This is a genomic window from Chitinophaga sp. CF118, assembly GCF_900112615.1.
In the GTDB taxonomy this organism is placed as follows: domain Bacteria; phylum Bacteroidota; class Bacteroidia; order Chitinophagales; family Chitinophagaceae; genus Chitinophaga.
This window is the reverse complement of record NZ_FOMK01000012.1, coordinates 1-57,671: the sequence shown is the minus strand read 5'-3', so window position 1 is coordinate 57,671 and position 57,671 is coordinate 1. Positions and strand designations below refer to the sequence as shown.

Annotated in this window: 27 protein-coding genes (1 of these 27 running past the window's edge); 4 read left to right on the top strand and 23 right to left on the bottom strand. The window is 40.6% G+C overall.

What is annotated here, in order from left to right; genetic code table 11:
- The 4 genes from BM176_RS28610 to BM176_RS28595 form a co-directional block, all read right to left on the bottom strand.
- A protein-coding gene (locus BM176_RS28610; protein ID WP_090107832.1) for a non-ribosomal peptide synthetase crosses the window boundary here: on the bottom strand, positions 1-14,729 show its 5' portion. The gene continues 8,626 nt to the left of window position 1, outside the view; 14,729 of the gene's 23,355 nt are visible here — the first part of the coding sequence; its start codon is at positions 14,727-14,729; its stop codon lies beyond the left edge, outside the window.
- Between the two features lie 61 nt (positions 14,730-14,790).
- Positions 14,791-15,762: a 2,3-diaminopropionate biosynthesis protein SbnB gene (locus BM176_RS28605; protein WP_090107831.1), complete on the bottom strand. Its 972-nt coding sequence runs from the start codon at positions 15,760-15,762 to the stop codon at positions 14,791-14,793.
- Positions 15,763-15,788: 26 nt separating this feature from the next.
- Positions 15,789-16,757: a pyridoxal-phosphate dependent enzyme gene (locus BM176_RS28600; protein ID WP_090107830.1), complete on the bottom strand. Its 969-nt coding sequence runs from the start codon at positions 16,755-16,757 to the stop codon at positions 15,789-15,791.
- A gap of 1,098 nt (positions 16,758-17,855) precedes the next feature.
- Positions 17,856-18,617, bottom strand: coding sequence for a hypothetical protein (locus BM176_RS28595; protein WP_090107829.1), 762 nt, complete (start codon positions 18,615-18,617; stop codon positions 17,856-17,858).
- A gap of 146 nt (positions 18,618-18,763) precedes the next feature.
- Here BM176_RS28595 and BM176_RS28590 point away from each other — a divergent pair, with 146 nt between their 5' ends.
- Entirely contained in the window at positions 18,764-19,561 is a 798-nt protein-coding gene (locus tag BM176_RS28590; RefSeq protein ID WP_090107828.1) for a hypothetical protein, read from the top strand.
- Between the two features lie 234 nt (positions 19,562-19,795).
- On the opposite strand, the gene BM176_RS28585 is transcribed toward BM176_RS28590, so the two are convergent.
- The 12 genes from BM176_RS28585 to BM176_RS28520 all read right to left on the bottom strand — a co-directional run bounded on the left by BM176_RS28585 (position 19,796) and on the right by BM176_RS28520 (position 47,231).
- Complete coding sequence (locus tag BM176_RS28585) at positions 19,796-20,377, bottom strand: CDP-alcohol phosphatidyltransferase family protein (protein ID WP_090107827.1); 582 nt, start codon at positions 20,375-20,377, stop codon at positions 19,796-19,798.
- A gap of 179 nt (positions 20,378-20,556) precedes the next feature.
- Positions 20,557-21,225, bottom strand: coding sequence for a hypothetical protein (locus BM176_RS28580; RefSeq protein WP_090107826.1), 669 nt, complete (start codon positions 21,223-21,225; stop codon positions 20,557-20,559).
- A 209-nt stretch (positions 21,226-21,434) separates the two neighbouring features.
- Positions 21,435-21,776, bottom strand: a complete 342-nt coding sequence (locus BM176_RS28575) for a hypothetical protein (protein WP_143097948.1) — start codon at positions 21,774-21,776, stop codon at positions 21,435-21,437.
- Between the two features lie 156 nt (positions 21,777-21,932).
- Complete coding sequence (locus BM176_RS28570; protein WP_090107824.1) at positions 21,933-22,442, bottom strand: hypothetical protein; 510 nt, start codon at positions 22,440-22,442, stop codon at positions 21,933-21,935.
- A 287-nt stretch (positions 22,443-22,729) separates the two neighbouring features.
- Positions 22,730-23,170, bottom strand: coding sequence for an SMI1/KNR4 family protein (locus tag BM176_RS28560; RefSeq protein ID WP_090107822.1), 441 nt, complete (start codon positions 23,168-23,170; stop codon positions 22,730-22,732).
- 1,379 nt (positions 23,171-24,549) lie between these two features.
- Entirely contained in the window at positions 24,550-24,909 is a 360-nt protein-coding gene (locus BM176_RS28550; RefSeq protein WP_090107820.1) for a hypothetical protein, read from the bottom strand.
- Positions 24,910-24,921: 12 nt separating this feature from the next.
- Positions 24,922-33,462: an RHS repeat domain-containing protein gene (locus tag BM176_RS28545; protein ID WP_090107819.1), complete on the bottom strand. Its 8,541-nt coding sequence runs from the start codon at positions 33,460-33,462 to the stop codon at positions 24,922-24,924.
- A 10-nt stretch (positions 33,463-33,472) separates the two neighbouring features.
- Positions 33,473-34,216 carry a LolA3 family protein gene (locus BM176_RS28540; protein WP_090107818.1) on the bottom strand — a complete coding sequence of 248 codons (744 nt, stop codon included), beginning with the start codon at positions 34,214-34,216 and terminating at the stop codon, positions 33,473-33,475.
- Between the two features lie 18 nt (positions 34,217-34,234).
- Positions 34,235-36,490, bottom strand: a complete 2,256-nt coding sequence (locus BM176_RS28535) for a hypothetical protein (RefSeq protein WP_090107817.1) — start codon at positions 36,488-36,490, stop codon at positions 34,235-34,237.
- Positions 36,491-36,498: 8 nt separating this feature from the next.
- Positions 36,499-43,830 (bottom strand): PA14 domain-containing protein, encoded by a 7,332-nt coding sequence (locus tag BM176_RS28530; RefSeq protein WP_090107816.1) that lies wholly within the window; start codon positions 43,828-43,830, stop codon positions 36,499-36,501.
- Positions 43,831-43,856: 26 nt separating this feature from the next.
- The gene (locus BM176_RS28525) at positions 43,857-44,948 is read right to left on the bottom strand and encodes a hypothetical protein (RefSeq protein WP_090107815.1); all 1,092 of its coding nucleotides are present in this window, start codon (positions 44,946-44,948) and stop codon (positions 43,857-43,859) included.
- The gene (locus tag BM176_RS28520) at positions 44,949-47,231 is read right to left on the bottom strand and encodes a hypothetical protein (RefSeq protein WP_090107814.1); all 2,283 of its coding nucleotides are present in this window, start codon (positions 47,229-47,231) and stop codon (positions 44,949-44,951) included.
- Between the two features lie 416 nt (positions 47,232-47,647).
- Here BM176_RS28520 and BM176_RS28515 point away from each other — a divergent pair, with 416 nt between their 5' ends.
- The 3 genes from BM176_RS28515 (at position 47,648) to BM176_RS28500 (ending at position 49,419) form a co-directional block, all read left to right on the top strand.
- Positions 47,648-47,989 (top strand): ArsR/SmtB family transcription factor, encoded by a 342-nt coding sequence (locus BM176_RS28515; protein WP_090107813.1) that lies wholly within the window; start codon positions 47,648-47,650, stop codon positions 47,987-47,989.
- On the top strand, positions 47,986-48,414 hold the full coding sequence (locus BM176_RS28510) for an SRPBCC family protein (RefSeq protein ID WP_090107812.1): 429 nt from the start codon (positions 47,986-47,988) through the stop codon (positions 48,412-48,414). The genes BM176_RS28515 and BM176_RS28510 overlap by 4 nt, the downstream gene beginning before the upstream one ends.
- Positions 48,415-48,963: 549 nt before the next feature.
- On the top strand, positions 48,964-49,419 hold the full coding sequence (locus tag BM176_RS28500; RefSeq protein WP_090107810.1) for an ankyrin repeat domain-containing protein: 456 nt from the start codon (positions 48,964-48,966) through the stop codon (positions 49,417-49,419).
- Between the two features lie 156 nt (positions 49,420-49,575).
- Here the strand turns inward: BM176_RS28500 and rnhA are convergent, their stop codons facing one another.
- The 7 genes from rnhA to BM176_RS28465 form a co-directional block, all read right to left on the bottom strand.
- Positions 49,576-50,037 carry a ribonuclease HI gene (rnhA, locus tag BM176_RS28495; RefSeq protein ID WP_090107809.1) on the bottom strand — a complete coding sequence of 154 codons (462 nt, stop codon included), beginning with the start codon at positions 50,035-50,037 and terminating at the stop codon, positions 49,576-49,578.
- Between the two features lie 18 nt (positions 50,038-50,055).
- Positions 50,056-51,693, bottom strand: a complete 1,638-nt coding sequence (locus tag BM176_RS28490; protein ID WP_090107808.1) for an acyl-CoA carboxylase subunit beta — start codon at positions 51,691-51,693, stop codon at positions 50,056-50,058.
- Positions 51,694-51,774: 81 nt separating this feature from the next.
- A complete protein-coding gene (locus tag BM176_RS28485) occupies positions 51,775-52,425 on the bottom strand; it encodes a C40 family peptidase (RefSeq protein WP_090107807.1) in 651 nt (216 codons plus the stop codon).
- A 12-nt stretch (positions 52,426-52,437) separates the two neighbouring features.
- The gene (locus BM176_RS28480) at positions 52,438-53,553 is read right to left on the bottom strand and encodes a CapA family protein (RefSeq protein WP_090107806.1); all 1,116 of its coding nucleotides are present in this window, start codon (positions 53,551-53,553) and stop codon (positions 52,438-52,440) included.
- Between the two features lie 160 nt (positions 53,554-53,713).
- Positions 53,714-55,435 (bottom strand): thaumatin family protein, encoded by a 1,722-nt coding sequence (locus BM176_RS28475; RefSeq protein ID WP_090107805.1) that lies wholly within the window; start codon positions 55,433-55,435, stop codon positions 53,714-53,716.
- A 575-nt stretch (positions 55,436-56,010) separates the two neighbouring features.
- On the bottom strand, positions 56,011-56,940 hold the full coding sequence (locus tag BM176_RS28470; protein ID WP_177230573.1) for a bifunctional helix-turn-helix transcriptional regulator/GNAT family N-acetyltransferase: 930 nt from the start codon (positions 56,938-56,940) through the stop codon (positions 56,011-56,013).
- A 485-nt stretch (positions 56,941-57,425) separates the two neighbouring features.
- On the bottom strand, positions 57,426-57,671 hold a 246-nt coding region (locus BM176_RS28465; protein ID WP_143097947.1), incomplete at its 5' end, for a T9SS type A sorting domain-containing protein.

Genomic DNA, 57,671 nt, shown 5'->3' with positions numbered 1-57,671 from the left:
ACAGCTGGCAGACGGTCGCCTCCTGTTAACAGATATTGCAATGCAGTTTCATGGTCATGCAATGCACTGATAATATCCGTCACTAAACCCGTTGCAATAAAACTATGTGTGATCTTATTTGCTATATAACTTTTCACCACTTCTTCCGGCGAAAGGCGCTTATTATCATCCAGGATAAATAATGTGCTGCCCGCGCACAGATAAGGCCATATTTCCCATCCAAAGGCATCAAATCCGATACTTGCCATAGTGGTAGCCCGGCTTTCTGCACTCACTTCATAAGCATCAATATGCCAGTTAACAAGATTCACTACATTACGATGTTCTATCATCACTCCCTTAGGACGTCCGGTAGAGCCCGAAGTATAGATCACATATGCCAGTTGTTTTGCTGATATATCAGTGGATAATGAAGAATCCGGTCCATTCCATATAGGCGTATCTACACAAACCAATTCAACATCGCTGCATAAATGTGCATACCTGAGTGTTGTAATTACCAAACGGCTGTTACAATCTTCCAGCATATAAGTTATACGATCCTGCGGATAACCTGCATCAACTGGTACATAGGCAGCTCCTGTTTTTAATATTGCCAGGATACTAACTATCAGATCAGGACTGCGGTCCATACAAACAGGTATCAGCATCTCTTCGCCAACTCCTTTTTCTTTCAGGTAATGCGCCAGCTGATTAGACTTTTTATCCAGATCTCCATAAGTCAATGTAACCCCTTCATGTACCAGGGCTATTGCATCAGGGCTGTTTAACACCTGTTTCGCAAACAGGGACACCAGTGTTTGATCCAGATCATACTCCACCGTTGTTTTGTTAAATACATCTGGTATAATACTATTACTGGCTACCGGTTCATTGTAATGTTCCAGATAGGCTGAAACAGCTTTATTAAAATAATCCAGCAGATCTGCAAGAGTCTTACCTGACTTCAGTTTTCTTCTCAAAGAATACTGAATCTGGAAAATGTTTCCAGTAGTATTTACTGTACAATCCAGGTAAGTATTGGTCAGCTCGTAATCATTAACAGATAACGGTTCCTTATCAATAATTTCATTTTCCAGTTTATCATAAACATGGAAGTTTATGAAATTGAATAAGGCATCAAAGAAAGGATTGTTATGGGAAGACTGCTCTCCTGTAATCTTTGTAATTTCAAAGAGACTGGTTCTGTCCCTTTCTTTAAGCGATAAAAGTTTATCTTCTATCTCTTTAAAATATTCTCCCCAGCTTCCATTTGCTGCGGCTAATTTAAACCTGAAAGGAATTGTGTTCAGGAAACATCCTAATAACTGATCTCCATCTTCCAGCACAGGTCTGTTATTTGTTACCAATCCGAGCGTCAGTTCATCTTCATATGTAAGCAGGCTTAACGCATACAGATATGCTCCAAAAGCAAGCCCTTTCAGTGAAAGATTATCCTTCTTTGTTCTTTCTTTCAGCAAGGCGATGAATGAGGCATCGTATGTATGCTCCAATACCTGGTAGTCCTGCTCTTCTGTAAATATATCCAGGCGTTTATAGTCTGCTAATTCATTTTTCCAGAACAGGCCGTTATCATCACTCCGTTTTGCTACCAGGTTTTCAATGATGAAATCTTTATAAGTACATTTCAACATTGGTAATGTTGGCTGTTCCGGCTGATTGAGCAAACTTGTACAGAGATTGAACAATTCTGTATTCAGTGACGCTACACTCCATCCATCAAGAATAGCATGATGAAATTGAAATGCCAGTAAATTCCAATCTCTGTGATAAAATACAGTAGCTCTCCACAGTGGTGCTTTGTCCACAACAAAAGGAATTCCTCTTTCCTGTTCAAGATACTGTTCTACCTGAATCTTTATTTCATTTCCGTTTAAAGACTGGATATCAAAAGCAGGGATGTTTGGTGTAACAGATTGATATACGATCTGAAGATCATTTCCATCTGTATCCAAACGGAAAGCTGTTCTTAATATGCTATGTTTCCGGGCCAGCAATTCATATGCATTCTTCAGCAGTGCAGCATCAAATGTTTTAGGAATCTGACACACGAACTGATCATGATAAAGCGCCTCTTTCGGATAAAGCTGTGATACATATATCATCCCCTTTTCAATATCACTCATAGGATAGATATCCTCCACCAGGTCTGCATCTTCCAATCCGGCCAATGCATTCTTCCTGAACATCTCTATCTCATCTTTCACCGTATTATATACCTCAATGTTATGCGTATGATTGACTGTCCGGCTATCCACCAATTCTCCTAATTGCAGAATTGTAGCCGATTTGTATACTTCGAATACTTTTACTGTTTTATTAAATACCCTGGATATCTTACTCACTACTCTTATTATGCTGATAGAGTCTCCTCCCAGTTCAAAGAAATTGTCCAGGATGCCTATCCGCTCTGCACCTAATAACTCCTGCCAGATGTTTACCAGTTTTTCCTGTGTTTCATTTTGGGGAGCTTCATAAATATTATTCAGCAGTTTACCGGCTTCCGGTTCTGGTAATGCCTTACGATCTACCTTTCCGTTTGATGTTAATGGAATTTCTTCCAATGGCACCCATAAAGCAGGCACCATATATTCCGGCAAACGTTCTTTCAGCCAGGATTGCACTGCATCCTTACTAAACGCAGCTTCAGGCACCACATAACCCACCAGTTGTTTATCTCCAGTATTGCCAGTCCTTGCCAGTACCACGCTGTTGCTTACCAATCCGCTTTGTTGCAGGCAACTTTCAATTTCGCCCAGTTCTATACGGAAACCACGGATCTTCACCTGATCGTCTATACGTCCCAGGTATTCAATATTCCCATCAGGATACCACCGGGCAAGATCGCCAGTACGATATAATCTTTCACCAGCTATAAACGGATTAGATACAAATCTTTCAGCAGTTAATTCAGCACGGTTCAGATAACCTCTGGCTACGCCTGCGCCACCAATATACAGTTCGCCCGTAACACCTACTGGTACAGGTATGCATGCGCTGTCCAGGATATATGCACTAAGGGTTGGTATTGTTTTACCTATTACACTTGCACTGCTGTTCAGATGTTCGTCCTCCAATTCCTTGTAGGTTACATGTACCGTTGTTTCGGTAATACCGTACATGTTGATCAAACGGCAATCTTTATACGCTGCTTTCCAGGGTTTTAGTTTTCCGGGATTCAGCGCTTCTCCGCCAAAAATCACATATCGTACAGAGATAGTATTGGTACGGGCTGTGAGATAATCCTGTAATACATAAAATGAAGAAGGCGTTTGATTCAATATGGTTACTTTCTCCCTGATCAGTAATTCGCCAAACAGGGTAATATCTCTCGCAATATTCTTAGGCACCAGTACTAAACGGCCGCCATAGAACAATGCGCCATACATTTCCCATACGGAAAAATCAAAACAGAAAGAGTGGAACATTGTCCATACATCGCTGTCATTAAAATCATATAGCGGGGTTTCTGTTTCAAATAATCTTACTACATTTTTATGCTCTATCAATACTCCTTTAGGGCGACCGGTAGAACCGGAAGTATAAATTACATACGCGAGATTATCAGGGGTAATAACAGCCGGTACTGATGATAATGAATGCTGACTGATAATATCCCAGTCTTTATCCATTTCAATAATCTCTACTGATTGTAATACAGCACTATCTGCACTACTGCTGATTACAATAGCCGCTGCTGTATCTTCCAGCATATAACGTATACGATCTTCCGGATACGTTGGATCAATCGGCACGTAAGCTCCACCGGCTTTCAGGATTCCCAGTAAGGCTATGATCATATCCGGACCGTTATCAATACAAACAGGTACCAGAGAGTCTCCTTTCACTCCCTTACTCCTGAGATAATGTCCCAGCTGATTAGATCGTTCATTCAGTTCCCGGTAGGTTAAATGATTATCATTATGCACTATTGCAATGGCATCCGGTGTTCTGAGAACCTGCTCTTCAAAAAGTGTTACAATAGTCTTTCCCTCAGGATAACCAACAGAAAATCCTGTAAATGTTTGCAGTAATGTTTCTTCTTCCGGTTGCGTAAGCATTGGCAGCGTAAGGAGTTTCGCTGCCGGTGTTGCTGCAATAGCCTGTAGCAATTGTACATAATGTCCGGCCATCCTGCTGATAGTATCAGGCATGAACAGGTCTGTACAGTATTCTATATTTAATGCCAGTCCATCACAGTTTTCTTCTATAACAAAGATGAGATCAAATTTTGCTGTAGTCAGTTCAGCTTCATCTTCTGATAAAGCAAGCCCTGGCATATTCCAGCCGGAATGATCCGGTACATTCTGTAATACAAACATGACCTGGAACAATGGGCTTCTGCTCATATCCCTGTTCTTCACCACTACATCCACTACTTTTTCAAATGGCATTTCCTGATGAGCATATCCTTCCAGCAGTGTAGACTTCACTTGCTCAAGCAAGGTCGTAAATGATTGTTCGCCGTCCAGATGTCCACGTATGGCTAGTGTATTAATGAAGAATCCTACAAGGTCTTCTACTTCCTGCTGACTTCTACCTGCTACCGGAGTGCCCACACAAATATCCTGCTGACCGGTATAACGATACAACAGTACCTGGAGTGCCGACATTAAGGTCATAAATAAAGTAGCTCCCTGATCCTTGCTTAATTGGTTCAATGCAGTTGTCAGGTTACTGTCTACATGAAAACTCAGCATCGCACCTTTTGTGCTTTGCACCAGCGGTCTTGTAAAATCCGTTGGCAAAGAGAGTGATTCCAGACCGGACAGTTGTTGTTTCCAATAATGCTGTAAGGACTCCATCGCTTCCCCTTGCAGGTATTGCCGTTGCCATATAGCATAATCTGCATACTGTATTTCCGGCATTTTAAGTTCCGCTTCCCGTTGCTCAACATAAGCAGTATACAATGCAGAAAGTTCATTCACTATGATGGCAGATGACCATCCATCAGATGCAATATGGTGTATTGCTACTACCAGTATATGAGCTGTATCTGTAACAGTGATCAGCCCTGCCCTCAGCATATGATCTGCAGACAAATCAAACGGTCTGTTAATGAATGCTGGAATATCAACATCTGCACTGATCTCTTCCAGCTGCCAGTTATCGGTCGGCAAAACATGCTGATATGGCATTCCATCTTCTTCACGGATCACTGTTCTCAGCGCTTCATGACGATTTATAACACCTTGCAGTGCATATTGCAATGCATTTCTGTTTGTGATTCCATTCAGCCGGAATATCGCCGGTATATGATAATGTGTGCTGCCTTCCAGTTGGTCTATAAACCATAAACGTTCCTGGCTATATGATAATGGGATCCGTGCAGGTCTCAACTGTACGGTAATTGCGGGTAGTAATGCCGTTGTATCCTGCAACTGCAAATAAGCAAGCAGCGCGTCTATAGTAGGATGCATAAACACCTCTTTCACCTGCAACTCTACTCCCATTTCTTTTCTGATAGCGGCTGTCAGCCTGATCACCAGCAATGAATGGCCTCCACGTTCAAAGAAATTATCGTATATACCTATCTGTTCTACTCCCAGTAACCGCTGCCAGATATCTGCCAGCAACTGTTCGTTTTTATTTCGTGGTGCTGTATATGTATGCAATGCTTCTGATGTGAGATCAGGCAATGCTTTCTTATCAATTTTTCCGTTAGCCGTCAGCGGTAGTTGTTCCAGCGTAAAGATCACCGGTACCATGTATTCGGGCAACCGTTCTTTCAGGTAAGCAACAAGTACATCACGATCCAGGTTACCAGCAGGAACAACATATCCTATCAGGCGTTTAATGCCCCTGTCGTCTGATTTGGCCACTACTACAGCCTGACTTACCAAAGGATAATCCTGCAATACACTTTCTATTTCTCCTAACTCTATTCTGAAGCCACGGATCTTTACCTGATCATCCAGCCGGCCCAGGTACTCCATATTCCCATCCGGCAGCCATCTTCCCAGATCACCGGTTTTATACATTCTATCTCCCGCATGGAAAGGATCCTGTACAAACTTTTCTGCTGTAAGCTCAGGACGTTTAAGATATCCACGGGCTACGGCTATACCTGCTACACAAATTTCACCGGGTATTCCCTGCGGACATAGTTGTCCCTGGTTATCCAGTACATATAATCTCAGGTTTTGAATAGGATTCCCAACCGGGATATTAACCGCATCCGGAGTATTATCCATGAAATAAAAGCTCACGTCATCGGAAGCTTCCGTGGGACCATAAGCATTTACTACCGGTATGGATTTATAATGCTCATGTGCAAACCATTGTGCCAGTAATTGTCGTGTAACAGCTTCTCCTGTAACAAGCAGATATTGCAATGACCGAAGGGTAACATCCGGTTCATCCTGCAATACTGCTGTAAGATATGATGGTACCAGCTGTAATAAAGTTACCTGCTGTTCATCCACCTTTCTGATAAGTAAATCCGGCCGGAGAATAAGGTTCTCTGGATATATGATAGTACATCCTCCACATATCAGCGTATTTACCATTTGCCATACCGAAATATCAAACGTGTAAGGCGCAGTAAATGCCAGAATAGTTTCCGTATTCATACTGAACTCATCCACCATTGCCAGCAGGTGGTTCAATAAACCGATATGCTCTACAAGCACTCCTTTCGGCTTACCTGTTGATCCTGAAGTATACAACACATAGGCCAGGTGATGAGGTTCCGACACAATCTCCGGTGAGTAATCCGGCTGACTATTCAACATCTCATAATCTTCATCGAGAGATATTACAGTGGCTGTAATATTTCCTGGCAAAGCGGTTTTGCTGTTACGATTGCTTACTACTACAGTGGCATTGCAATCCTCTAACATATAACTGATCCTGTCCTGCGGAAATTTCGGATCTATGGGAACATAGGCTCCACCAGCCTTCCAGACACCCACAACGCCAATGATCATCTCAAGACTTCTATCCATACAGATAGGCACCATGCTATCAGGTTGTATACCCTGAAGCTTTAAATAGTGCGCCACCCTGTTAGCACGTTCATCCAGTTGCCGGTAGCTCAGTTCTAATGTTTCATATTTAAGCGCCAATGCATCCGGCGTATTTTTTACCTGTTCTTCAAATGCATGTACAAAGGTCTGACCCTCCGGATAATAAATCGCAGGTCCTTCAGACATTAATTGAAGGTTATTCTTCTCCTCAACGGTGAGTATATTTACTACCCCGATCTGCTCAGCAGGAGTAGCTACTACAGATCGTAATAGTTGTTCATAGTGATGTCCCATCCTTACAATGGTTTCTTCTGTGAACAGATCTGTACTATATTCTATTCCCAGCATCAACTCTTCCCCTTTAGGCAACATCGTAAATACGAGATCGAACTTAGCAGTATTTTCTTCGTAGTCTTCTACAGATAAAGACAAATCGCCCAATCTGAAAGCATTATCTTCCAGCATATTCTGCAACACGAACATCACCTGGAACAATGGATTCCTGCTCAGATCCCTCGTAGTTACCACGGCCTCCACTACCTTTTCAAAAGGCATATCCTGGTATTCATATCCTTCCAGCAATGTTTCTTTTACACGATGAAGCAAATCCGTAAAGGAAGGATTATCGCTAAGATCACTGCGTACTGCAAGTGTATTGATAAAAAACCCAATCAACGCTTCTTCTTCCTGCTGTTTCCTGCCCGCCAGTGGTGTACCTACACAGATATCTGTTTGTCCGCTGTAACGGTATAACAATACCTGGAAAGCAGATAATAACGTCATAAACAGGGTAACACCCTGCTGTTGATTCAACTCATTTATTTTCCTGGTGAGATCACTGTCTATCGTGAAACTGATCACAGCTCCGTTAGTACGCTGAATAGCCGGCCTTACATAATCGGTTGGTAAATTCAGCGGGGATAATCCGGATAATTTATTCACCCAGTATTGCTGCTGCTGTTTAAGAACATCACCTGTTACATAAGATTTTTGCCAGATGGCATAATCAGCATATTGTATTGGCAATGGTAACAACCGGTGCTGACGGTTTTCAATATAAGCCTCATATAGTTCTGACAACTCTTTTCCAAGAATAGAAACAGACCAGCCATCTGAGGCAATGTGATGCATGGTGATCAGCAGCGCATGTTCATCGTTATTCTGGCTCCATAATCCAGCACGTAAAGTATAATCATTTGCAAGGTCAAATGGCTGATGCGCGAGTTCAGTTATACCTGCTTCTGTATTAACGTTCTTAAGTTCCCAGTTATCAGCAGTTAATATTTGCTGATAAGCAACTCCCTCTTCCTCCTTAATTACCGTCCTCAATATTTCATGACGGCCTATAATGCTTTGTAATGCGTATTGCAAAGCATCCCGGTTTACATTGCCCTTTAATTTCAGGACTGTCGATATATGATAATGTGTACTTCCTTCCAGATGGTCAATAAACCACAACCGCTCCTGGCTGAATGACAATGGAATATGCGCAGGTCTTTCCTGTGCTACAATAGCTGGTAATACAAAACGACTACTCTGTTGCTGAACATATCCTGAAAGTGTTGCAACGGTACGGTGCAAAAACACTTCCTTTACAGTCAGTTCTACATGAAGTTCTTTACGTATAGCCGCAATTAGTCTGATAGCAAGCAGGGAGTGCCCGCCCAGTTCAAAAAAGTCATTGTAGATACCCACGTTCGTAACACCTAACAACTCTTCGTATATAGACGCCAGTAACTGTTCTGTTTCGTTTCCGGGTGCTACATAAGTCCGCTGACGCAATAACTCTCCTACGGGGTCCGGTAATGCCTTTTTATCTATTTTCCCGCTGGTGGTGAGAGGTAATACATCCAGCTCCACCAATAACGGTAACATATAATCCGGAAGCCTGTCCTTCATATAAACAGATAATTGCTCCCGGTCATATTGTTCACCTGGAACAATATATCCTACCAGTTGCTTATTACCCTTATGATCAGTTTTGGCCAGTATGACTGCCTGATGTACCAATCCGCTTTGCTGTAATACACTTTCTATTTCTCCCAGTTCTATACGATACCCTCTTATTTTCACCTGTTCGTCTGTTCTGCCCAGGAATTCTATATTACCGTCAGGCAGCCAGCGGGCCAGATCTCCACTGCGATACAAACGGGCATGCAGTGCAAAAGGATCTTCAATAAATTTCTCTGCTGTCAGTGCTGCCCGGTTATAATATTCTCTTGCCACCTGCACACCTCCAATGTGAAGCTCTCCCGGTACCCCTACAGGCACCAGTTGTCCGGACTTATCTAAAATGTGTATGGATACATTCGGAATGGGTTTTCCAATAACCACCTTTCCGTTTTCTTTCAACGGATCATCAGATAATGTAGCACAAACAGTATTCTCTGTAGGACCGTAAGCATTGATCAACCGGATGCCATACGACTGGATCTGCCGTCCTACTTCACTATTCAAGGCTTCTCCTGCCGATACAATCGTCTTAATAGCAGCCGGAATATTATCTTTTATTACGTTCAGATAAGATAACGGTAACGTAGCTACTTCAACTGCATGTCTGTTTATAAATTCATGGAACCTGGTGGCAGATAAAATATCCTCTTTATCGGGAATAACAAGACAACCGCCACTTAACAGGGTATTGAATATTTCATAACAGGAAGCATCAAATCCAAAAGCAGCAAACTGCAGGGTTCTCATTCCCGGTTGCAATCTTAAAGCGATCGTTTGTCCGGCAGCCAGGTTCACTACTCCTCCATGTTCCAGCAATACTCCTTTTGGAGTTCCTGTAGAACCTGAAGTATAAATCATATACGCCAGGTGATGAGGCAATAATTCTGTAATAACCTGAGTACGATCTTCGTGCAACAGTGATAACGCTGTATGATCCAGGCAAATGATATTGGAAGATGCAGGTAAAACTGCTTTTAACGATTCCTCGAATCCTTCTGTAGTCAGGCAATATGGGCTGTTGATATCTTCCAGCATAAATCTAACCCTGTCTGCCGGATATTGTGTATCCACGGGCACATAAGCGCCTCCTGCCTTCAGAATGCCCAGTATACCGATTATCATTTCCAGTCCTCTGTCTACATACAAAGGCACCAGTGTATCTTCCTTCACGCCTTTGCTTCTCAGGTAATGCCCCAGTTGATTGGATAACTGATCCAGTTCACGGTAAGTAAGCTTTATATCCTGATAACAAACTGCTGTTGCATCTGGAGTATTGCCAACCTGTGCGGTAAACACTTCCACGATGTTTCTGTTACCTGCCTGTATATCAACTGACTCATTGAATTCCAGTAATAACTGTTCTTCTTCTTTTGCAGAAAGCATCTGCAGTGTATCAATCTGCTGTGATGGCGATTCTGCTATAGCTTTCAGTAATTGAATATAATGTCCTGCCATCCGCACAATTGTATCATGCTGGAACAGATCAGTAGCATATTCAATACTTAATGTTAAACCATTCTTCTTTTCTGTGATAAAGAAAGTGAGATCGAATTTAGAGATCTTATGTTCCACACTTTCTGTAGTTACGGAAACACCATCGAAACTCAACCGTGATATATCCAGTGCATCCTGCAACAGGAACATAACCTGGAAAACAGGACTCCTGCTCATGTCTCTGTTTTCAGACACCACTTTCACTACTTCTTCAAAAGGCAGGTCCTGGTATTCATATCCTTCCAGCAGTGTTTCCTTCACTTTTTGCAACAATGCAATAAAAGAAAGAGAGCCGTTCAGTTCACTGCGTACTGCCATTGTATTCACAAAGAAGCCGATCAGATCTTCCACCTCCTGTTGATTTCTGCCCGCCAGTGGAGTACCTACACAGATATCCTCCTGACCGGTATACCGGTATAATAAAACCTGGCATACGGACAGCAATGTCATGTATAGCGTAACACCATACTGCTGGTTAAACTGATATAGCTTTTCTGATAGTTCACTATCTATCTCAACATTAAAAATACTTCCCTTTATACCCTGAACAGGAGGTCTTGGATAATCAGTAGCCAGGTTCAATGGTTCCAGTCCGGAGAGCTGTTTTTTCCAGTAAGCCTGCTGTGATTCCAATACTTTTCCTGTTACATAGGATCTTTGCCAGATGGCATAATCTGCGTATTGCACAGGCAGCGGTAACAGTTCTGCATCCTGTTGCCGTACGTAAGCAGCATACAACGTTGATAACTCTCTGATAATAACAGGAGCCGACCAACCATCTGCTGCAATATGATGAACTGTAATTGCCAGTATATATTCTTCTTCAGTAAGTGTAATCACACTTGCGCGTAACATATAGTCGGCACCAAGATCGAAGGGCCGGTATATAAACGCTGTGATATCCGTATCAATGTTTTCCAGTTGCCAGTCATCCGCCGCACGGATATACTGATAACCGTTTCCATTTTCTTCGCGGATAACCGTCCTCAGTATTTCATGTCTGCCAACAATATCTTTTAGCGCCTGTTGTAATGCATTGTAATTTAATTTCCCTTTTAATCTCAGTACCAGCGGTATATGATAATGACTGCTTCCTTCCAGCTTGTCGATAAACCACAACCGTTCCTGGCTAAAGGATAAAGGCATGCGGGCAGTTCTTGGCTGCACCGTAATATTCAATACAGTCCCCTTTTCCTGCTGTTGCAGGTAACTGGCCAGGGTAGCAATCGTTGGATGCTGGAATAATTTTCTAACTGTCAATGCTACCTCCAGTTCTTTGGTAATAGCAGCAATCAGTCTCATTGCCAGTAAGGAATGTCCGCCCAGTTCAAAAAAATCGTCCAGCACGCCTATTTGTTCCACCTGCAGGAGATGCTGCCAGATGTTCACTAATGTCTGCTCCGTTTTATTACGGGGAGCAGTATATACATTCGTTACTACTGTTTCAATTGTAGCATCGGGCAAAGCTTTCTTATCTATTTTCCCATTGGCACTTAGCGGTAACGCATCCATTTCTACCAACGCCGGTACCATGTACTCCGGAAGTTTTCCTTTCAGATAACCGGTAAGACCGTCCTTATTATAGTTCGCAGCAGGCACAATGTATCCTACCAATCGTTTATTCCCTTTAGCATCTTCTCTGGCAATTACTACAGCCTGACTCACAAAATCAGATTGCTGTAATACATGCTCAATTTCGCCCAATTCAATACGGTAACCACGGATCTTAACCTGATCGTCTATACGTCCAAGGTATTCCACAGTACCATCCGGAAGCCAGCGCCCCAGATCTCCTGTACGGTACATACGGCCTGGCAGCGCTGCACTGAAAGGGTCTTTAACAAATTTCTCTTTAGTCAGTTCCGCACGTCCCAGATATCCCCGAGCCACACCTATACCTGCCACACAAATTTCGCCGGGCACCCCCAACGGACATACCTGCATAAGATCGTCCAATATGTAAATACGTAAATTCCGGACAGGCTTACCCAGTGGTACATTGATGCTTACCGGGGTATCGTACATTATGTGATGCGTAATATCATCCGAAGCTTCTGTAGGACCATAGGCATTCACTACCGGAATAGCACCATAATCTTTATGACTGAACCATTGACTTAACAAATGCCGGCTCACAGCTTCTCCGGTTACCATCAGATAACATAGTTTTTCTAATGGTATATCCATTTCTTCCTGCAATACAGCAGCAAGATAGGAAGGCACTAATTCGAGTACGGTAATCCCATCGTGTGCCACAGCACTGATAAGGCTTACCGGTTTATAAATCAGCTCATCTGTATAAACAACAGTTCGTCCACCACATAAAAGTGCGGAGAACATCTGCCATACAGAAATATCAAAAGTATAGGAAGCAGTAAAGGCAAGCACCGTGTCTGCATCCATTTTCAAGTCATCTATTTTTGCAAACAAATGATTGAGCATTCCGCGATGTTCTACCATTACACCTTTCGGTTTACCAGTAGAGCCAGATGTGTAGATCACATAACATAAATGATGAGCTTCAGGGATAACAACAGGACCATCAACCTGCAGCCCTGAAAACTCATCTGCAATAACAACCTGAACATCTGCTGTTATCAGTTCCCTTGTTTGCCTGCTGCATATCACCACAGTAGCAGCTGTATCTTCCAGTATATAACTGATCCGCTCTGCCGGGTAAGCCGGATCAAGTGGTACATAAGCTCCTCCGGCTTTCATGATACCAAGTATCGCAACCAGCATTTCAATTGAACGTTCTATGCACAGGGGAACCAGTACATCTTCCTTTACACCAAGACTATGCAGGTGATGAGAAAGTTGATTGGAACGTTCTTCCAGTTCTTTATAAGTAAGTGATTTTTCTTCAAGTACTACCGCTATGGCATCCGGTGTACGTGCAGCTTGTTCGGAAAACAATGTTGTCAGCATCTTAGGGTCTTCCTGTAAAGAAGATACACCCGCATTATTCAATGTTGTCAGTAACTGCTGTTCCTCAATTGGTAAAATATTTATCTGCCCGATATCATCATCAAGCATAATATTAAACTGATGTAAGATGTACAATATGCGCTGAGCCAGCAATGCGATTTCCTCTTTTTCAAAATACTGAGACTGGAAATCTATTCTTAACTGCAATGGTTGTTCCTGCCCATAGTCATACCAGAACATTTCAACAGGGAACGGCAGGTGTCCGCTGGGGATATTAATAAGTGTAGAAGATAATCCATCTCCAAAGTCCAGCTGAAAATCAATCGGCGCATAGTTTACCACAAATTCAATCAAAGCATCATCTGCTACATTGATCCTGAAGTGCCGGCTCAGATCACCTATCAGGTAGTTCTGATAACGGTAATCCTCACGTTGGGAAGACAATACGGATTTAATCAGGTCTATTACTTTGGTACCTTCTGAATAACTAGCGGTGAATGGAATAACACCAGTAAACATACCGGGAATGGTACGCAATTGTTTAGTTCTCCTTCTGTGTAATGGAACACCAAAAACAAATTCTGATTGTTGTGAAGTCCGGTTAAAATAAATCATCAGTGCCGCAAGTGTCAGCTGCTGGAGGTTTGCATTTGTAGCTGACAGCAATGTTTCCAGTTTGCTTCTTTCTGCGCCTGAAAATTCCTGGATAAATGTATCACACTTCGTTTTCAGGTTATTGTCCGGCAGGTATCGTCTTTGTAATAATTTTGCAGGTAGCTGTGCCACCTTCTTCTTCCAGTATTCACCTTCAGCAGCATAATCATCAGAATGATAGTATGAGGATGCTTTTACAGCCTCTTCTATATAAGAAGGATATTTAAAAGCAACCTCATCCCCAGTCACCAGTGATTTATACTTCTTGGCGATATACTGGTGGATCCCTGATATCCCGTATCCATCCGTAATCAGGTGATGGAATTTAAAATAATACCAGTGTTCATCATCGGCTATACGGATCAGGTATTGCTCCGTAAGCATATTCTCTTTTTCAATCTTAAAGGGAGTTGCCAACTGGTCTTTTATCCATTGTTCAACCCTTTCACGCTTATCTTCGCCCTCTTCAAAAGCAAGTTCAGGTAATTCAAACTTTGTATACGCTTCATCCACATAAATAACAGGAACCGGATCGTTGAGGTCGAATCTCATTTTCAGGGCATCGAAAAATACTGGTGCCGAATTAACGGCAGCAGTAAATTTTTCTTTATCCAGGGGGCCTGTTATTCTCACATATCCTCCCATATTATAATAAGGAGCCTCATTATTGATCAGTTGATCAATATATATATCTTGCTGCGCCGGATGCAGCGGAAAAGTCTGAAATGACATAGTTATTAACTTAGAACTGTTTTATGAATGGGCGATGCACAGGAGATACCGTTACAGAAGATCAATCGGGCATATTGAACCCGATTTGCTTATTCAGCGCTTCCCGGTAGTAGTAGCCACCTACTGCTATGTCGAAGATGGCCATTCCCATAGGATTAAACATAATTGTATCTGATTCTTTTGTGTCTTTTAAGGCTTGTTTACAAACGATATCCGCGATTGATAATGTATCACTCTTACGCAGACCTTTTACTTTATGCATGTTTTCAATATCTGTATTTTCCCTGCATACTTCATCCCAATCGTCGACTATTACAACATCCATATGGTCTTTCATCTCTGCTTTATAATCTCTTAAAGAAACATTCAGCTGCAGCGATCCTTTTACCGGAACTTTGTCAATATAAGGAGCAGCAGAAACCGTGCAGGTAATGAAAATATCGGCCTTTTCATAGCCTTCCTCCCAGGTATTACCAATCACCACTTTGTCTCTGATTTCTTCAGGTACTGCATCTATCTGGAGTGATTTAATATCATACAGGTAGATTTTTCCGATACGTTCGCCCAGGATAGCTGTTATCATTTTCAAATGCATGATACCGATAGGTCCGAAACCATTGATACCAACATTCAGCTTCTCATTACCTGTCTTTGTCTGCAAATATTCCTCCACAAGCAAACCAGATACCGCCGCAGTTCTGATAGCACTGATAGCAGAAGTATTAATTACACATAAGGGAATTCCTGAATCATGTTCATTCAGAATGGTAACAGAATTTGCTCTTAATTTATGCTGATGGATATTGTCCGGAAAGCTGGCAATCCATTTAATCCCTGCCCAGGGGTATTCACCGCCAATGTAGGCTGGCATAGCTATGATTCTATTCTTAGCGTTGCCATATCTTAAATAGGGTTTGATAGGTTGCGAATAATTGCCATCGTGTAGTACGGTTACAGCCTGCCTTATAACTGTGGTTAATTGTTCCCAGTTTAGTCCGGCAGTGTTTATACTATCTGCATTCAGATATAACATAAGTAAAAATTATGATCAGAGATTATTTATTTTATAGAAGATGATGTTTGTAATTTGGCCGCAAGTTGTTCTCCCCATTCTTTATCGTAGATGGTATCAAGGTAAGTATGCCCTTTATCGGGGAAGATCATTAATGAGGAGGATTTAAGAACGCTGGAATGTTTTTTGCAATAGTTCTTTGCTGCTTTATAAAGAGCACCTGAAGAAGCTCCTGCAAAAATGGCCTGCTCATCCAATAGTTCAAAGCAACCCTTTATAATATCAAGCTGTGATATAATTATTACATCATCAATAATTGCATTCTCAATAATGGGAGGCACCTGGCTGGCACCAATACCAGAGATATAGCGCTTCACCTGCACATCGCTAAAAATAACAGAACCTTCAACATCCACGGCAATGATTTTTGTTTCAGGTCTTTTCTCTTTCATGCTTTTTGAGATCCCTGTAATGCCGCCACTGGAGCTAACTGCAATAAAAATGTAGTCCAGATGATCAAAGGAATTAATGACCTCTTCTGTTAAGCCATAATAGCCTTTATAATTATTCGGATCGCCATATTGATCTGCAACAAAAGAATTCTTTGTAACTGCATGCAGTTTATTTACTGTTGCGATTCTTGTAAGTAAATATCCTCCGGTATTATCCCTTTCTGTTACTTTCACAACTTTGTATGACATGAGATTAAGCAGTGATTCATACGCCTTGTTAATATTGGGATCTATCACAGGAATAAACTTCAGCTTTAATATTTTGCAGATGGAAGCCACTGCAATAGCCAGGTTGCCAGAGCTCGAAGCAATAATAGTGGTGTCTTCATTGATATGTCCGGATTTAATCGCGTTATAAATAATACTGTAAGCAGCGCGGTCTTTTGAGCTACCGGAGAAATTATTATATTCCAACTTTGCAAACAGGTTGGTATCGTTATTTTTTAATTCTATCAAAGGAGTGTTTCCAATGAGAGCGGACAACTTTTCAAGTTTTTTTAACATAAGGGTTATTGATTAGGTAATAGTTGAACGTGTATTTTGATTCAATTTTGTCTGCAGGTAAACCATCTATCTATGCAAAACAAACCCGCACTGATCAGAAGTATATTTCCGATCAATCATCTTCATAACTTTGCAATTATAATTTGAGATATACACCGTTTGTTTGACCCATATTATTCCCTGGCGCAACTATTCAACCACAATTAATAATTGCTGCAACAGGATTACGTCAAATCGACTATCATAATATGAAACATAAAAATCCCATCTACGTATTTTACGTAGTCCTTTTCAGGGCCGTTGGTGGCGGGGGAAGTAAACGATGTACAGAATATCAAATAGGTTACATGCCAGCAGCTAATATTAGCAGGGTTCCCCAAATCATTTGCAACAATAGAACACTCGTTGTTCCTTAATGGTATACTTATAAAATGCTATTATATAAATATCCTTGCAGATAATATTGCTGAGGGCTTGCAGAAATTTAAATTGTTTAATGGATTAAAGGGTCAATGAATAAAGGGTTTACTACTCAACGGAAATAAATGGTTATCTAAAAAGGGTACACAATGCCTGAGGGTTTACATTTTATACGTTGAGTTTTGTTCGTTACGAACTTAATTATTCCATTTTGTATCGGTTTAATATTGGGTGTTTACATTACATATGTTTTAAATTGTCGCGACGAAGATACAAATATTTATTTCAAAAAAAATAGTTAGGCATATTACCTAAATATTATTTCATGAAAGATTCACAACTTCAATAAGCTCTTTCATTCAACAAAATAATACTTCGCATATTTATTATATAGAATATCGCAACACCATCTAAATTTAAAGTGAATTCTCACCGTACATTATATATTAACAAATCAAACAGTATATATTTTTCAGCTGAAATTAGATATTTAACCGGATTACATGTAGTGTATGACTGTGTAAAACACGGTACTGATGCTGCGTATCAGCTATCACAGGAATAGCTGATGCCAGTATCAAGAGGAATTATTTTATCCATTTTAGTTTTTATATTTTTTACACCCCTTCCAGATATTAGATAGTAAGTGGACTTACAAAGGGGTATAGTATCCTGTTTTCACAGATGCAATTCCTTAATAGTAAGGAAAATATTGTCAGGGTAACTGTGAACATCAAACGTTGCGGGAGAAGCTATTAAAGCGAACACTTTACCATTGAACCGGTCTTGTCTTATATAGAAATCTCCTGTCAGATAAGGATCTTCAGGAAATGAAAAAGTCGACAACAGCATTACATTATTACTATCAGATACTTTAATCAGCATCCCATATATAATTGTACTAAACCAGCTCTGTGCACCTATCGGGCTACAGGATATTAAGAGATATTTTTCACCTGCAATGGTATAGAATGTCAATCCCTGGTTCAGATCGAGATCGCCATAGTCCCGCGTATCTTTACCATCTCCATTAACAAAGGTTCTTTTTTCGCCGTTCACGTTAATTTCGGCAATACCTGAATCAGCAGCTTTAAAGTAGGTATATGTATAATCAATGTTTAACTCCTTCAGGTGAATGGAAGATGTTTTGATTGTCCTGTTTGACGAGTTGCTTTCTACAACATCAAATTCTGCATGAATATTCTGTTCTTCAACAGGGTCCAATGCATATTTTTTGTCCAGGAATTCGGGGAAATGAGTTGTTGGAATAGAAGTATCAGCATCATCGGGCTTCTCAATATTCTCCATTTCACTATTGTTATCCGCTGCAGAGTCAATTGCATTGCCGTGTGGAAGCTGATTATCAGACGAATTACAAGATGCCCCTTCAAGGATAATAAATGAGAGCAGAAGGCATAACCAGGTTATTCTAAAGTTCATAGGTATTATTCAACTAAAGATGATGGTAGTAATACTATAAATATAATTAAAATATTTATATTTGTTCCGTTTACCAACTGAATACCGGGACAATTAATGTAAAACTATTGTGTCCATTTTAGCGGACACGCCAAATCCTACATCCTATGACTTTTACATCCTATCTTAAAGGACTACTATCAGACTTTGTTGATTATTATCAAAAATATCTAAGACGGACTTTCGGGGTTACGCTGGTATTTACAGTTCTCTGTTTTGTGGGAGCAGCATTATTACTTCACTTCAGCGACTTTGCCAGATCTGTTTCAGTAAAACAAATAAGTTTACTTAACACCTTTTTTATCCGTTATAGCAAGGCAGACACTTATAGTCTTGTGGATCTCACAAAATCCGTTTTCCTGTTTTTTGTTGCACTATTTTCATTAGGATTCACACGTTTGGCAAATGACAAAACATCAGGGAAATTCAATCTATTCATTCGTAAAATAACTTTGAAGGATATTACCTTTTTACTTGGCATCTTTATCCTCACTTCACTCATCGACTACATCTTTTTTAAACTTGAGCGTTATTCTATTGTTCACGCACCAAGCAATGCAGTTTCCATATATTTCCAGGGCTTACTCTTTCATCTTCGAATTTACGTTCCGTTAATTTTATTTGCGTTGACGATTTGCTCTCTGACTGTTTCTGAAAAAGTACTATTGACTTTTAAAAGAATATTGTTCCTCTACATTTCGCTTTGGCTATTTAATGAATTTGCCTTCGAAATTGCATCATGGGCAAACGCACATTTTTTAAGTTTTATACTTCTTCCGTTTGCAAACTCTAAAAGTTTATATTTGTATGAGTCTATTCTTGAAATACCCCTGATAGCATTCTTCTTTTTAGGTTATCACGTTGCAATGACAACACCTATAAAACAAACGGAAGTGCCTTCTTAGTCTCTATAATGTATTCGGGAAGTGTTCGGGACGGGGTCGGGGTTTAACCGCCCTTCGGGCGTAGGTAGAGCGGGGGTAGAGCGCAGGTAGAACGGGGGTAGAATGGTTCAATCCATTCTACCCCCGCTTTACCTGCGCTCTATGGGAGCCCTATCCCCGTTACAACCCAAAACACGTCAAACACACAACCGGAACACTGAGTTATTCAGCTACCTTAACAAGGCAACAAATGTGCTACCTACCTTGTTGCTTCTTTTTCATCTCCCAATACACTCCCCTTACATCATTTTTCCATTTAGGCAGTAACAGTATAAGTATAATTTCTTCTATAAGATCAATAGCTGTGAAAATTGCTGCTATATAAAACAATACATGAGGAGGCTTATCTAAAAAGAAAATAAGCAGTAAAAAAATTCCCTGTAGCACGGCTGCGAATTTAGCAGTATAAGTATGAAAACTGCTTAATTTGTGATACCGTATCAGGGCTAGAATGGTTTGTAGCAGGTATAATATGAGTAACAGGATGATGAAAGCCATCTCCTGTTTTATAAATCCAGGGATAAATACAAAAATACCCACTAAGGCAGCTACAATTGTGAGATCGTCTGCAACGGAGTCCAGCCGGGAACCCATTACGCTGGTTACCTTGTAACGGCGGGCAAGATAACCATCTATCGCATCAGTAAAAAAACTAACAGCAAGCAGCCACTTAAAGATATCGGGCTGATCAAGAAATATCAATAAAATCAATACCGGCGCCGCTATCAAACGATAGAAGGTTATTCCATTTACAGTATAATAAGCCCGCTTACGCATATTCGAAAAGAGTTAAACTAATGAAGATACACTTTCATGCCATCCATACCAACAAACTCATTAGTTGCTTGTTTTCAAGAGATATTATTATGAGCCTGCATTTGGGAAACATTCACCTTACCCTCATTGTGGAATATCTATCCATAATGAACTTCTTATAATATCTGTAAGATTGACTTTTAAGAAATATGATTCTTTAAATCTATAAAAGTTATTTCTCCTGTTGTTTCAATACCTTGCTGATTAATAATTTCCCCTTCTGAATCTATTTCTAGCAACAGATTATACCAATAATCACCACTCATACTTGACACAAGATTCATCTTAATCAACAAATAATTCTTATTAAACAAACTGAAGTAGCCAAGATATGTTGGCATCATGATTTCAGAATCTCTAATCTTCGCATTCAACTTGATGCTGGTGTTATTTATTATAAGCATCACCTTGCTACTTTCCAAATTATTGAGCAAACTGGCATAATTAATTGGCCTTCGTGTAGAATCAATAACACCAAGCTCACTTTTAAGATATAACGCACAGGTAATTTCCTGAATTGAATCTTCAAAATATACTACCTTTAACTGATCATTTAAAGAATAAATAGCTGGTTTAATTGTTCTTTCATGATAAGCGCTATCAGACGTTCCACCCTGAGGATTGTTTGTATTTTCAAGCTGTTCATCTCTAAGTGAATCCGCCGCTATTACATTCTCTTTTGTAAATTCACCTTCCGTATTTAAACTATCAATTTCAACTGAAGCCTTCTTTTTTTGTTGAATACTACAACCAGAACAGAAACAAATCGCAACTGTGATAAATAATGAATAAATCGAACGTTTTCCCATAAATTTCCCGGTTTTACTTACTGAATATACATATGAAGTTGACTTGAACGTCTTATTGCTTAAATACTTTCTGGCGACTAAACAGGTTTCTCTTAAATTGTCCTCAATCCCGAGCACGTACAAATACGTACACTTGCTGGACTTTTACTTTAAGCCTCTTATCTGGCATAAGTGGAATAGCCTTGCGCCAAATGGAAGTAAGATAATTCCTATTGTGCTACAGGCTCGGCCACAAAGTACTCCTTTTTTGTTTTAACAACCCTTGAGCCAGTACGTCTCACATATACAATCATCCTATCTTTTAATTGACCAATCGTAAAAATCTTTGTCCACTCTGTCCTTTCATTAACAACCTTGTCTAAATAAAAGGAATCCATACTTATTTTCCTACATAAATAAGAAGTAGAATCATTCTTTATGTAATCAGATTTTTGTTGTTTATAGAAAAAATTTAAATAAAAGCCCTCGTCAGGAATCTTTACAATTTTAACCTGAGCAATCCCAGAGAGAGAAATACTAAATAACAAACTAAGAACAAAAAAAATACGCATAAATATCATAAAATCAACCGTAAAAAAAGATGGTTACCTATTGCCTGGCGCAGTCATTGATCGATTTCCATTAGCTCCAGAAATCCGATATTTTATACTACCGAAAGTTCCCGCACCCCTTGTACCTGGAGTTCGAGTGAGACGAGTTTCTATATATCAACGACTTTTCAATGCACTCTTCATGAGCATTAATGAATAATCCAATTGAATCTCCTCACTCTTTTCAAATTCAGTACTGTTAACAGGAATGATTTTTTTCTTCTCATCAATCCACTTAATCATTCTGCGATTATTAAAGTAGGATCTATTCTCCTCTAATCTGCTATCACCTATTTTAAATGAAGAATCATATATCGGGACTTTATACTTATACTTAATGTCATAAATAAAAATGATTTCATTGTTATCGTAATAATACTCTGTCCTTTCTTTACCATTCTCCCAATAATTAGTTTCAATTATCAGTTTAACAGAATCCCTGTATAAGTAACTAACGATATCACCTCCCTCTCCAACACCATCTGCTCTTGTTTCTTCAGTACGCTTGTATTGACTTAAATTAGAATTAATCTCTGCATATTTATGCCTGATATTTTGTAATATACTATCTTCCTGATAATCAAAATTGAATAGACTGAATGCAAGAATAAAAAAACAAATATTCATAGTGATAAATTTCTATTGGATTATAGGTACCCCCATTTCGACTTTAGGAAATATTTTTACATTACGACTGGTATCTTTCGTCATGGTAGTCGCACTGGTTATCTCTCAATACGTATTACAGGTACCCAAAGAAGTGAGAATCAAAGACAAGACGATTCCTGCGAAGCTGCGTCTAATTGAACAACTTGAAGAAGAAAACGGGCAAGCACGGTACCGCGTAATCGATACAATGCTTGCCAAATCAAAGTTTAAATATTTCTTCCATGAATATGCTCGACTAATAAAAGTCAAATGATATCTGACATTTTCAACTCCTCCATCAGAAAATCAATGAAGCTATTAAACTTCAACTTAATGCCTTTTAGCGATTCTTCTTCACCAAAATAATAAATAGGAAGAACTTCACTCTCCCCAATTCTAAAAAAAGCCATTTGGTATCCTTGATGTAGCCAAAAGACAAAAGCATTAGGAGGTAAAGGCTCTAAACCATGCTCTTCTAACAATTCTCCCCCCCATTTATTGAGGGAAAAAAGCACATCAAAAAAAACAGACGATCCTCGCATAAATTTCCCTGCACCTCTTCCCATTGTCAATAAAAAATCTTTATAAACTAAGGGGAGTTTCAATTTATAAGTGGATTCAATCAAGAGTATGTCCTTATCTGTACAAGGCGTAAGTTTACATCCTGCTTTAATTAGAATCTTTTTAATTTCACTAATATTCTGCACTTTTTAATGGGTTTTACTCGATTAAAGTAACAACATTAAAATTTAAATTTTTATTTTTTTCTGTTACCTATTGCGTGGCATGATGGACACAAGGGTATTCCGAAACAAGCTTAAAATTGCCATCAATTGTGGTATTACGCATAAATTAATAAACCCAGTCGATGACCGACCGGGTGTATTAATTTCTATCATGGCTGCCACCTTAATGACAAAGTTCCTAAGCACCAGCTGCTAGTGTCGATTCCATTCTTAAGACATTTAATTATTTTGATGAAATCAGAAATTGGGACACTCTCCCTCCATCTTACTCTTACTTCCTCCACTTCTGGCGGGAGATTTCAAACCATTTGTTTCAATATGCGTTCTGTTCACTAACTTATCCAAACCAGTCAACACTACAGCCCATACCAAAATAGCACCAACTCCGGTTTCAAATATAGCAGCGGCACTCTGTAAGATGTCTTACATACATTACTGCCCATCTGTTTCTGCCGGCTGCCTTGCCGCAGCCTTTCCATTCGGGATTATTCTCTCTGTTTCTGCCAAAACTCTTAGCAGTTTTAATTTTACTTTTGGATGAACCTTTGGGAGTTCGTACAAATGTACCATCCATATCTCTCCTTTTATAGTTTGATAACCCTCCTGGTTTCCCAATAAAATCTATTGCTCCTTTAAGCCTGGTCAAATAGTAGTTTGTAAGTACTACGATTTGCCTAAAATCTATTATTAAGTCAAATACAACACCTCTATAATCCCTCCTTATATAAGGAGGTGTTATAGAGGTGTTATAGAGGGCTTATATAGGGCTTATATAGGGATTGTATATACAGTAGCCATACATGAAATTACCATGAAAGCACTCGTAGAATGGGAAAATACAAGTAAGAAGTATCTGCATACTAGCTGTCCTTTATTTTCAGCGAATAAATTAAGTGTTATATGTTGGAGTAGCTGATGGATATCGCAGGCTGAGGAAAATTTATGCATTTAAAATCATACACTTAAAGTATTTGTTCTTTTTGCAATGTAGGATAATCATTAGCAGGATTCCGGAAAATCTCCTTAAAAAACAACAGGCATAAGAATACACTTGTATCCTTATGCCTGTCAATAATAACGAAAATAAATATTATTCCTCAGTTACGATTAGTGCATTTATATAACTAAATGCTCCATAAGTACCAGTTGTTGCTACTGTTAGTGGTAGAAGTAAATTTTATGCAGATGATACCAGCGTTCAGATTAATATCTGTAACAGATATTAAGGCATCTCTCCGATACAGACAAGCAATACATCCCATATGCTTTGGATGGCTTGCTGCGTGATACTAAAGCCAGAGCAATTTATAAATAATGAAGACTCTATTTCACAAAAAGCCTTAACCCCTCATATCCATGTCTTTTCTTGCCAAATCCATAGCAACCAATAATTGTATTTGCCTCAATTTATTAAGTCCGCGCTTATACTCATCAATGCTTACCAATTCAGCTTGTGGATCCCCTGTTTTATTATGATTTATTTCAATTTTTGCAACCAACTTATCATCTATTAATATCCAATAAAAATCTTCCCCCTGTTCGGGTATCCAGTAAATCACATAAGCAGTAATCATACTTGGAAATAATCTCTTCAACACTGCTAGCAGCATTGAATTATAGTTCTCTGTAAAGAGTGCTTTATGTGATTCTATAAGCTGCGTTCGAAACTCCTTCTCAATTTCAGATCCCATTAATTTCATAATACAAGAAAATTATTTTATAATACCTGGTGAGGCGGTTACCAAATTTCCATATCTATCAGTCAAAACAGTCATTATATTAGTAGGTCTATACCCATTAAATTTGTCAGTACCTATGATATCGGGTAACGTTATTTCTCTAACAAATCGAGTACCATCGTTACTGTTTAAAGTTCTCGTAATGGGTGTATTCACAACATTTGAACTTCTTAACAATGACCGAAGTCTATTTTCTGATACTAAAAACTGTGATTTCTTCTTCATTGAGAAATGTTCGTCTAGTACATGCTCCCACCCTTCCTTAGTAATATTAATACGCGACTGAACACGGCCTGGAGTATTTTGACTTTGACTTTGTCCATCGTTTTGACCATTAGTTGCATTGGCTAATACTATAGAAACATTCTTTATTTCAAGATTCACTGCTTTAGTAGTGATCCCTTCTCCATTACTGACCATACTCAAGCGAGGTGCCGTTCCTGTCCCGTTCAAGGCTCCAGGTCCTGGAAGTGACTGCGATACCAGAGTTCCTCCTTTATAGTAACCTGCATACTCCTCATTTATGCCTAAACTTTCAGGACTTCTATTTAACATCCCGCCACTCAGTCGGCTATTAAGTCCATTAACCCCTCCTGCCGTTGAAGACATTGCTGCATTAAATACTTTGCTTTGCCTTTGTCTACCAGTTTCTGTCCAACCAGTAAGTCGTCCTTCTTGTATAAACTGGCCTGTCTTATAAAAACCATACTGAATATATTCCCACGTATTCGAAGGTGCGTGATCAGGCCAACTAAGCCAAGTTGGCCAATCGGGCCACATACCAAGTGCGTCTACAAGCGTAATAGGATTATTGGCAGCAAAAATATAAGGGCTATTATTTGGATAATTCTTTGTTAATGGATCTATAGACAAGAACTTTCCTAGTCGTGGATCATATGCTCTAGCTTCAAAATTCACCTGATTCCCTTCCCCCTTCACCTCATTATCATTCTCCTTCCCATTAAACCCATAACGATATTTACCACTACTAAACCCTCTTCCCGGCATCTGCATACCAAACGGATAATACTCCTGGGAAGAAACAACATCGGCTTCGTAATGATCTAACAGACTACCTGTAAAGATGCTGGTTTTCCTATCTGATACAGTCGCGAGAACATTGCCCAAATGATTACTTAACTCAAAGAACTTCTTTCCTCTTATGAAATTAATATTAAATCCGGAACCAAGGCCTGACAAATTAACAAACTCAGGTGTCAATGTTGTATCAACATTGGTATTCAATGTATTAATACCTAAGCGGCTACTACCATAAAGATGCGTTTCTGTTTGGGTAATAGCCCCGCTGTTGATAGCTGGGTCGTCTTTGGTATAGATGCTCATCACATTACCCGTAGCGTCCCGCACATACCAGGTTTGTACGCCATTTACGGTTTTGCTAATACGATTGCCTGCTACATCGTAGGTGTAAGTAATAGTAGGCTTGTTGGAGCTGGTGATGCTGGCAATCTTACCATAAACCGTCCAGGTAATGTTGGTGATGCTGGAAGCGTTGTCTGTGATAAGGTTACCTATGGCATCATAGGTATAGTTCGCCGCTGACTGGTTATCAATATCGTTGTCGTAATTAGCATTGTCAATTTTATCGTCAATGAAATCCAACTTGTTGGTACCAGTTTGGTAAGTGTAGGCCATGCTGTCCATTCCTAATGGCTTACCCGCAAAAGTGTTATTCCCCTTACGGTTGTAAGTGAGAATATTACCATTTGCATCATAACTTATCGATTCTTTGAAGTCTGGTAAGGTAACTGGTGTCCAGGTATTATTGGTGACATTTAAGCCATTTGATGCCTGCATCTTTTTCAGTCTGTTCAATACATCATAGTTGTATGAATACATTAATGGTGTGCCTAACGACGACAAATGCTGACTGATAGCGCCAATATTACCATTGAACAACGGATTCAATCCCACTGCTTCTGCAAATGGTTTTACAGAGTTGCTAACAGGACTGTAATCCCGGCTACCATAATAATGCAATGCAAATCCAAAGACATCTTTAGCAATCATGCTACCAGTAGCCCCATCATGCCCTATATCATAAGCAGGAGTCAAAGCAGTACTATTAACACCCTTTAACCAACCTTGCAGTGTATACGCATAATCCAGTCCCTGCACCTGTTGCTGACCTATAATAGTCTTTGCCAACGGTCCATGTTTATAATACTGGTAATACGCATCGTTTTCCCAATAAACACTATCGTGACTGGTTTCTACATTCGTGATCCGGTTTTCTGCATCATAACTATAACGATGATAGAAAGCATCTGGCTTGCCAGGTTGGTATGCCACCTGGTTTACTTTCCCACTGATCAGATCATAGCGGTACACCATCTTTTTGAAACGGTGACCGGCATCCTTCATTCCACCCAGTTTGTAATCCTGTAACAATGTATCAACATTACCATGGATATCGTAGCTGTAAAAAGTAGCAGCGGCATGTTTACCATTATCCTGGTCTTCCGCTGTATTATAAATAGCGGACCACGATACACGATTGCGCAGATTTGCAGCAGAAAGATAGTACTGTGTTATTGCAGAATAAGCAAGATCATAGTTTGTGACAGTGATCTGTGTGCGGGAGGCCGCAGCGTTACTGATCCATGTTGCTAAAGTTGCAGCATTCCGACTTGTTTCTTTCGTCATAGCAGTTGCACTGGTAATCTCTCCTACTTCAGATATACGACCGAGTACGTCATAAGTCGTATAACTGTATTGATTCAGTAATGTCTGTTTAGCATTTTGTGAAACGGCTAATCTACCTAAACGATCATACCAGAATTTGCTGGTTCCTGCATCAGGGGTTTGTTGTGCGACTACCTGATTGAGGGTATTATAACGATACTGTGTTACCATCCGATGAGGAGGCATCAGGGTATCACCTGCTGCTCTTGCTGCTTTTACGCGGTTAATCCAGTTATCGGAACGATCGATTACCACACCCGCAGGAGGAACGGTCTTTAAGAGATTGCCTGCCTGATCATAATAGTATAAAGTATAGTGGTATTCACTGGTGGCATAATGAACAGTAAAGACTTCTTTTTGTCCTGCCTGGAGGCTCGTAGCAATATAGTCGTCTTCGAAGTTGTTCTTCACAGAGTCTCGGTAGGCTTTGAAGAGCTCAGTCCCTTTGCTTACTGCGAAGAATTCATTGTCTGAACAGTTATTAATGGAGTCAGTTGAAACTGACGGGAATAACGGAGTGGCATTACCACAAAGTAAAAGTCTGTTACTGGAAGGAACACAAGTATTGTTACCATTACAGTCCAATACAGCATGTACAGGTCTATATGATTTCGTTACAAGTTTTATCTCTTTAATTGAATCAACAGATAATGAGAAATTATAGGACCATACAATCGTATTTCGGGCTACCATTCCTGGTATAGTGTCATAAGTAACATTAATAGCGGTATCACTACATCCGAATTTACCAGATATTAACGTCCGCATTAACAAGGCATTATTTCCATAATAGCCAACCCCGGAAATGCTATGGTCTGAATTCTCTATAATACGACTTAAGTTAGTCTTACCATTTAATCTGACAAGATCAGACCAGGCAATTGTATTATTTGAATTTATTTTATGCCAGGCTACCTGCTGATAAGGAGATGATACAACATTCTGTACAGCAATAATACCTCCATCTGCAACAGGACTAACAGCCGTCAATTGTGTAACATCATTGCCTAAAGGACGGGATAATGTTTTTGCAGAAATTATAGCTCCATTTTCATTAATCTTAACAAGGCTATTATTTGTTTTGCCAGTACCTGTATTGGTGAGTGCAAAATTCAGCAGGTATCCATAGGGTCTTTTGTAAATTTGTCCTGAGAAAGAAGATGCCGGAATACCTGCTCCCAAATCATACTCATAACTGTTTATAATTGCGCCTGTACCCCTATTGATTTTTAATACCACTCCACTAAAACGTCCTACTGGTTTATACTCAGCAAAATAAGTACATCCAACTATTACTAATGTATCATTATTCTGCACCATAGAATACCCTTCATCTCCGCTGCCCTTTCCTATCCTCTTTACCCATATGCCTGTTCCATCACTTCTTACAGCGCCAAACAATCCATCAGCCAAACCATTAGTTATATTCCATCTTCCGGAAAAAGCATATCCACCATCACTTGTTTGAATAACATCGGCACCTGTTTCTCCATATGTAGTATAATAGCCAACTGATTTACTCCATGTAACAACTCCTGCACTATCCATTTTAACAAGGAGAATACCACTTTCCTTCAGATCATACCCTCGTACTGTACCGGTAACAATATATCCACCGTCAGTAGTCACTTTTGCCCTGTTAAAATAATCATCACGATATCCACCATAACTTTTCGACCATAAAACATTCCCTTGCGCATCCGTTTTTACAATATAACCATCCGTATTACCGTCAGCATTTTTCACCCGTCCAACCATCAGAAACCCACTATCAGCAGTACTGATAACATCTTCAAAAATTGTTGTACTATCATTTGAATATGTATCTATCCTTTGTTCCCCAGGGTTTGCATCTTTACAAACTGAACTGTCTTTGTAATTATACAATTTACAGCTATCCATGAATGTAAGATATTCCCATGCCTGCTTACCAAACCCAAGATTGTGGTTCATATAGGCAGCAAACAATTGGTTTTTCTTTTGCTGTAGAGTATTAGTATCTGCTTTCTGAGGAACTATACCAGGATATGTTCTGGCAAACCGGTTATATAGCGTATCAATATCCTCGCAATAAGCACATGGTGGCGCTATATTACACTGAATAAGAACAGGTATTGTGACCGGTGTAGCTAAATACGTACAGCTATTATTGGACGATGTATCGCAGCTGGCTAATAACAGGTTTAATTGCAAAGTTGTCAAAGATACTCCCCGGGTCCTGTATAGATAGGCAGAGAAGCTACTGTCTACCGGCTTCTTATTGGCATTGAATTCTGTTTGTAATGTGTGCAGGTTATTACATTCACAATCAGTTGGCTTAGTATAAGATTCTCTGTCACCGTAAGCAATCTGTTTATCATAAGGCCTGGGAGAAGTAATCTGGTATATATTACAGTTCAGAGTATCATTAATACCATGCAACTGGTTATATTCACTTAATACTGCCTGGAAGCTGCTATAAGTATAGGTACTACCAGGCTTTGTGGTGCTGGCTCCATAAGGATGATCAATATCTGCCCCCTCCTTACATACATTTAATAGTTTAGGAATTATATCATTATTCAGTGCAGCGGTATCATAGTAAGTACAGCCAGATAACTGTTTAACCCACGCACTAACATAACTATTACAATTAGCTGCATAAGATCTTGCCAGTGCTGCATCGCTAGAATCCTTTACAGTGCCGGATGCAGCAGTATTCATGTAATCCAGTCCATTCTGATTTAGAACATCCGAAACATTTGTGAAATTCAATGTTTTACATGCGGCAACCAGTTTTGCTCCCGTGGCACCAGCACAATCCAAACCCTTCAATTTATCATTGATAATGTTCTTCTTTACGGTAAGATACATCTGGCGGAAATTGCGCCATGCCATATCCAGATCGCCAGTACACATATTGCTCTCATTAAATGCAGCAGCACTTGTTCCATAAGTGTTAAAACAGTTGGAACTGGTAGCAGCGTCGGTACATTTCAACGTAATAGTAGCTACACTCCACATAGACAGTATTTCCGAACCACTTCTTTTATTATAATTTTTAAGCAGATCTTCCAACGCCTGTTGCTGTGCAGCACTTTCCATTGCCAGAGAGTCTTTGTGCGCTGTCACAACTGTAAAGCCGAACGTACTATTTGCCGTAGGATTCAGATAACCACTGTCTCTCGCATCTTTATAACTATCTACAGCTTCAAATTTACGGTCCCAATTATGGCTGGACTGATGTTTCTGATATTCCAACAGCTTACAATATTCCGGATGGAATTTGAGTAAAGAATCCGCCCAGGATGCTTTAAATTTAGCAGTAAACTGTGCCGCCGTTAATTTTTGAGGAATTACATATGTATTGGTCAACTCATTATACACACTATCAGGATGGTTCGCTCCGTCCGTATAATGAATTGTGTCACGCTGATATGGTGGTTTTGTATTTTCATCCTTTTGATAAAAAATAGAATAAATATCCAAAGTATCCTCCACATTGGCATATTGTCCGGATGAAGCCGGATTCATATCTCCCAACATCGCATTACGGATACCGGTCAGGTCCGATGTTTCATTACACAAAGCATCACAGGCCTCAATAGCCGCTGCATAAGCTGCTTTAATTTCTACAGTATCTATTGATTCTATACCTGCCCGACGCATATAATTAACCTTGAAAGCTTCCCAGGTACCTATACTATCCCGGCACGACTTACAATCAGGAACACATTGTGTACTCAATAATAATGTTCTCTGTTCCTGTACAAACTGTTCAATAGTAGTACACAGATTCTTCTTCATGAAAATACTATCCCTGTAGTATTCCAGGGCTGTGCGGTTTATTGTCAACCGTTTAGTGATCTCATAATTCCCTCTGGGCAGGCGGCGGGAGAAGGTTACTGTTATAGGCTGAGGGTCACCACAATCCGTGATGATAGATCCTGCCGTGTAGTTGTGCAGGATCGTATCAAATGGTTGTCCTCCAAGATGCTGGTTGAACACATCATCTGTGATCTTTATCTCCAGATCGTAACGGCCAACATAACAAATAGTATTGTTGTCGCAATCCTTCTTTTGCAGTACAGGAGGTATTAAAGTGTATTTAAACTGATAGACGGTATCCAATGCCACCAATTGACTCTGGCTGCTTTCCAGGACCAGGTCTTTAATCACATTACTATTCGGACGCGATAAGGTATCTGTTACCTCAAAAGGAACATTGGACGATAAGTTTTCCAGGTTCGCACTATCCGGCATACCAGCTAAAGCAGTAGCAATAGTACGACCATGCATATCCAGATAAGAAACTGCATATTGCCCATTAGCATCCTTCACCCTATTCTTGAAGTAGTGCGTTTTTTCTCCGGCTTCTGTTCCGAATAATACATCCAGGTCATTTTCGCCCGGAGAGCCATATTCGTATATTGTTTCATGGTTACTTCCCAGTTTGTATACAGGCCCTACACCACTCTGCCTGCTGATCCTGCCGGTATTGTCCTGTGTGTAGGATGTTTCTGTAAAGGCAAAACCACCTGCATCTGGCAGATATTTATTAAAGCCGTTGTCCTTCTCAGGATTGGCGGAGGAATAATACTGGTTAGCACCTTTGATTGAAGACATACCATTTGCACTGGTGGTGAGGAAATCTTCCGGAGCAAGCAGCGTATCGTAATTGCCTTTGTCGTATTCGGAGCCATTAAGGGCTACATTGAAATTGCGGGAATATTTGATCACATTACCCAGTGAAGGAGCCGGCATCACCTGGATCACCGGACGGCCCTGGTAATCGTATAAAGATTCGCCAACGATAATGGTATTGGTACTGTTATCCTTAGTCACAATCTGTCTGTTACGCAGGCTTCCGTCAAAATACTGAACAGATACTTTCCGCTTACCATCTTCTGCAAAACTGATATTTGACTGCCAATTGAGTGAGCGGTGATGCCCATCATAGCTATAACTACCCAAGCCTCCGGCTGTGGTGGAACTCCAGGCAGTTTCAATGCGTACGTTATTCTTCTTTTCCTGAACAGCTCTTACACGAAAAAACAGTACCCCTTTACTGTCATACATCAGGGGAATATTGTACTTAGTATCTGCGAGTGTAACCCGGGATGCATTGTTACGGAATAATAGTAACGGGCTTATAGGATTACCATATTTCTCATTTGCCAGTGCACTTGAATCCGCATAAGTCCATTCCAGATCATATACATCAGCACCTGTTATTCCGTCCCAGTTAACCGTTATCTGATCTGCAGAATCTGCCGGTGGGATATAACTAATACTTTGCACTGCATTACCTATACACGACAATTTATAAACAGGATGTATATCCATCTCATTCTCTAACAGTAGTACAGGCAACACGTCCGAACTGGCATCTGTAGACACACTTAAGATCTTCACCTCTACCCTGTGGGCATTGTTAAATACAAAACCGGTCCTGCTTGTATAAGCACTCGTATCTGAATAGTTGAGTGTGAGTGTCTTATCAATTGAGTCAACCTCCAGGTCCGGCCGGGTGTAGATGATCCGCAAATTGACAGTAGCACTGAATACAGTGGGCAGTTTTACTGTCGAATATTCATTGATCCGGAGGGTGATAATGTTCTTTACAAGGTACGGGGTATCCAGTTGAGGAAGATCTACAAAATAGATACTATCTCTTACTATAACTGTAGAATCGGTAGCTATCTGCCCTTTACTCCCATCCAGTACCTTCTTTAATACTGTGATTGATTGTGCCTGAATATTACCAGCTACTGCCAATAAAATCAGCAGTATGAACCATTTAACTTTCTGTTTTAGCAACAAATGCATAAAATCCTTTTTATAAATTAGGGGTTGCTACAAATATTTTGTAATTACTATACGCTGCTGTGGTCTTAAACTCAGTTCCTTCTTTATAGAAAAAGATCTTATCATCAAAACGGCTACTATCCACCTGCAGGGAATGATAATTGTAAAAGATGGCACGCACAATTGCATATTCATCATAACCTTCTTTCGTGGCATTATCTTCCTCAGGTGTTTCTGTAAGCAAGGCCGTTTTTACAACATATTGCATAGACAATAACCGGTGGCCGACTGTATCAACCGTCATTTCCATCCGTTTGCAAGGCCCTCCTTCAGCAAATCCGATACGAATGATGCTGTTCCTGCCAGATTTGTTTATGCTGCAACTGGTGGCACCGGACTGCTTCAGGATCGACTCCATCTGTAACAACGGATCTACTGTATTTGCAGCATTGGCTCCTGATGCCACGTACATCAGGTTATCTTCCTTAAACAAAACAATGTTGTATTTGTCGTTGTGGATCGTTTCTGTGTTATCCATCAGGCAATGGTAATTGATGCCATCTGTTTCAATGCTGCCTTTCAGTGAATCCAGTACCTTCCCAGGCGTATGTTCATTTGCATAGATGTATTTCAGATCAAAAGCAAAGAGCTCTTTGGTATAACCTTCGCGTAGCGATTTCAGTATGCCTGTTGCTCTTTCAAGTTCAGGTATAGCCTGTGCTCCAGCTGATTGCAGGCAGGTAAAAAAGGCGGCGAAATAAAGTAAACGTTTCATCTGTCAATATTTTAAGAACTATTCTTTCAACAAGGCACTCCTTGTTTCAGTGATAGTTTTGATACCTCTTTCTGTTTCTTTCTTTAAGCGGATAAGCGTACCATCATCGTCATATTCGTACATGGTTGCGTAATTGTTCTCATCCAGTTCTGCCATCAGCCGGAGGTTTTCCGGATTATACACGAAGGATTTCATATTGGCATTATAAGGATGGATACGCAGGTCATCGAAATAGACAGTACCTGTACCTGTAGCCTGCATATTTACAGTCAACACAGTAGCATCTGCGGGCAGTTCTATCACTTGTTCATAACGTTGCCAACCTTCTATAATAGCTCCCTGTGGTTTTGCTACAATAGCGATGTTACTGGATGCGCGCGCAATAATGATATTGATCTGGTTATTGACATAGGATTCACCTTTGCAGTCCTGCGCTTCCTTTACCCATGCACTTACCACTATCTTTTTACCAGCCAGCGGAGAGAAACCAGGCAGCAGAACATCCTTATTAGCTTTAATACCCTTTAATACCACCCCACCCGCAGAACAATTGTTATTGGCCGTATTAAAGGCAAGGCTAAAGTCGTCGCCACCGTCTGCGAGGATATTGGCACTGATACCCGCGCTTTTGTTTCCTGCTATGCGTAAACTGTATCTGCCGGTATGCTGTTCTGTTGTATCCAGATTATCTTTATAAGAGGAGAAGTCGAAACTCCTCGAAGTTGTACAGGCGGAATCGCATGGATTAGCACCATAATAGTAATCTTCGAATCCTTCAAAAGCGGCCTCACGGTAACGGGCATTCTGGACCACTGCAGTAGGCAACGCATCATCATAACCGTATAAGCCGGTATTAAAACGTCCTAAAGGATCTTTATTTTCCAGTTCGAAGCCTCTGCGATTATGCAGGGTTATTTCACTGTTCCATACCCATCTGGCGGAGTCTGTATTCTGTGGTTGCCATGCACCATCCACCAGTTTCCAGAAATCGGAGTAATCTTTTATCGTACCATATTTACGGATATTGGTATACTGTGAAGGATCTGTTTCTGAGCGATCATTATAATAAGCATAAGAACGGTAAGCACGCCAGTTACCAGCTATACCGTACGTAAATGGATTCACACTGGTATCGGTAACCGCACTATAACAAATTGTGGAAGACTTTTCTGTACAACTGTAGCAGGAATCTATTTTTAATTGTGCTACAATTGTGGAATCACCAGTTACGCTGTATACCACGTCAATAAAGGGACGTTTGGATTCATCAGAATATTTCTGGTTGCAGAAGGTGTTATATCTTAAACTGGAGTCCCCTATATCATTATATTTTAGAACAAAACCATAATCAAGGGCTCTGATATCTGTAATTAACCGATCCGTGAGGTCTAATACAAGGTCTTCATCCGGTGCATCAAATCCTAAATCAATTTTTGTATAAAAATCTTGTCCCACAATTAGCAGCCGATAGAAATTCATGCCGTAATTCCAGGCATCATAGCAGACTAGCAAAGATGAAGATGGTCCATAATTAGTTCCGGCAAGTGTTGTATGTGCATTTGGATAAGTAGTAGGACGATACCCTTCAGGTTTGGCGAACAAATGCAGACCTGCTGAAATTACTTTTGCATTTGAAGGCAGGCTTTTAATACTGTCCGCGGAGAAGAAGGTCATTGCCATATAACTACTATCATTCCTGTCTGCTGCGTAGATACTGCCAGTTGTTGTATCGGTTATTACATAAGGATATCGATATCCTGCTGGTAATTCCGGAAAGATATCATTTGCGTGTATTACTTTGTAAGCACTTATGGAACGGTTTATAAAGTATCGTTTCTGTCTGATTCCATTATAGGCGAGATAAACACTGCCGGTATTATCACAGGATTGTGTAAACAGATTGTAAAAGGAAACACTGGCATTGTTCGTAGTGGTTAGTACTATAGAACAATCTCCAAACATTGCCTTATAGCTGTTGCCTGTTTCAGTTGTTGTGAGTGCATAAAAATACTTGTTTATATTTTTAGTCAGGATAGGACAACCTGTATATGAAACGCGGAAGCCTGCTCTGTTGGCATCCCTCACAAGGGTAGAGACCGTGATATGATCTGTTTGCTTTATAAATAATCGACGCGAAGCAACGAGGTAATCGAATAAGGGCTTCAGACAGCTACAGGCACAGGAAGATGTTGTGCTCTGTGCATACAATTTATTGCCGGAACCAGCAATAAATTGAAGCAGGCTGAAAATGAGTATAAAAAAGTATCGTTTCATATGTTTAATTACTTTTTAGGCAAAGATCTTGCTCCTGAAGATTTTTTCGTCCTAAGACTACTCATTGCTTTTGAATTTACTGCTGCTTTACTTACCGTAGAACTAGCAGAAGATTTTTTCGTACTAAGGCTGCCCGTTGCTTTTGAGTTTGCGACTGCTTTACTTACCGTAGAACTAGCAGCGGCATCTGTTATCTCATTTGCAAAAACTTCGGGACAACCTATTACAGTATGAGCAGGATGATGGATACCAATATGGCAACTAACTCTGAAGACGCCATTAGGTAATGCATCATTCTTCATCATATTATTAATATTCTTATTAACAGAACCATACATATCTGTATAGTCGATGGTCAATGAACTGTCTGCGCAGCCTTCCTTCCCGGACGGCTGTGTAAACATCAGGAATCCAGCATTACTGTTCGTACCAGCACCGACATAACTACCATCCGGGTTTTGTAGAATTTTATTTAGAAATGGATATGTACCATCTTTTACCATTGTCCAGTTAGACCAGGCAATTGTCTGGTTGGCATTGATTTTCTGCCAGCTCAATTTGTTATAATTAAAATTCTGAACAGCCATAAAACCTCCATCTGAAGTTGGACAGAAGGGCATCAAGCTGGATGCAGTTCTATCAAATGGTTTACTAAACAATTTTTTTGAAAGAATGTCTCCATTCTCGTTGATTGTCAGCAAACTATTATAATTCGATCCATCCTCTCCAGTGTTGCCAAAATTCAATGCATATCCGGTAGATGTTTTATGAATAAATCCGCTAAAATTAGTTGTGTTCGCAATATTGAGGTCATATCTATAAGAACTTACAAGAGCACCAGTATTCTTTTGCATTTTTAGTACAATACCATCATAACCCCAATTTGAGTATGTACCACCCACCACTACAAGCGTATCGTTATTTTGAATGAGGTTCGTTACTATATCCCCACTTGCGTTTCCTATTTTCCTGGTCCACATTGCATTTCCGTCAGATGACAATCTTCCAATCATTAAGTCCACGGTATTATCAGATGCATCATAAGTCCCAACAAATGCATAACTATCATCATTTAACTGAATGATATCTACACCTTGTTCTCCATTGGTGGTATTATATGAAATTCTCCGGCACCAAGTTGTATCTCCCATGTTGTTTGTTTTCACAATAAAAGCACTACTTGCTGTATTATCCAGATTTTTTTCTGTTCCAATAGCAATGTACCCTCCGTCTGAAGTAACTCTTACTTTTCCAAAACGACAGATACCTTCTCTTCCATAGGATTTGGCCCACATAACATTTCCTTTGTAATCTGTCTTTAAAAGATAAGCCCCTGTATTCTCTCCTGTAATGTCTGCTATACCGAGAGTTGAACCGGCAAGTATATACGTACTATCACTCTTCCTCGCCAAATCAGAAATGATGTCAAATAGAGATCCCTCTTCAGTTATATTTGCATAGCTATGCATCAGGCCTGGAACCTGCTTACAACGCCCATGTATGTTGGCAAATATCTGTCCGCTGTCTAGCACTTCCTGCCATGCTTTTGCATTAGCATCTGCCTGGCTGATGGTGGAAGTATACTTGTTTGCAGATACTTTGTAAAGAACGGGATAATCTGTTCCGACAGGACAACCCTGATTAGAGTATGATTGACCGGTTGCCATGTTCGCGTAAGTGGTACCACTTTCATCACAACCCGGCTGATCATCCCCTGCATAATCAGGATAACCAGTAGCTACACAACTGAGTACCTTACCTGCTTTCATCTTATCAGCTACCTTCCATACCTGTTTAAACTCTACTGCGCCCGCTCCCAATACCTTCGTCGAATCAAAAGACAGGATATAACCTGCATCTGTTTGCACCAGCGGATTAGCCATTAACGAGATCTCACCTACACTGGTGTTTATATTTCTTCTGCCGGAACGGATGATTTTCAATGAGATATCATTACCTGTGAAAGGTGCTCCTTCACGGTCTACAAAATAAAGATCTACCGCACCACCTTTGAGCACATTTGCATCTACTACGTAAATCATACCTGGTGCACGGAAGGTGGCAATGTCCGGGTTGCAATCTTCGCCTCCTGTTTTCTGTTTGGAACCAACCAGGATCTCATCCCCTGCCGAGAAATAATCTGTTACGGCAGGTCCATTAGTAATCCGGCCCTGGTTGATATAGATATGATCAAGGACAACATCTATATTTTTATAAGCTCCGCTCATACCATCGTATGCCCAACCGGCAGACCAGCTGAAATTGTATAACGGATCTTCAAACTCATTCTTAGTGCTTGTTAATACCACGTTGCCGGTTTCTTTGTCGTACAACAGGTTCTCCGCAGTTACCTGACTTCCTTTATCAATGGTTATAGTACGTTCAAGTATACCGTGCCGGTTAATAACCTTGGTGGCGGCTACAGAATTATAGCGCGTTTCTTCTCTGTGATAAAGACTCAGTAATGCCGGGATCAACCAAACAGGAGGCCATGCGAATGAGAAGAAGTCTGCATTAATATTCAGGTTTGCTGCGGTGGTGACAGAACGCTGTTCCCGCATATCCATCATCAGTTCCAGATCCTTACCGATAGTAGTAGTGGTATCTATCTTTCCTTGCGGATCAATTGTTTTTACGATGTTGCTGAGGTGTTTAAACTCAGCTTGCTGATTATCTACACGATAGAAGTTTTCTGTATAACTGACTGCCTTGTCGGGATCTGTAGCAGCATAAGTCCCCTGCGACCTTAACTTTCCGTTCATATCATTGAGCTCAATTTTAAAGCCCTGGCTCAAGCCAATGAAATGCCGCACATTGATCTTCAGAAAATTTGTAAGTACTGGTTTGAAACGCTTCTTGCCATCTGCCAGCATAGTCATATCCACCAGCGTGGGGAAGTCGTAACTGGTGTAAAAGCAGGACTCCACAAATCCATTGGCAGAACGTATGTTCTTTGCATGGATAGAAGTTACCCGTACTTTTCCATAACCAACGGAAGGTGAAGGGAATAAGGATTCTCCCAAAGGTTCTTCAGTATATCCAAGACTGGTAGGAGCCAGCGGCGCTACCTGCTGATCATATTCAATCGGTACTCTCCAGGGATTTTCTTCTCCTCCCAGCATAGGTTCATAAGTAGCTACCCCGCTGCTGATCTGTTCTTTCACACCATTCACCTCTCTGGTGGTGGTATATTGGTATTCCTGTCCGTATACAGATTCCCGTTGTTTGGTCATTGCATCCCAATGATCATATATCCGTACCCGTTTAACGCGTATCCCGCCACCTAGTTTTTTATAAAAAGGATTATTTAAACGTACATAAGTACGTGATACATCTACAATTCTTGCCAACTGTTTGATACGTGCCACACGATCAAAACTCACCATGGCGGTCATTACATTATCCGCCTGGGATAAGAGTACTTTAACGGCATCTTCCAGCCCAATATCATCTCCCACATCCGATCCTGGATATGCTTTTGAGGGAAGGTTCTGCCGCAGATATTGAATAGCAGCTGTTGCCAGCGGACTGTAAATACTGGTTGCCATGTCTAACTGGCCCTTAGTGTTAATAGCTTTCACTCTAACCCAGATGGTATTACCATCGTTAAAGAAGCCGTACCTGTTAGGATCCAGTGTTGCATAACAGGGAACAAACTCTTTGCCTCCACCGAATTTATCGGATGGTACATTCACGTACATACGGAAGTAGAGTTTCTCCATACCTTCCAGGTAACGGGTATATACTTCTTCCTTACTTTTTACTGCCTTGGGTACATTGATCGCAATAAACTGGTAATCGATCAGTCCATACAAATCACTTTTCAGATCATCAAGATTGTCTGGCTCTGTGGCGGAAAATCCTGCTACACTGTACATCTGTGCAGCTCTCTTGTTCTGCACGAAACCGTAATCATCACTTTCATAATCTATCTTAATCCGGCCGCCGGAAGGCAGCACGATAGAGTCCAGCGTCCAGGCTGCTGCATTTTGTGCGGCGAGCGTGCTGTCCTGCAATGCGTAAGGGTAATCACCATTGGTGATCAGGTTATCGGTAGAAGAACCTGGATTCTGGATGGCGGGTTTATAATTACCCCAGCGATCGTACGATTTGCTATTGTATGAAGGATTATTATTGTTGTAGTTAAAGATGTAAGGATTACGCTGGCCTTTATCATTACCGTTATAAGTAAACCATACTCTTTTCAATGTGAGTTTACCGGAGTCACTAACCGCTCCGTTTACCCCCATACATAACTCATAAGTATACTGGAAGTGTACTGTTTTTACAGGTTTCCGGTTTGGCTTATTGAAATCAGCTTTATTATAAAGGTTAATCTCATCCAGTTTGCGGGTGATCTTACCTCCCTGTCTTATACCATCTTCATTGATGGCTGCCATGTCTTTACGTTCGCTCATTTTAAATGTAGCGATCATATTTTTCGACTCGATGGAGTTCAGATACCAGAGTTCTTTTTCACCATATACATAACTACCCTTATCATCACGGTTATCTGTTTTCAGTCCTTCATTGTAATTAGCACTGTCTGTAGCAGGAACACGCCATGCATATGGGTTCTTAACACCAGCCAGCTTTGTATAATTAAACTTGATTGCATCACCTCTATCATCCGGAGTGATACCGTCACCGGTAAGATCCTGATAATCGGGAGATAAGATACCTGTCAGAAGGAATGAGTGTGCATATGCGGGCATCAGTTCGCTGCTATAGTAACGGTCGTTACCATTAGTATTATTTACACTATTATCTATACCAGGTGTATATTTTACCAATCCGGCTGTTACACTTCCCCGGCCTGCATCCACTGAAAAACTTGTCTCCTTCTGTTTCAGGTTGTATACTGGAATACCATAAATGTAACGACGGCCGTCACTATTGAGCACATCTATTTCGGAGATGTGGTTCTCCCGGCGGAAATTATTCACCCGCTTCTCCCTGGATAATACAGGACCTGCGACTGTATCTTTCGACGGCATCAGGTACAGGTTGCTGGTAGGGATGCGGATACGCTCCTGGGAAGGATACTTCCATTGTAACTTCATTACAATATTTTCCTTGGCATTGAAATACTCCAAACGGATATTATAAAATTGTCCGGCAACCAGGTTCACTAATGTCGAATCATTCCCTACTTCCGCGGAATGAACATTCCATCGATCAATCACCATGCTGTCATTCAAATATAATCTTACCCCATCATCACTTATTGTATAGAGCTTATACGCTCCTGTTACATCTGCTTTCAACCGGCCTGTCCACCTTGCATTGAAGGACCTGTCCAGGATGCGGGAACCCTGAGGAGAACCTGCATTCATTTGATCCTTGTTGCTTATGTTGACAACGGTATCTATTCTTTCAAATAATTTCTCATGATAGTCCTGTGTGTAAAACTCACCCAGCAACCCTACACCTTTACCGTCTATTTCTTCAGGAAATGCTACTGCACAGTTATTGATTCCATACTGATTCTCCCTGTAGTTCTCTATATACTTTGACAATCCACCAATACTGGCTTCTGCTGCGGTGAGGTACGAAATAACCTGCGTTCTTTTATCCCTGGTTGCCTTCGTAACATTACGGGGACTTAGTGTTTGTTGTCCTACCAGGTTTTTATTATGATATCTGTTGAGTACATGGGTAGTAGAAATATCCGGATCGCTGTTACCCGCCTGGTTCAGTGCTACTGCCACCACATCATCATCACCAATATTATTATAGAATGCTTTGTCATTCACTGTCATTTCACCCGGATTCCTGAAGTAAGCAGCTTCAAAGGCACCGGTGGACGATTTAAAAGCTATTGTTTTACCCAAGGGATTCAAAGAACTCCAGGGACCACTTTCTGTGTAGGATCTGGTAATACCGATATCCACACCGGCATGTACAAGGTCTCCAGAGCCAAGATCTATACCAAGGCCCAGAGAATTGTCTTTTGTCCGCATGTAATGATCGTGTACAAATCCGATGTCTCCACGATACGCACGGAACATACCACCTGTACCTTCTCCGGACATTGCAAATACGTCGTAGGTATAGGCAGGAACAGCGATATTGGGTACAGCAGGTTTCTCGCGGTAAGGGATTTCTTTTTCCCGGTTAAAATCCAACAGTACAGCAGAATTGCTTTTAGCATTCTGTGAATTAAGGTAACCAAAGGCAGGTAATGCCAGATGCTGATCGGCTGATCTGATCTCCTGTTTAGCTACATATCCCCTCAATGATGCATTTAAGTGAAAGATCTTGATCTCACCGCCTACTTTAAGATCAAAGGTGTATAAAGTGCTTGTATAAGGCAGTGTAACCGATGGTGTATAGGTAGGAGAAGAAAAAGATATCTGAGAACCGAAAATGGCCCGATTCTTTGAATTGGGATCTGAACGAACAGTGGTTACCGTGATGGGTTGCGTAGGAGACCCAGGGTTGAGTTTCGCCTGTGTTTTATATTGCTCCAGACCAGCATAGACCTGCAGGGCTTTCATACCTGAACGCGAATTAAAGGAAGACCCAATCCCGATATTACCAGTGATAGCTTTATTTTCAGATTGAATATTCTTTGTCATTGCATAATCCAGTGAACCTCCCACGGTTAATCCTTCCTGAGAACTATTAGTAAAAGATAACCCGGATGTCAGGTTTCCCATACTGGAAGAACCCACATTAATGCTTGTATTCAGCCCACTTTCAATGCCCCAACCCTTGTACGAGTTATTTACAATACCAACAGAAGCTCCTACACCAAGAATGGGAAATCCTACAAGCTCGGAATTGGCTCCAACCGTTACGCCAATTGTCTTATTCGGTTTAATAGCGGCTACTTTCTGGATGGTATCGGTACCATTGAAGTCATCCGGTAGCCCTCGCAGATTACGTGTAATCGTTCCTGGGTTGATGTTCCAACCAAGACCCACCCAACTTGATTCCTGATCCATAGAAATACCACTATTATATCCCAGGGCAATTGGGTATCCCCCTACATCCATCAATGGAATATTGTAAGAGAAGTCGCCACTAAACAGATCCACCATGTTATCATTATTCACAGAGTGGAAAGCCTGGCTCTCCGGCTGAGTGGGACCTCCCAGATCTTCTGCTTTAACAGGAGTAGCTTTACCAATGAGCCTGGTAGGAGTAGATTTACGCTTGTCCGTTACAGACAATGGGCTCATCGATCTCACAGCCGCCGGGACGCCGGCATTATACCTGCCAGTTGTTCTTGCAACACCGAGTGCATAAGAAGGGATAATTGTTTCAAAATAAAGCAAGGCTAACATTAAAGACGCAATCGTCTTCTTACCCTTTGCACTAAGTTCCAGTATCATTGAGGACTATATTTATCGTTCGTTTATTATTGTTGGTTGGCGGAATAAATGAATTTCAGGTACCAGTATTCCTGCCGGGAATTATATAACCGGAACAGGTAATGCTCCTTATCGGCTAACGTATTCCTTCCAGGCAATACCTGCAACAGGTTCTCGCCTGCTTTCAATGACAATACACCATGTTTCTTTATTTCATTCTTCCCGTCAAGTGTGAGGATCTCATATTTAACGGTAGTATCTCCCGCCAGGTTATTATAGCTGCACTGTAGTTTACCACGACAGGCAAACACAGTTCCGTCTAACTCTTTTCTAAGTTGTATAAAAGCATCTTCAGTTACCTGAGCTTTCACAACCTGCACTCCTTTTATTCGGAATGTCCATATATCTGTTTGCGCAGCAAACTGGTTCCCGTTATTAGCAGTTACTGTCCATGCGTAACGTTTAGCCGTATCCAGTGCTATGGCAGATACAGGATAACTCACAAACGTATTCCTGTTATGTAAAGACCTGAACACCGGAATATTCTGCTGGATCGCTTCTGCTGCTGACTGACCCTTGCGCAGTTCTACCATTACCATATCGTAATTCAGGTCATTGAAGATGGTAAGCGGTGCAGGAGGTAACCACGTGAATTGTGGCAGGTTGCCCTCCTCAATACTTTGATCTGCCGGTGTATTTAATAGCGGAGGACTTACCGGTTCTACCGCAAAAGGCAAACAATCTTCTGCTACCAGCTTAGCGGCATCTCCCGTTTGCTGAATCACACTATAACAGGCAAGGTAGGTACCTGCTGAGAGCAAGCCGTTAGGGCTTCTGTCTACAGCCATTGAAAGGTATTCGTAAGCCACAGGCATCACATCTCCCAGCTGGATCTGCTTTGCCCCCTTATTCAGAACAATGGAGCGGGAGATACCTGTCAATACGGGCTGGTTTGTACGGGCATCTGTTATACGTAACTCTACCCTCACACTTACAGCTCCACCAGAAGCAGATACCAGCAGCATATTCCACAATTGTGACTTTTGCATCACACCTGAAGGTGGCAACTGCACAGTCATACTCATCTGTCCTTTAACCTGCAATGAGAGCAGGGCCAATAACCAGAAAAAATGCTTCATTTAAAATATTTTAGTATAGGTAACTCTGCCTGTATTATTTGAGATCAACCGTTTCTCAGCTCCGGGAATAAACCCTTTATCTGCCATTAGTTCAATTTGTCCCAAATGAGGAATATTTATTCTCATATTACCGGTATAGCCAATCTGTTGGATATTGTACACCGTTTGCTTGCTGTATTTCAATCCTGCTCCGGCATCCAGCCAGCTATTAAACCTGTACTGCGCATTTCCATCTGCTCCGTATAAGTCATATTCACTGTTCAATGCTGCAGATACAGTACCCTGGATGCTCCATCTTCCCAGGAACATTACCTGGTCCAACAGGATATTCTTCGTATTGAAATACACAAAATTGCTATCCGTTTGCCGGTTGTAGAACTGTGTATAAGACAACGTTGTATTCATTGTAATACCTGCATATTTATAGAAGTGTGTGAGCGACCCTACGAGTGTATAAAATAGATTCTCAGTATAGCTATTATCACTTAGTTTGGTCAACTGTGAACTGGGAAAGTAACCAACTGAAAGTACGGGCCATTTCTTTATTCTCAGCGTAGCCTGAATGCTTTTAAAAATGGTATTACTCTTATATTCGGCCTGTTGATACTGACTGGTGTAATCATTCTGTCTGATACTTGCAGCAATCGTCAGTTGCTGTTTAAAGAATGGCTGATCTACCCGTACGGACCACGCCGTTTGTGCAGAACCGGTAGTGTACATACTGAAAGATTGAAAACTTTCCCCCATCACTTTATACACAGCATTGATCTTTGTGCCTGTTAGCGGGATAAAAGAGAATGCTTTCACAGCATAGGCTTCATTAGAACGATCATTAAAATGAAATAAACTGCTTAGTTTACTTTCTGGTCTGTAATATGGGAGTGATGATTTAGCCACTTCTCCCGTTACATAAATATTCTTCGTTAACTCCCAGCGGCCTTCAAGCGCCATGCCCATCATGCGATAATCCGGACTGTGTGCACTATCTGTAGTGTTTAAATTATATAACTGTTTCTTTCCTGTGTAATAAGTGAAGATCAGGTTATTACCTTCTTTCATTCCCATACCTACCCGGAAAAGGTTCAGGTATTGTTTAGGCCTGTCACTGTTCACTATATAATTCCTGAACCGGTAATCTATTACTCCACTGGCAACAGCTACATAATAAGAAGGGTTGTATTCCACCTGGATACCCTGGATACTGATGTCTTTTGCGGTCAGTTCGGAGTAATTGACCATTGTTCTTCCTATGCCAAATGATTTAATAGCCAGCAGGGTTTTATATCCTTTTGGCAATACCGTATCAGGCAAACCCATTGCATGCAACTTATCAGCCAGTTCCTTATTGTTCCGGCTATTCATGACAGCACTCTCGAGTTCATCTTTTCCATTACCGTATTTCTTTTGCTGCTGCCTGTATTGCAGATCCATTTTGTCCCATTCCTTCTGCAAGGAATCCAGTTGACGGCCTTTTGCAGCATACAGCTCTTCAAAGTGACTACTATCTGAAGGCAATTTTTTATCCGGTATCTTCCCATGCAACAATGCATTAAGATCAACTTTCTTCAATAATGACAAAGAATCAAAGTTGGGTTGGTGCAGGGAATCTTTATCAATCTTATACAGTTTTCGCTCTCTTTCTTCTACCAGCTTTTGCAGTTGTGCAGGAGAAGACATCCAGCCTCGCAGCTTTGATATTTCCAGGGCCTTCATATCCATCTGCAGCCTGTATTGCTTTAATTCATCCAACTTGCCAATACGGCCCGCCTCATAGCGTTGTATCTTATCCAGCAACATCCCCTTAAAATCACGGTTAGTATATTGAAGATTCAAACCGGTAATATTCCTGAACATAGAGGAGTTTCCCCTGGTTGTAGAGAAGCCTATACGAAACGGATATTGATCCTTCACCGTAATATCCAGATACGTTTGAAGTGTATGCTGATAAACATCTTTTTGCTGATAGGGAGTGTCTACGCCCGACTGATAATACAGGTCATACATTATATTACCATGAACCTGCAGGAATGGCTTTTTGGGTATTATGATCTTGTCCGTATGATAATTTGCATCTTTGATCAATGGGATAAATGCGTATGTATTACCACTATCACGGGCAAGCATATAGGATATATTCCCGGATGATTGTTGTACTCCCCTGGGGAACAGCAATATATCTCCCTTACCGTCAGTACTATGTAAAATGGTACTACGTTGTAACTGGGCATAGGTATTCAAGCCTCCTGCCAGGAAGAAGAGTAATATATAAATATGTTTATTCAAAATACGCTAACGATCTGTTGTAATTGTGAACCTGTCTGACGATGTATAAGAAGCCACAAGCAGAGGAGGGTTTACGATGTTTACATGACTAATACAGGGAGATTATAACTCCATAAGTAAAAAGGATTTTGTCTGGTAATTAATATTGTAAAATGTGTCCCAATACGATATGATAAAAACTTTTCCCCCTTAAGGTCAAAACAATAAACAGTTAATTTGATTCAGGGTATTTACAAACTCTAATTCATGGCAAAAGTAAACCGTTAAAAACATATTTCAAAACTTTCATACCATTTTAATTTATAATTCTACTTTTTTATCATATAAGTACAGGCCGCGTTTTAAATATTTGCGTAACCAAAAGGTTTCATTATATTTGTAACCGAACGGTTTCATATTATCATAATCAGTTTTGTATGAGAAGAGATGTATTCCAGGCTATTGCAGACCCAACAAGGAGAGAGATCATTCAGTTAGTAGCGCGACAGTCTCTAACACAAAATGCTGTAGCCGATCATTTTGATATCAGCAGGCCAGCGGTATCCAAACATATAAAGATCCTGACGGAATGCGGATTGATTATTATAAAACAACAAGGCCGGGAAAGGTATTGCGAAGCGAAACTGGCTCAACTGAATGAAGTATCTGCATGGATTGAACAATACCGCGAATTCTGGACAAATAAACTTGATGCATTGGGTAAATTTCTGGAGGAAGACAATAAACGCAAATCAATAAAAAAAACCAAAAACACATGAAACAGGAACCATTTGTAATTGAACAAACTTACAATGCGCCCGTTGACAGGGTTTGGAAAGCCATTACTGATAAAGATCAGATGAAACAGTGGTACTTTGATCTGAAAGAATTTAAACCAGAAGTAGGCTTTGAATTCCAGTTTGAAGGGGGAAAGGATGGCAGAGTATATGTACACCTCTGTAAGATCACAGAAGTTATTATTGGTAAAAAACTCACCCACAGCTGGCAGTATAAAGACTTCGAAGGCAATTCGTTCGTGACCTGGGAATTATTCCCTGAAGGAGATAAAACAAGGGTAAAACTGACTCATGAAGGATTGGAAACATTCCCACAGAACAATGCAGACTTTGCAAGAGAAAGTTTTGCAGGTGGCTGGACTTATATTACAGGTACTTCTCTGAAAAATTTTGTAGAGAAAAATTAGTAACGTGGGGGTATATCATCGGTCTTTATGCTAATTCAGATTATATAACATGATTGATATAGTATCTCTTTATAAAAGGATGATATACCCTCTTATTCTGATCCCTGGTGAACAAGATGCCTCGTTTATTTTTGAGTCCTTATCCTCAGGCTTAATAAAATAGATGCAGCGCCTATCACATAAATAAAATAAATAGGCATTGTAGCCATTCTATGCTGTTTTACATCATAATATTTATATCGATCAACTCCTTTGAAATGCAATAAAACCGCAATCCCTATCAGGAAAATCCCCCAACAAGCCAGCAACAGCCAGCCCCATTTACTCATAAAATTCCTTATCCCTTGCATTATCTCTTTTCGTTATTAGAATGTTAATTACTGTTAAAACTAATATTTAAATTAATAAATTTATATATTTGAATTAGGCAAATTCATTTAGGGGCTGAATATTACACGTTAGGATGGCTAAATAACTACGAATGAATAACTTATAGAGATTAGGGAATCTATACTTACTAATAAACCAAGATCAAAAACTATTACTACGATGAAAACGCTTGCCCTGGTAATTTTATTACTTACTTCTACCTCTGTCTTGTTTGCTCAACAAAACATGAACGACAGTATGTATGAGGCAACTTCAAATGCGGACACAATTGCAATGAAGAATTTTATAACGAGAGGAGTTGATGTAAACCTCCTTATAAAACAAGGATTTGTAGAAGCAAATCTGATTATTACTGCTGTCTATACTAAAAATCCTGAGGTTGTAAAACTTCTTTTAAGAAATGGCGCGGATGTAGACCTGGACGATGGATTTGGTGCAACTGCACTCATGTATGCTGTTAGCAACTCAAATGTGGAGATTGTAAAAATCCTGCTGGAACATGGTGCAGACCCGGCACTTAAAGATAAATCGGGCAATAATGCTTTCTCTAATGCTAAAATTGCGAGAAACAAAGAGATTACCAGGATGCTGAATGAAATGCGTAAAGATAAATAAATCCTGCCCTTGCAGATAAAGAAAAGCCTGTATCGGATGTCCGATACAGGCTTTTCTTTTTAAAAATCTATTCCAAATAGTTGTAAATCGCTTAATATAATGTCTTCCGCCCTAATTTATTCAGGCAACCTTCGGCATGATCATTTGATCCCTCATTTAACCGGCAGCCGCTTCAAAACCAGTATCCACCAGCCAATCACCACTATCTGCGGCCTGAGTGGCCAGTTCATCACAACGGTTATTTAAAGGATTGGAAGCATGGCCTTTTACCCATGTGAATTTAACCTGGTGTTTTTTATAGGCGGGAATAAACCGCTGCCACAGGTCTTTATTCTTCTTATCCTTAAACCCGATCTTTACCCAGTTCCATAACCAGCCTTTTTCAATGCTGTTCACCACATACTCACTGTCTGTAAAAATACGTACGTTCAACCCGTCTTTTTTAAGGGTTTCCAGTGCTACGATCACAGCCAGCAACTCCATACGATTGTTGGTAGTCCGGCGATAACCCTGTGATAATTCTTTCCGTACGCTGTTCCACATAAGAATCACACCATAGCCACCTGGCCCCGGATTACCACGTGAAGAACCATCAGTATAAACAATAACTTCCGACATAGCGCGCAAAGATAATATCTACACCTGAAAAACACCTAAATTAAAAGCAGCTTCTACCGGCGCCTGGTTGGCGGCCGTAATACTGGCCGATAATATTTTACGTGTATCCATAGGGTCTATAATTTCATCTACCCACAAATGTGCCGCTGCATAATAGGGTGTAGTTTGACTAAGGTAACGTGCTGTGATATCATTTAACAACCGGTTTTCCTCTTCAGGAGTTATTATTTCACCTTTTGCTTTCAGTGAGGCTATCTGGATCTGCAGGAGCGTTTTAGCAGCCTGCTCTCCTCCCATTACGGCCATCTTGGCGGTGGGCCATGCATAAATGAAACGTGGATCGTATGCTTTACCACACATGGCATAGTTACCTGCACCATAGGAATTGCCAATAATAACGGTAAACTTCGGTACCACAGAATTAGCTACTGCATTCACCATTTTAGCCCCATCTTTAATGATACCGGCATGCTCACTGCGACTGCCTACCATAAACCCTGTTACATCCTGCAAAAATACCAAAGGAATCATTTTCTGATTGCAGTTCATAATAAAACGGGCCGCCTTATCTGCACTATCATTATAAATAACACCGCCCATCTGCATCTCACCCTTTTTACTTTTGACAATCTTACGCTGGTTCGCAACGATACCTACTGCCCAGCCATCAATACGAGCATAACCACATAGAATACTTTTGCCATAATCTTCTTTATACTGGTCAAATTCAGAGCGGTCTACGATCCGGCCAATTATGTCGAGCATATCATATGGACGTGTATTGTCCTCCGGAATGATGGTATATAATTCAGCAGGATCTTTTTCCGGCGGGGCGGAAGCAATACGGTCAAATCCTGCATTAGCAGGATGCCCCAGCTTCCCTATAATCTTTTTAATATGATCCAGGCACTCCTGGTCCGTTTTGAATTTATAATCGGCAATACCTGAAATCTCCGTATGGGTAACGGCGCCGCCCAACGTTTCAGCATCTACAGTTTCGCCAATAGCTGCTTTTACCAGGTAAGGACCAGCCAGGAAAATGGAACCGTTTCCTTCTACCATCAGCACCTCATCACTCATGATAGGCAGGTAAGCACCTCCTGCTACACAACTACCCATTACTGCGGCTATCTGGGTGATGCCCATTGCACTCATACGGGCGTTATTGCGGAAAATACGGCCAAAGTGTTCTTTATCGGGAAAGATCTCATCCTGCATAGGTAAATACACACCGGCACTATCTACAAGATAAATTACCGGTAGCCGGTTTTCCATGGCAATTTCCTGTAAACGCAGGTTCTTTTTACCTGTAAGCGGAAACCAGGCACCCGCTTTTACAGTCATATCGTTTGCCACGATCATGCACTGACGACCGCTTACATAGCCAATACCGCCTACAGTACCTGCTGCGGGACAACCACCATGTTCTGCATACATTCCATATGCAGCAAAAGCACCAATTTCTGTAAAGTCTGTATTTTTATCCAGGAGATAAGCAATACGTTCACGTGGGGTTAACTTTCCTTTCTGCCTTATTTTTTCGAGGTTCTTTTTACCTCCGCCCTGTTCAATGACAGCGAAACGTTGTCTGAGTGTACTGAGTGCCTTACGCATGGCATCTTCGTTCCTGTTCAAGTCCAGTTGCTGTGTATCCATATGATTGTTTTTGGTTCTACCCTTTGGGGATCGGGTCCTAAAATAAGGAAAAACCAACAATTATGGATTACAGCGGATCATTTAATTCCCTGCATCTTCCAATGGCACCACCTGCGGTGCAGTAAATGTAGTATCTGCCTCAAATAAACGTTTGGCATAAATAAATCTGTCCTGGTAATATTTGCTATGAGTGATGTTTGTAATATTTACTCCCTGATCACTTGAATGGATCATGAATATGTTCCCGTCCTCCACTTTGTAAACACAACCTACATGGCTGATACGTTTCGATTTGGATTTGGATCGTCTGCGACCGGAGAAGAAAAGCAGATCGCCAGGGGAACAGGATTCAGTTGTAATAGTTTCTCCTAACTGACCGATATCGGTAGCCCTGCGGGGTAAAATCCAACCTATATGGGAAAATCCGTATTTGATAAGGCCGCTGCAATCGAACCTTTCAGGACCAATAGCCCCTCTTCTGTAAGGCTTCCCTAACTCGGATTCGAGTACCGTCAGCATATGATTGATGTTATTACTATCACTGGCGCTGACCGATATAGTATCAACATTGGGCGCTAAATAAATGGGATTTAAAGTAGTATCCTTATGTCCTTTTTTCTTCTTCTTGAAAATAGAGATATGGTGTTTTGTTCCCGTTTTAGCTTTTTTCTTTTCTTTCGCCTGCACAGCTGCAAACGCGAAAAAAGATATAAAAATCAGTAATTTCTTCATTAAAAATCGATTTTACCACAAAGTCCCGGCGCCCACGTCTTTAAATCCAAAGTCCTCTTCTGATAACGCGCTAATCAATTTAAATGCTCCCATAGTGCTATCCACTTTAGGGATTCCCTCTCCTTCCTGAATAAAAGAAAACACTTTATTCTCCGCCAGAATTCCTTTGTTCGTGATCTTCACCTGCAACAAAGGTGCAATATTATTGGGAGATTTTAAATTGAATTGATGATAAGTTGCAAAATTCCCCAAACTATATGCGACCAACTTCTCTTTGTATAACTCCATTCCCCTTACTACATGAGGACCCGAGCCAATTACCATATCCGCTCCGGCATCAATGCACAAATGAGAAAAATGTCTTACATCCCCCCTGTCCTGTCCAAAGAAGATCTCCCTGCCTTTAGGGGTATGCTTACGTGAAGCACCTTCCCCACCTCCATGAAAGAATACAATGAGCACATCACACATCGGGCGCAATAAAGCAATATTTGCCCGCACAAGTGAATCATCATTTAAATCCAGACAATTACTGTGAGGGGCAAATGAAGCAAAGCCAAATTTAGTATTGCGAACGGTTAATGTATCTATTGGATGCTGAGGTACACCACTTGTTCGAATGTTATTTTTTTCCAGAAAATCAAGGGTATGCTGTACGCCCTTCATCCCAAAATCAAATGAATGATTATTGGAAATATTGAGATAGTCAAAACCAGCATCTTTATACCACTGTGCATATTTCAGAGGGGTACGGAAAGCGAAACACTGGTTGCCTCCACATTGTTTGTAAAGCGGTGCATTATCCGAAACAGCACTTTCCAGGTTACCAATACGCAGGTCTGTTGACTGCAACAATGGCATGGCATCCTGCAGGATATTCCCATCTTCTTCTTTTGGAAGAAAATAAGTAGATGGATAACTTGAACCCACCATCAGATCACCAACGATAGAGATACTGATGGTATCACTCTCCGGTTCCTGTATAGCTCTTGTAAATTCCTGCTTCTGTGGAAGCGTTTCTTTTACTTCAATCTGCCCTAAGAATAAAGGTGAAACGACTGCCAATCCGGTTAGACCGAAAAAAAATAATACCTGAATGTTATTTGTTGCTAAAGTTACTTTTTGCACAGGGGTCTCTTATGCTGATTTAATATAATATCACAAAATTAAAATAATTAGTGGAGATGAGAAAGCGGTCAGGCATTCATATGCCTGACCACTTTTTATTTGTTATTGATTATGAATCATTTACTACCATTCATTATTTTTCCCCGTAGTCACTTTGTAGTCATTTTACAAATGAGGCGGTATGTTTTTTTCCATCTTTTATGATGGTGAACCAATAAAGTCCTTCTGATAAACGGGAAACATCTACTTTACCCCCATTCACTTTTGGTGTGAGTACAACCCTTCCGGCAGCATCTGTAATTTTTGCTTTTACATTAGTGAGGTCAAATCCGGCTTTTATAGTTAATAAATCATGCACAGGATTAGGATATAACAAAAGGCTTTCTTCTGCTAGCGCGTTCACAGTATTTTCCGCATTAGCAATTCTTGCAGCACCAATTTTCGTAATACGAATCCAGTTAAAATTCCAGCCACCTGCCTGTGCATAGATACCTACATTGTACGTACCTGCGTTGACGGTAACATTGTGAGAAATGGTTGTCCAGTTCTGCCAGCCACCAGTAGAAGGTACATCGAGGTATCCGAGTATGGTTGAACCCGCATTCAGGTCAAGAGATAACCTTCCGCCACCACTTAAACTGGCTACACGATATTCTACTTTATATGTGCCGGAAGTTGGGAAGTTGATACTGGAGTAAGCCATCCAGTCGCCCGTATCAATATATCCTACATTTGATCCGCCGTCCGTATCAGTTGTACCTTCTACAGTTACACCAGACATAGAACTGTAACTCTCTGCCTGAATCAGTATACTACTGCCGGTAGTAGTAACAGTCTCCACCTTGAGCGAAGTTGTTATGTCATTCCAGCCATCATCTACCAGGCAGGCATCCTCAGCAGTCTTCACCAGAGATGCCCCGGTAAAGTTATCATCTGCATATAGCGTTACTTTATACCCGCTCTGTACTTTGAGCGAAGAGATATCATCATCGAGAAGACTATTTGCCTTCATCTGTGCCAGTGTATACGTGCCCGCTGCAAGACCAACAGTCGTACCCCCATAGTTACAATCTTTGTAAAAAGTAGCGATAGCAGGTGTTCCACCACCACCACCAAAGATAACCTGGTATTGTGCGCCCGTACATACAAATGTGCTGGCTGCATCATCATAAGCATAACTGTAAGCATCCGGACAAGCAGTTTTGAAATATTGTGAATAAGCAGTAGGCTTACAGATAACAGGATCGTTATAAGCATTCGTACAACAATATATATCCGAATGGAATTTAGAACATGCACTCAGACAGCCAACTACCTTACCGGAAGAGTTAACGGTCTGCAACTCCGTAGGACAACCAACATTCAGGTCTACCGTGCAACCTGCTGTTCCATCAGCATATTTTGATGGCGGAACAGTAGGGGTAAAAGTGCCCGGAACAGGTAACATCCGCATAGGCAGATTAAATCCGTCCACAAGGCTGATATCATAATAATCCTGGTTCAGGTAACCATTGAATTTGATCTCTGCCAGTGTAGTTGGTGTACCCGTTAATCCATTACAATAAAGCCCGTTTCCGCAGCTTCCGGTTTCGCAGGTACCATTGCCATTAGCATCGAAGTTACAGCCTGTACGGCCCCAGAAACGACCTTCCCAGCCTACAGGGAAAGAACTGATTGTTTTACTGGCTCCGGCATCAAGACGGAAACCTCCATTTTCCGGGTTAACGGGTACCCATACCCCGGGAGATGTTTCCAGTTTACCCTGCAATCCAACCCAGATGGTCTGGGTTGTTTGATTAATTAACGTTACTGTGCGCTGTGCACGCGCAACCATTGCTATCAGCATAGCACAGGTAATAATGATCATTTTGAGTCTGGTCATAAGAGGGATTTTTGTTAATGAAAATATAGAAAAAGGTATCTTGGTGATATGTGTAAGATTGCTGTTAATCAATAAATACACTGCATCTGCCTGTTTAGTTTTTTAATTTGGATTTAGAATAAGATTTTGGATTTATTCTCTATTATACTTTACCTAAACATCGCGGCAGATAAGGTATTTATTGATTAATAGCAATCGCGCGTACAGTTATATGAGGACCAATCTGAAATATAAATAGAGGGAAACGGGTAAGTAACTACGGTTTGTGCATGCACGCAAACAGAGGTTGCCACTAATAGCAACACGATGAGCAGTGTTCTCATACTTTTCATGGTGATAGGTTTGATAAATAAATGATTAAAAGGGAATACCGGTTATTTTGAGCTTTAACAATTTTCCGATAATGATTAAGGTAGACAGAGGTTAGAATGTCAATGTACACAGGCTATTAAACGCAGAAGTTATTTGGTCAGGATAACTATAATAGACAACTCCATTATACACTTGCCTGCCAAATGTACTGATTGAATGCTAATAAAACAATAGAACCTGTAAAGAAAATATCAGCGGAATTATTAGAGATCCATATCGTAACGTTCTTCATACAGATGCTGTCCCCACATATTCATCTGTTTATCGCCCGTTTTACGGAAGCCGATTTTTTTGTAAATATCTATGGCGGTCACTTGCTTATCTGTAGTCATGAGATATACTTTCTGATATCCTTTTTCCCGGCAAAAAGCCAGGGCATCCTGCAGCAGTCTTTTACCCAATCCTAATCCACGGAAATCCGGATGTACCAGGAACCAGCGTAACTGTGCAATGTACCGGGAATGTCCCAATACAGCTACCGATCCTACAATCTGCGAGCCATGTGATGCCAGGAATATCTGATCTTTGGACGTATTATAAGCTTCCAGGAACTCGAAGAAGGTTTTGCATACGTAAGTCTCAAACTCAAGATTATACCCCGATTCCTTCGCATACAGAGCACCATGCAGATAAATAAGATAACCCACATCACCCGGTTGCAACTGACGGCGAAAAGTGATATCTTCTGCGCTAAGCGTACTATCTTCCGACAAGATATGCCGGATTGTTTTCATAGCTACTGCCAGCGTCTTTTGCTGTTCGTCAGGCAATGGAGCCAGTAATTCCTGGATCTGAGCAGTTGAACGCTCTTCCAGCATTTCAAGCAGCTTCTTTCCTTTTGCAGTGAGCTGCAGGAATGAAGTACGTGCGTCTAACGTGGATTTACGCTTGGAAACCAGGTGGTTTCCTTCAAACGATTTCAGCATACGACTCAGGTAGCCACCGTCAATACCCAGTGTTTCTACCAGTTTCCCAGCGGTACATTCATCCTCCTGCCCTACCCTTACCAATACTCGTAATGCCGATAAAGAGATGTTGCTTTCTGATATATGGCGGTTCAATAATTCCACCAGTCCCGTGTAATACCCATTAAACTCACTTACCTCCTGAACAACTTCAAGATTCACTGACATGTCCCTAATTTTCAGCAAATTTTGTAAATACATTTGATAAAAGCAACTATGTTGTTGTCAAAGGCAAATAAAACTTATACGAACAAAGTCCACAAATGAAAGTCCCAACATCCTGGCACAAAACATCAAATAAGCTATTTCACAAATCAACTGACTAACAACTACTTGAAATGGCCTTTCATAAAAAAGCATCGTAAATAACAGTCTTTAGCAAACAACTAATAGTAACATTCTTTCTGACTTCTTGTCATGATGCAGGACACAAGCAGTTGTCGTTTAGGATAATTCTTAGCGAAAAGTACTTTACGCAAAGTTTAGGATGGGGTTAAGATGGGGTTAGTTTGTACTAGTCCTGAATAGCTATACACCCAATGAAAAAAGCCGGCTTAGGGGTTATAAGCCGGCTTTTTCATTCAATTAATATTTTATATAATCTGATACAGTTAGTTTGAAGTAAATTCAGCTTAACTAACCAACAACATAAGTTATAGGATCATTAATTTGAGTGTTTTCACATCTTTAGGCCCTTCTACTACCAATAAATAGATCCCTTGTGTTAAACCTTGTATATTAAAGTCTTCTGTTCTCTTGGCTCCTTTTAATAAAGTTGATTTCTTTGAATAATAAGTTTGATTGTTCAACAGACTTATTACACGATAATTCACCGTCACATCTTCCATCACTGTTATATCAAGCGAAAACTGACCACTGTTAGGATTAGGACGCAGCTT

Excerpts from the sequence above, each read along its gene's own strand:
- BM176_RS28605 (WP_090107831.1), bottom strand. The coding sequence starts at position 15,762 with ATGTTATATCTGAATGCAGATAGTATAAACACTGCCGGACTAAACTGG.
- BM176_RS28600 (WP_090107830.1), bottom strand. The coding sequence starts at position 16,757 with ATGTTAAAAAAACTTGAAAAGTTGTCCGCTCTCATTGGAAACACTCCT.
- BM176_RS28595 (WP_090107829.1), bottom strand. The coding sequence starts at position 18,617 with ATGAACTTTAGAATAACCTGGTTATGCCTTCTGCTCTCATTTATTATC.
- BM176_RS28590 (WP_090107828.1), top strand. The coding sequence starts at position 18,764 with ATGACTTTTACATCCTATCTTAAAGGACTACTATCAGACTTTGTTGAT.
- BM176_RS28585 (WP_090107827.1), bottom strand. The coding sequence starts at position 20,377 with ATGCGTAAGCGGGCTTATTATACTGTAAATGGAATAACCTTCTATCGT.
- BM176_RS28580 (WP_090107826.1), bottom strand. The coding sequence starts at position 21,225 with ATGGGAAAACGTTCGATTTATTCATTATTTATCACAGTTGCGATTTGT.
- BM176_RS28575 (WP_143097948.1), bottom strand. The coding sequence starts at position 21,776 with ATGCGTATTTTTTTTGTTCTTAGTTTGTTATTTAGTATTTCTCTCTCT.
- BM176_RS28570 (WP_090107824.1), bottom strand. The coding sequence starts at position 22,442 with ATGAATATTTGTTTTTTTATTCTTGCATTCAGTCTATTCAATTTTGAT.
- BM176_RS28550 (WP_090107820.1), bottom strand. The coding sequence starts at position 24,909 with ATGAAATTAATGGGATCTGAAATTGAGAAGGAGTTTCGAACGCAGCTT.
- BM176_RS28545 (WP_090107819.1), bottom strand. The coding sequence starts at position 33,462 with ATGCATTTGTTGCTAAAACAGAAAGTTAAATGGTTCATACTGCTGATT.
- BM176_RS28540 (WP_090107818.1), bottom strand. The coding sequence starts at position 34,216 with ATGAAACGTTTACTTTATTTCGCCGCCTTTTTTACCTGCCTGCAATCA.
- BM176_RS28535 (WP_090107817.1), bottom strand. The coding sequence starts at position 36,490 with ATGAAACGATACTTTTTTATACTCATTTTCAGCCTGCTTCAATTTATT.
- BM176_RS28530 (WP_090107816.1), bottom strand. The coding sequence starts at position 43,830 with ATGATACTGGAACTTAGTGCAAAGGGTAAGAAGACGATTGCGTCTTTA.
- BM176_RS28525 (WP_090107815.1), bottom strand. The coding sequence starts at position 44,948 with ATGAAGCATTTTTTCTGGTTATTGGCCCTGCTCTCATTGCAGGTTAAA.
- BM176_RS28515 (WP_090107813.1), top strand. The coding sequence starts at position 47,648 with ATGAGAAGAGATGTATTCCAGGCTATTGCAGACCCAACAAGGAGAGAG.
- BM176_RS28510 (WP_090107812.1), top strand. The coding sequence starts at position 47,986 with ATGAAACAGGAACCATTTGTAATTGAACAAACTTACAATGCGCCCGTT.
- BM176_RS28500 (WP_090107810.1), top strand. The coding sequence starts at position 48,964 with ATGAAAACGCTTGCCCTGGTAATTTTATTACTTACTTCTACCTCTGTC.
- rnhA (WP_090107809.1), bottom strand. The coding sequence starts at position 50,037 with ATGTCGGAAGTTATTGTTTATACTGATGGTTCTTCACGTGGTAATCCG.
- BM176_RS28490 (WP_090107808.1), bottom strand. The coding sequence starts at position 51,693 with ATGGATACACAGCAACTGGACTTGAACAGGAACGAAGATGCCATGCGT.
- BM176_RS28485 (WP_090107807.1), bottom strand. The coding sequence starts at position 52,425 with ATGAAGAAATTACTGATTTTTATATCTTTTTTCGCGTTTGCAGCTGTG.
- BM176_RS28475 (WP_090107805.1), bottom strand. The coding sequence starts at position 55,435 with ATGACCAGACTCAAAATGATCATTATTACCTGTGCTATGCTGATAGCA.
- BM176_RS28470 (WP_177230573.1), bottom strand. The coding sequence starts at position 56,940 with ATGTCAGTGAATCTTGAAGTTGTTCAGGAGGTAAGTGAGTTTAATGGG.